The organism is Chryseobacterium indologenes (genome assembly GCF_001295265.1).
Lineage (GTDB): Bacteria > Bacteroidota > Bacteroidia > Flavobacteriales > Weeksellaceae > Chryseobacterium > Chryseobacterium indologenes_A.
This window is the reverse complement of sequence record NZ_LJOD01000009.1, coordinates 115,344-173,014: the sequence shown is the minus strand read 5'-3', so window position 1 is coordinate 173,014 and position 57,671 is coordinate 115,344. Positions and strand designations below refer to the sequence as shown.

The window sequence follows — 57,671 nt, the reverse complement described above, 5'->3', positions numbered from 1 at the left end:
ACCTTACAGATATTGGCTGTAAATTCTCAAAAAACACAAATGCATTCTACCTTTTTGGTAACACCGAAAATCCAAATGGATTCAGTTCTGCTAACGGACATCAGCAAAATATAATTTATCCGCCTACTGAAACCCGCGGAAAAGCAGGATTTCTTGCTAAATTCAGTTCAACAGTTCTTTCTGCTTCTGAAACTAATGTTTCAAAAGATCTGGTTCTTTACAACAACCCCAATAACGGAAATTTCAGCTTAAAAGGATCTGTTTTAGAAAAAGAATCCTATCTGATCAACATTACCGATATGTCCGGAAGACTCGTTCATTCTGATTTAACTTCAAAAAACAGGGAAGAACATTTCAGGCTCTCCGGTAAACTGAGCAATGGCAGTTATCTGTTATCTGTAAGGAAAACCGATAAAACACCTGTAAAAACCTTTAAACTGATCATAAAAAAATAAAAGTATACGCCGGGCATTTTTCCCGGCGTTTTTTGTTGTATCGTACGGATAGGCTGAAGATTACATTCCTATCACAAAACCTATATTGGGGATCAGACCGCTTGAAAATACGCTGGAATTTTCTTTCCATAATACGTTGTACATCAAACCGATCTGCATGAAAGAGTTGCCTCCTATTCTCTGCATATAACCGCCTCCAAGGTACAGTGCTGTTTCTTCTTCATTGAATTTATAATCGTAATATTTATCTTTATAATTGATAAAATAATGCTGGAGATTAGCCCCCACATAAAATGACCGTGCAAAATAATAATTGGCAAACGGCCCAACTCCGAACATTGTTGATCTGTAAAAATCCGAAGTCTGCCAGGAAACACTTCCCATAACACCGGCTTCCAGGTCATTCGTCAATCTGTACCCTACTCTGGGTGAAGCCTGCAGATAAAAAGCGCTGTTACTTCCGAAGCCCAGACCAATTCCGCCCCCAAAGGTCCATTTGTTATTTTCCTGAGCCTGTGTACCTACTGAAACCTGTGAAAATGCCGGTACTGAAAGCATCAACATGAGAGGAATAATAAACTTTTTCATATACTATCGTTTTTATCAATGTTTAAAATTATGGTTTTTTTACGAATTTTTTTAATTGTATTTTTGCCGGATCAAACTAAGGACTCCCGTTAAGAGTTCCGTAAAATTGAAATAGAATGAAAATAGTAGTAGGCCTCTCCGGAGGTGTAGATTCCAGTGTTACAGCATATTTGCTACAACAGCAAGGCCATGAAGTAGTGGCTCTGTTCATGAGGAACTGGAATGATGCGTCGGTAACTTTAGAGGACGAGTGTCCCTGGATTGAAGACAGTAATGATGCGCTTATGGTAGCTCAGAAATTGGGAATTCCGTTTCAGGTTATTGATATGAGCGAGCTTTACAAAGAGCGTATTGTAGATTATATGTTTGCCGAATATGAGAAAGGAAGAACCCCAAATCCTGATGTATTGTGCAACCGTGAGGTAAAATTTGATGTTTTTATGAAAACAGCAATGTCTCTGGGAGCAGATAAGGTGGCAACAGGACATTATGCCAGGGTAACCTCAACTTTCGACGAAAACGGAAAGGAAATTTTCCATCTACTTGCCGGAAAAGACAATAACAAAGATCAATCGTACTTCCTATGCCAGCTGAGCCAGGACCAGCTTTCCAGGGCGTTGTTTCCTATCGGGGAACTTACAAAGCCTCAGGTACGAGAAATTGCAAAGGAAATCGGGCTTGTAACTGCTGATAAAAAAGACTCCCAGGGATTGTGTTTCATCGGAAAGGTGAGCCTGCCCCAGTTTTTACAGCAGCAATTGGTTCCGAAAGAAGGTGAAATTGTTGAGATCTTTAAAGATTCACCACTTTTTGCCGGTGAAGCTCCGGAATTTTCTTCAAAACAGGAAGAGCTTGAATTTTTATCCAGGAAAATCCATTATAAAAAGTCTGACGGAAAAGTAATCGGAAAGCATCAGGGCGCCCAGTTTTTCACAATCGGACAAAGCAAAGGCCTTGGGATAGGCGGCCATAAAGAAAGCTGTTTTATCGTCTCCAGAGATATGGAAAACAACATTCTTTTTGTAGGTGAAGGACACGGCTTCCCGGGATTATACAGAAAAGCATTAAAAATTGAGAATCCTGAGCTCCACTGGGTACGCGAAGATATGAGGCTTGACAACGGAGGATCAATGGAGGTTATGGCAAGGTTCAGATACAGGCAGCCGTTACAGAAAGCTGTTCTTTATCAGTTTGATGATGCTTTTTATATTGAATTTGATGAGCCGCAGTCGGCTATTGCAGAAGGACAGTTTGCTTCATGGTATATCGGGGAAGAGCTGATCGGGAGCGGGGTCATTTCATAAAAGAAAATTTTTTGATCTTTTTTGTAACGTATTTTAAATTGTGATACTTACTCAGTAAATAACAATAAAAATATCATTATGAAAACGACTTCAAACCATCAGTACATCGCCGTAAACAGTGTTTTATTATTCATTGTATCTATGCTGTTAGGGTATAATATCTACCAGGAAATTTATCATCCTGAAAAATCAGAGCTTCTTCTGTGTACAGTTCTTGTAGCCATTACCTCAGCAGCAATCAGAAGATATGGCCTTAAAACAGATCAGGAAGATCAGCAAAAATCTTAAATTATATCAACCCGAAACAGACTGTTTCGGGTTATTTTTTTATTTTGCCCCGTATTGTCATACCTTAGTCTTATGATTGAAATAATAAAACATAAGAATCATTATTACAACTATTTCCATAATAAGAATCATTATCAGAAAGCCAACCGGTTTTCCAAGGCTTATTCCTCTTGCCAGCCTGATTATACCGAGAATAAGGATAAGGGAGATAAAATAAAGTGACGTTTTCAGCGCTGTTCCTCCTGATCTTTTTAAGAAAAAAGTGATAAGATAGGTTCCCAGGATCAGGATCAGGTAAAATTTCAGGAATTCCGGGCCTTTTACCATTAATGGATTGAGGGTATGATTTTCTGCGTAAAGCCATATCAGGCTGGTAATTACCGGAACTGAATGAATGGTCAGATTTTTCATAGCTTAATTTATTTTTAACCGCCACATCCACCGCACCCGCCACAACCGCCGCCGCATCCACCGCCACAGCTGCTTCCGCCACCGCATCCTCCAGCACCTCCTCCATCTTTGGAGTTTTCTCCTTTACTTCCGGGGAATAATGAAAGAACAGATCCGAAAATAGTAACCCCCAATATGGAAAAAAAGAGTATTCCTAAAGTGCTCAGAATTTCTCCCAGACAGGATGACAGTAAGAACGGAATCATAAACAAAGGAAGAATCCGGAATTTCTTTAACCCGTTTTTCCGGTTTTTTTCCTGTATTTTTTCCTGCCAGATATCTTCAGGCGCTTCTTTCTGAAAGATGGTTTTGTATTGTCTTAGCGTATGCAGAAACCAGTCCTGATGTCTGTCCTTTTCATTCTGTCCACCTTTTGAAGGATGGTGATGAAGCTTTCTTCTGAGGATCTGAGGACAGAATTCTTCCCAGTAGTTTTGGGTGTAAATCAGGTGCATATGCCACACTTTGTCTACAATCTTACTGGGTGAGGCTCCGTGAGGCAGAATACAGCACAGATAAATGAACTTCTTATATTCTTCTATTGCTTTTTTAGTGAAATCCGGAGTCCAGTTTTCTTCTTTAGCCAGTTTTTTAGAAAAAGGGAAATCGGCATCGGAAGCATCTAATGAAAATCCCTGTAATCTGTTCCAGAGAAATTCGTCTTTAAATTGAATTGTTGTTTCCATTGTCTTTACTTTTATTTTTCTACTCAAATATCTTTTGATTTTGAAATATAAAAGTCTTCTTATGGCCTTTTTTAGTTCTGTAAAAATCTTAAATTAGTCTTACAAAATAAATCTATGAAAAAAGAAGATGTTTTACACCTTGAAAAGCTGATGAATTTTTTAAGCCGTCATTTTTTGAAGAAAAATCATTGGGAAGATGTCACCAAGACCGAATGGGCTTATATCAGTGAAGAGCTGAATGAGCTGATCTCTGCCAGCCAAACAGAGAAAGGAATTAAGAAGGCACCGGATCTTCTCGGGCTGAATTATCTGTATGAACATCTGATCATCAATAAGCTAAAGAAATACAGGCTCAATGAAAGTGCCGATTTAAGCAGGCCAAACCTGGCTAAGCTAAGCAGTATTGTTAAGGTTTTAGGATATTCAAATTATATTGATTTTATTAATTCCAACACAGAATCCTTTAATTTTAATGATCTTAAAATAGACCTGAATAATGTACGCCTGAACACAGCACTTTTAGACCGTCTTATCGGCTGTTGGTATTCTTATAACAGAAATCTTCCTGAAAACCCTTTACAGGCAAAAGAAGAGCGCATCTGGCGTTCTGCGATGGAAATCTACAGGTCTGAAACTACCGGGGAATACTTTATTGAAAGAAGCGGAGGCGACCACCACAAATATTTCGGAAAAGTCACCGCTTATTCAGACTACGTATTCATCATTATGAACAGCAATACGTTCATCCGACAGCGTCACTTTATCTCAAGGATAAAAGATATTAAGGAAAAGCTCAAAAATCCAGAGTATAAGCTCCATGAGTTGCATTTTATAAGTACATGTATCAGTTTTAATCAGGAGCCTATTGCCCTTTTTGAAATATTTCAGAAAGCGGACAGAAAAACATTCATTTCAGATTCTGTCAGTTTTCCTATTGATAGTGATGAGATTCCAAAATCTATTGTAAAACAGCTTGAAGATACAGAATCTAACAGAATTGACTACAGATAGTTATGCCATTAATTTCAGCATTTTTTTTTAATATCTGCTAATTTTCTTCAGTCTGTCAGCTGACCAGCCACTCTTTAAAGTCTTTGACACGATCCCGGCTGACAGTAATTTCTTCCTGTGGCTGAAACTCAAGTTCAACTTTATAATAAGGCGAGGTATGAATATTTTTAATATGTCCGGAGTTGATGATAAACTGCCTGTTTACCCGGAAGAATTTCTTTTCATCAAGCACCTCTTCAAGTTCATCCAGTGTAAAATCTGAAGGATACGTACGTTCTTTAGTCTGAAGATATACAATCTTATTTTCACTGAAAAAACAGCTAATTTCATCGGTCTGTACAATCTTCAGGTTATACCCAATCTTCACAAGAACCCTGGAAAGTGTAGATTTTTCTTTCCTGATAAGCTGCCTGATATCTTCGGAACCGATTGTATTATCCGATGGAATAAATGATTTAAACTTTTCTACTGCTGCTGCAAGATCTTCATCCAGAATGGGTTTTAAAAGATAATCTATGCTGTTCAGTTTAAATGCTTTCAGCGTATACTGGTCAAAAGCTGTTGTGTAAATGATAAAGCCTTTTGTGGGCACCTTTTCAAAAATATCGAAAGACAGTCCGTCACCCAGTACAATGTCTGAAAAGATCAGCTGCGGATGTTCATTTTCTGAAAACCAGGCCACACCGTCTTCTACCGATTCAATTTTAGCAACCACCTCCAAATCAGGAAAGTTACTCAGCATACGTTCTAATTTCCTTGAAGCAGGTTTCTCATCTTCGATAATGACAGTTTTGATCATGGGATATTGGGTTTGGGTTTAAAAATCCGGAATAAAATTAGAAAAAAGCAGGGAAATTCTAATAATCAATCGGTTTTTTATGGTCTTTAAGTTCTTTTTCTACGATTCCCCTTTCCCACTGATCATCAAAAACGAATAAGTCAACAGCTTTTACAGTCAGGATGATTCCCCAGATTGTAAGCAGCAGAGAGCTTCCTGTTGCTGAAAAATCAAAGGTTCCGTATTTCAGATATTTTCTAAGCAAAATCACTCCGGCTACAATTCCAAACCATAAAAGGTTTTTATAAAATTTCTTTAGTTTCTCTACTCTTCTGTAGGCATCATTATAGTTCATGGCAGTATGTTTTTAGATTAAAACTGGGTTACAGTGTTTTTGTATTTCTTTTTTCTTCTTCCATTAATTGCTTAATCTTTTTTTCTTCCCAGTCTTTTCCGATTCCGAAAACACTTATTGCATGAGCAGCAATTCCAACTCCCCATCCCAATGCTGGCCAGAAAAACCATAAATGACCGGGAGCTGTTAAAAGGTTAAGAACCAGTAAAAAAGGAATAACCAGACAGTATGAAGTAAGATTTCCATAAAATCCTTTCAGTTCTTTTACTCTTTTAGACGCTCTTTCATAAGCAAGGTTCTCTTTAGCGAATGATGTTGTTTCCATAATTTTCTGTTTAAAGATTGATTTGTTATTTTGTTGAATCAAAGGTAAGACGGAAAGAGAGCCTGATTCAACTTTATATAACTGAATGGTAAATTATGGTGACTGAATGGTAAATGTTGGATACCCAAGATGAGAAACTTAGATATGGAAGATAAAGGGCTGAAGGTTACTTTAGCTACAGATAATGTAAATCAAAACACTAAGGCTTGCTTCCAGCGATCTGCTTTAACCCTTTTAAGCCTGCAGTGAGTTTCAATAGATAAACGGAATGAGTTTCTTTGTTTTCTTCCTGTATTCAATATATTCGTTTCCGAACTGCTCAATAAGAGCCTGTTCTTCAATTTTAATTCTGTAGGCAAAAGCAAGGAACGGAGGAAGAAAGGCAAGTAGTAATGACAGCCAGTTATTCAGATACATACCCAGGCCCAGTGAAGTCAGCAAAGAAAAAGTATAAGAAGGGTGTCTGATGTATTTGTAAAATCCTTCTTTTTTAATTTTATGGTCTTGCTTTATGGTAACATCTACTGTAAAATACTTCCCTAACGACCTGATGATTATAAACCGAAAGATAATTCCGATAAGAATGAAAGCCTCCCCCCAATACAGAATCCAGTTATTTCCGGTAATGAAAAAACCGGTGACATCAGAGACCGATATTGAAGCGGCAATAGAAAAAGGAATGGCCAGCCATAATATATTAAGACTGGACTTATCTTTATTTTTCCGGTCGTTTTTTGTAGATTTAAGAATTCTCTTGTAAAGAAATTCACTTAGAAACCATACGGCCATTGAAACGTAAAATATAACTTGTAACGTATTCATATAATCTATTTTTAAGAAGGTAAATACAGAAAGGCAAAAAGAGCTGAAAAACAGATTTTATCTTTCAGCTCTTTTTATTTTATTTTTTCATTAATTCTTTGATTTTCTTTTCTTCCCATTTCCGTCCCGGCAGAAATCCGGGAAATAAGGCCGTAATCCCGTAAAGTATGATGATAATCCCCCAAACAATGGGAACTATAAAATACTGTATTCTCCATATACTTTCCCCGGGATTCAACTCTGTATAATTTACAAACAGAATGAAGAGGTTTACGGCTACATAAACAAAAACAGACATGTAAAACCCTTTCAGCTTTTTTACTCTTTTTTCTGCTTCTTTATAACGGATGCTGCTGGTATCTAAATTCTCGATAATCATGGTTTATTGTTGATTTTGTTTTTCTAAAATTTCCCTTATTTTCCGGTCTTCCCAGTTCTTTCCTATGGCAAATACACTCACTCCGTGAGCGGCAAGCCCGATTCCCCATCCCAGCATCGGAAAATAAAACCAGATGTGTTTGGGATTGGTTAAAAGATTCAGAAGGATCAGGAACGGAATTACAATACAGTAAGAAATAAGATTTGCATAGAAGCTTTTTATTTCCTTCACCCGTTTCTGAGCTCTTTCATAAGCTTTGTCTTTATCTTCCGGCTGAATGCTGACTACATTAGGTTTACTTACCAGTACCGGAAGCTTTACTTTAAAATAATCCCCGGATTTTTCTATAAATACATTTCTTTTGGTAAGCAGTGAATACCGCTGAACGATATTGGCCAGCCCAATTCCGGAACTCTCTTTAATCTGCTCTCTTACCTGAAGATTATTTTCTATACACAAAGTATCGTGATCTGAAAATATTTTAATAGTGAGAGGTCTTGAAGAGGTCGCAAAATTATGTTTGATACAGTTTTCCAGTAAAAGCTGTAATGAAAGCGGCACCACGTACTTCCTGTAATCATCTTTATGCACTTCAAAGGTAAATTCCACACTGTCTTCAAATCTGGTTTTTAAAAGTTCACAATAGGTTTTAGCAAATTCTATCTCGTCTTGCACCGTTACCAGTTCTTTATCTTTTTGTTCAAGTACATAACGGTATATCTTTGACATTGAAGAAGTAAACTTCTGGGCCTGTTGTGGATTTTCATCAATTAAAGAGCTCAAAACATTCAATGAATTAAAAAGAAAATGGGGATCAAGCTGGTTTTTTAAACTTTCAAATTGTGCATTGGCCGACTTAGCAATCAGTTTCTGTTCAACCACTTCTTTTTTGGAGGTTTTCTTCAGCTCATCCACAAAGCCTTTAGCATGGAGAAAAGCGGAGATCAGAAGAGCTATATTGATCATGAACCAGTTGGTCAGTCCATATTTATTAGAGAAGAAAACCTCAGCAGTAGCGGATTTCTGAATCACAACAAAATTCATGTAATTACAGAAGTAAACCAGAATAAAATTGCTTACTATAATAGAAATAATACTTAGAATGCCTCTTGTTCTGGTTGTTTCAGACCAAGGAAACTTCCTGTCCAGGAAATCACTGATCACTCCGTTTCCAATACCAATTACGAAAGAATACATCACTGAGATAAGCAGTGTAATCAAAAAGTTGTAAAAGGTCTTTTCAGCGTTGAAAAACAAAAAGAAGAACATTGCTGTTCCCAGCGATACCCAGAGTAAGAGGATTAGGTCTTTGCGTTTCATGTTGGTTTTTTATGGAGCCAAAATTAGTCTCTATTAAAGATATTAAAAATTATTTCTCACTGAAAGGTAGATTTCCTGGTCTGAAGGGTATAAAAAAACCTTCACAGAATGAAGGTTAGTTTTAGTGATACAGGAATAAAGAATCTTTAATCAAAGAAAGTTTTATTCTGTTTTTATTTTACCGGCTGGCTGATAAAGTATTCAGCTTCTGCTTTCCCCCAGTTCGGATCTAATGCTGATTTTGGAGTATATGTATTAAATTTAGCCAAAGCTTCTTTAAACATTGCTATTCCTTTAGTTTTGCTTCCTCCATATTGTTTAGGCATAAAATATACATCTTCTGCTTTAATAAGGGCAATTCTCGGGTTCTCCGGATCCATTTTTTCTGCTGCTTTCATTTCAGCTTCAGCGCTGGCACCAGCTGTTTTATATCGTTGCTGCGGGTTAACCATCATTCTTAATGAAAAAGCCATTTTTCTAAGAAGATGGGTTTCAGCATTATCTCCTCTTAAAACCCCTGTAGCTCCTGCCAGATATTTTTCTGCTTCTGCGGCAGCAGCATCAAGTTCTTTCATTTTTCCTTCTCTCATCAGGACTCTCCCTTTTTGAATGCTGGCAAATGCAGCATAATATCCGGGAAGCCATTCTTTGGTTTCTTTGGCATTAATTCTTGCAAAATCGTTGGCTAAAGCCTGAAAATCTTCAGCTGTTCTGCATGCTTCTATCCTGCTAATTTTTTCTGTCATTACTTTTTCATAATCTGACTGAGCAAAAGATGTTAAACTCATAAAAGCAAAAGCAAAACTTAATAGATATTTTTTCATTACATCAATTTTTAGATTAATTATATTTTTATCAAAGATATGTATTTCGTAGAAAACATTGTATTATTACAATTTAATTCCCATTATTTTTATAAATTATTATTAATTGCATCCTGTGTTTTATCAACTCCGAAGCTGATAAATGCCCCCACAAAAACAAAGGTATTCACCGGTGGAACTATGGCTGAACTTCTTGCTCCGTCTGTAGAAAAATTATAGCCGTAGACATTTTTTGCCCCCAAAATATTGGAAATGCTTAATACAAAAACAGTGAAAGCTTTTGCCTCTTTTTTTCCGAGACTGGGGATATAGTTAAAGCTCAGATTAAGTGCATTATAATCTTTCAGCCGTCCTTCGTGTCTGGTATAATTAACTGCTCTTCCATTCTCAAAAGACGAGGCAATATCGTAGTAGGGCCGCCCTTTGGCATACGTATAAGACAGATTTGCCCCCAGTTTCCACTCTGGTATAAATCTTTTTACCACGGCTGAAAGTGTATGTTCTGCAGCAAATCCAGGTTTTAAGCTGACGGGATAATTAAGAAAGTCTCTTTTGGAATCCAGAAACGAATATGTGATCCAGTAATCAATGTTTTTAAATGTTTTATTATTATCTCTCCAGAACAGCTCTACTCCTTTGGCATAGCCATATCCATCATTGTTTAAAGCCATCTGGGTTTGCTGGGCCTGCGTACTTCCCTGTGTAATATTGAATGTTTTTATCAGCTGGTCATATTTTTTATAAAAGGCTTCAAGGCGCAGGGTTCTTCCTTCAGTTCCTCTTTGCAGCTGAAAAACATAATGCTGCGACTTCTGAAAGCCAAGATCTGCAGGGCCGTTGATATATTTGCTTTCCGGGTTCTGATAAAAGAGTCCGTAAGCTAAAGAGGTTGTCCAGTTATCGGCAAGACGATAAGCCAGCGCAAAACGGGGTGCTATATTATTTTTATTCAGAAAAGAGGAATGTTCTGCTCTTACCCCAATTTTTGCGGATAACGCATTACTGAATCCAAGATCTGTTTCTGCAAAAACAGAAGAAATAAGGTCTTTATAATTCTTCCGGATAGCCTCAAAATTCAGTTTTTCATCCGTATTATTCAATTCAAACCCAGCTCTCACAGCGCTGATCCTGTTAATTTTCCGGTCAGCAACCGCTTTAAAATTGATATAATTGCCGTCAGTCAGAAGCCTGGTCCTGCCCGATTCAGTTTCATCCGTTTCCGTAGAAAAGTTCAGATCCGAACTGTTGAAAGAATAAGATGTTCCTATATTCAGAAGGTATTTTCCGAATTTTTGTCTGAATGATAGATTATGATAGGTATTTTTGCCTTTCAGTCTCACCAGTGAAAAATCGTATTCAGGTTCCAGGCTTTCTGATTTTACCCCCATTTTATTGGAAGTATACATTCCGTAATATTTTAAAATTCCGCCTGATTTTGTTTTAATTCTGAAATTAAAATTACCGTCTAATCCTTTAGGAGCATCAATAAAATCTGTGTTGAAATTGAATACTTTCTGCATCAGGTTCAGAAGGGAATAGCTGAAGGAAGCGCCATAAGAATGCCGCTGATCTTTCCCTAACTTTTGAAATCCTGCACTAAGAAATATGGGTGAAATCCCAAAATCATAGGAACTCTGATCCGGAAGGTCAACACTTTCCAGCATCAAAACTCCAGAAAGAGCCTGTCCGTATAAGGCAGAATAACCTCCGCTTGAAAATATATTTCCTTTGAAAAGTGATGTATTGAACTGATCCCTTCCAGCAATTCCGGGTATTGAATTGGAAAAATAATTATTGATAAGGCTTCCGTCCATAAAAATTCTGGATTCTGATGCTGTTCCTCCTCTGATGAAAAGACCGCCTGTTTCTCCTACTTTCTGAACTCCGGGAAGGTAATTTAATGCAGAAGAGATCTGCCCGTCTGCCCCAGCTATGGTATAGATATCTACAGGGGTAAGAAGTGCAGTTGCCCTTTTCTTATCACTGGCCTCGATGGAGCCTGCAGAGACAACTACAGCATCAATCTCGCTGATCTGCTCTTTAAGTTCTGCACTGAATGTGATATTCTGATTTTCAATAACAACATTTTTTTCAGTTTCCTCATATTTTGGATGAGTAAATGTTATTGTATGATTGCCTTTTTCGGAGGTTTCAAAAGAGAAATTCCCCCCGGAATCGGTTGTTGTTCCATCATAAGTATTCTTTAAGGTGACATTTACTTCACTTACTCCTTTATTTCTGAAGGTAACTTTTCCTGAAATTTTCACCTGTGAATATCCTACTATGAAACTGAGCAGAGCCAGCAGAAACAGTATTTTACGTCCTTGTATTTTCATGGAATGTTTGTTTTCTGGATCAAAAATAGGATGAAAAACACCTCCCTGTAAAAAAATTATTACCGAAAGGTATCCTTTTGCTGCTGAAAGGTAATTAATCTGGATTCAGTTTAAGGGACCTATATAGAACGTTACTATAAAATCCGAAATCTAATCTAAGGTGGTTAATGAACAGGAATGCAGAAGTCCACGATCATTTTTCCTTCCGGGTGTTCTTTAAAGTTAGAATGATAGATCTCAAACGGAAATGCTTTCCTGATTGAATAATGATGCTCATTCATCCACAAAAACAAGGAAACCCAGCACTTTTCAAAATCGTTGAGGGTAACTTCCCCGCTTCCGACAATAAACTTTCCGGCATCAATGGTTTCGGAAAAAACCTGCCCCTCCTGTTCTTTCAGTTTCTCTTCCAGAAGCATACATGCATGAATTCTTACTTTTTCCGGTGGTGTTACTTTAAAACTGTCGTGATAGACAGAGATCATTTTGATGTTTTCTCCGGGAAACAGCTGTTTTTTCACGGCCCAGTCAAGTAAAGCGGTATAAGAGGATTCCACATTGTACTGACCAAAGCTCATTACTGCGGCCAGATTCATTTCCGGCAGTTCTTTGATTTCAATTTTCAGATTCATTTTCGTCCATTTTAAAAGGTTTTCGACACCGCAAATGTATGGGGTGAAAAGCATATCAATTGGTCCGTTCTTGCTTGATGTGTGTAAAATTCTATGAAATGAATCAGGTGCAGATCTGCGGAATCCGGAAGGAGACATCCCGTAATATTTTTTAAAAGTCTTATTAAAAACTGAATGATTGGGAAAACCAAGCTCAAGATAAATTTCTTTAATATTCAGATGCTTGTGTACTGCCAGGTAAAAGGCGCTTTTTTCCGTTTTTTTCCTGAGGATATACTGCTGAAGTGTTTCCCCTGTAATAAGTTTAAATATCCTGTGGAAATGAAACGGTGAATAGGCAGCAATTTCCGCGGTCTTTTCCAGTGAAAGGTCCCCATCAAGATTGTTTTCTATGTACCGGATCGTTCTGATGATCCTCTTTTTATAATCTTCCAATTCAAAAAAATAGGTTGTAAAGGTATCTGAATAAAAAAAATCTGAGTTGTCTTTTATTGCGGTTTTGGCAAGGAATTCATTTATGATTGACTGAAGCAGAACAGCTATGATAATTTTCATCAATACGACATTCTTTCACAAAGAACTTCCCGTCTGCAGTCGTGCATTGTCCTTCATTTAAAACAGCTTCCCATTTCCGGTATTTCAGAATTCTGTCTTCAAAATCCGGAGAAAATCCCTTGATAAACCTGTGCATATAAAATCTTTTATTTGAAGCCAATAGCAAAAAACGACTGAAATCATAAAGTGCTTTGGAAAATCTTTTATAAATTTATCATTAAAATCACTATAAATCATTTAAAAAAATGAGAGGACAAACATTAGCATTATTAACGGGATGTGCATTTCTGGCGGCTTCTTGCTGTACAACGAAAACGTACTCTGTAAACGCAAAAAGCGGAACACAAACAGGTGGTACTGCCAAATTTACCCAAAAAGGAGATGAAGTTGTGATGAAACTTGAGGTAACTAATCTTACTCCGGGAATTCATGCAGTACATATCCACGAAAAAGGCGACTGTTCTGCCGCTGACGGAACTTCTACAGGAGGCCACTGGAATCCTGCTAAAGACGACCACGGAAAATGGGGAGCCGAGCATTTTCATATGGGAGATATAGGGAACCTGACTGCCGACCAGAGCGGAAAAGCAGTGTTAACCTTTAAAACCAATAAATGGTGCCTTGGCTGTACAGATGTGTCTAAAAATATCATTGGAAAAGGACTGATTGTACACGCAGCAGCTGATGACTTCCATACCCAGCCTACCGGAAATGCCGGCGGAAGAGTGGGATGTGTGGAAATTAAATAATCTGATATTTAATAAAAAAGGCCGCCGATCAATGATCGGCGGCCTTTTTATATTATGACTTAGTAGCCCCCATGTCGGAAACGATATTCATTGCTTCCTGCAGGTATGGATCTTTTTTCAGGTTTTTGATCCACATTTCAGATTTTTTCCTGAATGCTTCGTCTTTTTTCTCTCTTTCAATTTCATTTGGATACATCATGAATTTCAATCCGTTTTCAAACTTTGTCAATGCTTTGAATTTCTCAATCTGAGATTTTCTCTGCTTCATCAGTTCATTGAATTTATTGATATTCAGCGTAATGCTTTCTTCCTTATCTAATTTTTCTCTCCATTGGGCAGATTCAAGCAATAGCTGATAATTACTGTTTTTAGCCATTCTGTCTGCACTTGCTTTTTCAAGAGCCTGGATATTGAAGTAATTCAGTTTCTGATATTTGGTGGTAGGAATTTTATCCCAGGCCAGCGCAAAATCATCATAACGTTCTCCTACTTCCGCATAGGTAAAGAAGTCTTTCATCTGGATATCAGAAACAATACCTTTTCTCTGGGTAGATTCCCCGGATATTCTGTAGAACTTCTGAATAGTCAGTTTTAAAGATCCGAAATCATCTTCTGTATTTAAAAATCTGTTCAGGTCTACAAAGGTCTGTACGGTACCTTTTCCGAAAGACTGTGGAGAACCGATAATCATCGCCCTTCCGTAATCCTGCATTACTCCGGCAAGGATCTCAGATGCTGAAGCAGAAAGTTCATTCTGCATAATTACAAGAGGCCCTGTCCAGATTGGTGTTTCATTTTTATTTTTCAGGGTCTGGATTTTTCCGTTTCCGTCTTTTACCTGAACGTAAGGTCCGGCTTCCATAAATAGTCCCATAATATCTCCTACTTCAGTAAGAGAACCTCCCCCGTTGTTTCTAAGGTCCAGAACGATTCCCTCAATATTCTGCCCTTTCAGTTTGATGATCTCATTTTTAATATCATCAGAGGCGTTTCTTCCTTTAGAGTCTTCAAAATCAGCATTGAAGCTTGGAAGATTGATAAATCCGTATTTTTTTCCGTTTGGAGAGTTCACTACAATACTTCTTGCAAATGTATCTTCAATGGCTACTTCTTCACGGATCATTGTTACATCCTTGATGGTTCCGTCTTTCTTCTGTACCGTTAGCGTTACCGGAGTTCCTTTTTCTCCTCTGATCAGTCTTACCGCTTCATCGGAAAGCATTCCTACAACGTTTACGGCGTCATCTTTCGGTTTTGATTTTACTTTCAGGATCTTATCTCCTTCTGAAAGCTGCTTGGACTTCCATGCCGGAGCTCCGATTGTAAGGGCTCCAAGGTAAAGATTTCCTTTTTTCTCCTGAATAATGGCGCCAATACCAATTACTTTTCCTGTAAATTGGGTATCAAAATCTTCTTTATCTTTTGGAGAATAGTAATTGGTGTGAGGATCGAAAACTTCAGTATAAGCGTTCATATACACCGTAAACCAATCCATTTTTTTTCTTTTTTTGAATCGGGTAAAGGTATCTTTTACAAGATCTTTTACTTCATCCGTAGCTTTTTTTATTTTCTGATCCTGGGTAAGCACCTGAAGCTTAATAGTATCTTTCAGTTTGAATTTCTGAACGGAATCTTTCTTTTCTTTCTGGGCTTCTTCCTTGCTGTTCATTGATTCAACTTCCTGCAGGATGTTGTACTTGATATACTTTTTCCATTCATTATATTGTTCCTGCTTAGTTGCCGGCACTTTTTTAAGTTTAGGCTCCAGAGTAAGCGCTTCATCTTCCTGAAGATTGATTGGCTTGCTGAAGATATCCTGAGTAATTTTATCAATTTCGTCTACTCTTTGGTAAAGCCTGTCGATGGTAAGTTTATAGAAGGTAAGGTCCCCCTGGCTGATATAATCATCAAGCTTTGTTTCGTGCTTGCTGAATTCATCCATATCAGACTGCAGGAAATATCTTTTTGCAGGATCTACCAATTCAAAATAATGCTTATAAACGTCCTTGGAATAAGCATCATTAATAGGTTTCGGGCTGTAATGCAAATAAGAAAGTGTATTTTTTACGCTCACCATAATCGTCTGCATCTTTTCGTCATCATTCTTTGGCGAGTTGAAACAAAACATTAGACTTGTTAATGGAATCAGGAGTAAAAATTTATTCAGTTTGAAATTTTTCCACATAAACTGTCTTTATTTATTAATTTTTTTAAAGAAATTAGTAGCTATAATTTTAGCACTGTTACAAACGATCAAATTTAATACCTTATTTACAAATATCGAACAGTTTTCCCTATTTTTATTAAAAGAAGAATATAAATAGGGAAACACATTTTAATATTCTCCTGCTATCAGAAGGTTTGATTGGAAATGGGAAAAGCCCGCATACTTCTTTCATGATGTTTTTATGAATAAAAATCAACAAACAGGTACCACAAAAATGCCTTTAATGATATAAAGGCATAAAATATGATGGTAATTAATTACTTAACTTTAAAATGTAATATCATGAGAAGTTTATTATGGCTAATTGCCGTCATTTGTATCGTTGTTTGGCTTTTAGGAATGTTAGGAATAGTACCGGGCATCAGCACAGGCTATTTAATACACATTTTATTGGTTATTGCGATTGTTGTTATCCTTTACAATATCATTACCGGTAGAAAGCCTCTTGAGTAATTTAAATTTTGTAAAACCACTTAATTAAATCAATTACAGGCTTTAACAAAATCTAAAATAGTATTTGTTAAAGCCTGTTTTAAATCTCCGGATTATAGTTGCTGTGAGTCGGAAATTAATCGCTCCTTAATTCTTAATGATCTTCCTGCAATCATTATCAAGACATACCATATACGTTCCTGAAGCTATTGAACTGAGATCAAGATTAATACTGTCTTCCTGCTTTTCAATTGCAATTATTGAGGAAATATCTCTTCCTGACCTATCATAAACTTTCAGGCTTTTATAAGATTTTTTTATAGGGATAATGGTGACTTTCTCCTTTGCCGGATTTGGATAAATGGAAAAAGCAACATCCTTACTCCCGGATTCTTGTGTTCCCAGAACAGATACAGGAACAAGAGTGGTCTGAATAGTAGTTCCGTTAATGGTATTAAAGGTAACTTCTGTATTGTTTCCTGCTATAGAAACGCTCACATTATTATTGGGGGATTCAAGCTGCCATCTGCCAACCAGAATAAGTTTTACAGGATCTATCTGCGGCATTCGATAAAACCGGGAAGCTGCTCCTAAAATCTGGTTATAAATATAGGTCTCATTATCATTCAAAAGCCCTAGTGGATTCGTAAGGCTTACCTTTAGTTTATTTCCGCTATTTAGCGTTTGAGTCATAATTACAGACGGCTTATCTACAGAAATCACTTTATCATATTGGAACAGGGCTGATGCATCAAAAACCGAATAGCCATAAATATTGTCTTCTACAGATTTCATGACATGAGCTTTATTATCCTGCTGGAAAACCGTAAAGTAGTTGGAAAAATTATTTGCCATATCCTGAGCCCCTGCAGCTCCGCCCTGCATCGTGATTCCGTAATAATATTTATCTGAAGAAGGTGCTGTACCATGATTTATATAAGCAGTAGTGTAATCTCCTTGAGTATCAGCTGTATTAGCATGATTACGGGACTGCTGAGTACTTCTTTTAATCACTACTGAACCTGTATAACCGCCTGAAGGAATAGCAAAGCCGTTACCTACAGCATCTGTGGCCCATACATTCCCTGTGCTTTGTGAAAAATTTACATTAAGCCCGGTCTGAACAGTTCCGTTGATGTTGGTTGGGGTAGCAGAGGTAGGCAGACCCGTCTGAAATAAGGTAGTATGAATAGGGTATGTTCCTCCGATATCTTTAATCTCTGACCCCATGCACAACATTTTGTCTTTAAAGAAGAAAACCGTTTTAAGAGCGGAAGCACCTGTAGCAGAATTGACATCTTTATAATCTATGGCAAATATTCCGTTATTATCCAGGGAAGCATGGACAAGGAATTTTTTACCATTAAATAAGCGATGGGTTCCCGTAGGAAAAACACTTAGCGGTATATTGGCAACTGTTGTACCGGGAAGGTGGCTCCAATCCCAGCCGTTATCTGTAACAGCACCATTTGTTCCTGCTACTCCCAATCCGTTGGATAAACGCGTTTTAATGCTTCCGGCTGAAAGTATTTCCATAGCGCCAGCCGAAATATATCTTCCGAAAATATTTTCTGTTGCGCTGTTCTCATAATGCCAGATATGCTTACTTGTTCCCTTTACGGCTACCTGGTAACCATTGTATTTGTGAACACTAAGCCCTCCATAAGGAAAACTGAATTGTCCTTCCGTAATAGGGTCACCGGGTAATAAAGAAGGATTATTATTGGTATTGGTAACAATCTGTCCGGTCATCATTGTATTAACAATTCCAAGCGACAGGTAAATACTGGTTGTAAATCCTGCTCCGGGCATATTATAAATTCTTTTAAAAAGCTGTCCTGCATCTAGGTTTTCAACAGGGTCTGACGCGTATAATAAAGCAAAAACATATCTGTAATCCCGGAGAGGTGTCGTGGTATTGGGAAACCGGCCTGCCCAGCCCCTGTGAATCTCATAATCACCACTGTATTTCTGATAAGCCATCAATGCATTTTTGAGATTACTTCTTGAGGTGGCATTTAACTCGTATGGAGTATTTTTAAGAATGTAATTCAATATAGCAGAAACATAAAGACCATTGATTCCATATGAATTAGGGTAAGCTGCAATATGATGAAAAGTAGTAAAATCCGGTTTAATCATGTCTGACCACCCGTTAGCAATAGACAATGCATTATTTACAAACTGAACAAGAAAGTTCATTTTTTCAAGTTTCTGAGGAGCGCTGTCGTCCAGAGCCAATACATAGCATAATCGAAGATGGGTTAATGAACGCAGTATATCTGTATTGAATCCGGTATATGTAAAATGATAATTGGGATTGGAAGGATCTAAAAAAGAAGTCAGCCCCTCTAAAATTCCCATATGATGGGAGAATTCTCCGGCCTGTACCAACTCATCCTTCATAAGAAGTACGCAGTTACCTAAGGGAACACTTCGTAATCCAAATTCAGAATTACTAATGCTTATTGTTTCCAGAGAAATATTCTCTGAGAATTCAAAATTGGTAGAGCTATTTACCCCTTTATCTTTAATATATTTAAATACTTTAAGAATCAAGTCTTTAAGTTGAGGGTTATGATATTTAGGATTGGATGGCTGACCGTTGACAATAGGTCCTTTCAGGTTGTAGGCCATGACCAGATAAAACAGATTGTTATTCACCAGGCTTATAAAAGCACTTTCATCTGAAGTATTTGTCATATTCCATGCTGCTCCGGGTGCATCAAAATTATAATTGTTATTGATGGTAGATTCTACATTGCCCGCCAGCTGAATATATCTATTATACAGCGATTTTACATTGTTATCTGAATATGTTGTTACCGCAGCATCAGTAAGCCAGTTGATATACTTTGCCTTGATGTTGTTTATTTCATTGAGCTGGGCTTTCAGGAAACCGGAACTTAAAACAATTAAAAATAATAGAATTCTGGGAAACATAATATATATTTTTCTGTTAGCAACTTGTGTTAAGCCTTTTCTCCCTATCATTCCATCAATGCTCGATCATGAGAAATGGTTATGTAAAAATACATATTTCCTATCCATACTGGTAAATTATTCATTATTTACAACTTGTTTTAATAAAAAAACCATTAAAACAAATATTTATTAATAACAAATAATCAAAATAGTTAACATTTTATTGTATTTTCTATAAAATAGTGTAAAATTTTATTTATAAAAATCTTTCATTTGAAAAGATTATTGCCCAAACCGTCTGTTTTATATAAAATTCTAAACTACCTATCCTATATTCAACACACCAATGCTATTTGATTTTGCTAACAATACTGTTTATTTTTGAAAACTTTTATCTACTTTTGAGGTAAATTAATTTTCTTATTCTCAGATTAAAAGAAATTTAATTTGTACTATTTAAAATCATTTTTTTTTATGGAAAGACCACTTATTCTGGTTACTAATGATGATGGAATTACCGCACCAGGGATCAGAAATCTTATAAATTTTATGAATGAAATAGGAGAAGTTGTAGTTGTAGCCCCCAACTCTCCCCAGAGTGGAAAAGGCCACGCTATCACCATCAACTCCACTTTAAGCTATGAAGAAGTAACCCTTGACGGACCGCAAACTGACTATTCGTGCAGCGGAACTCCTGTAGACTGCGTAAAAATGGCTCTTGACAAGATTCTGAAAAGAAGACCGGATATTGTTGTTTCAGGAATCAATCACGGGGCCAATTCTTCCATTAATGTGATTTATTCCGGGACCATGTCTGCTGCAGTAGAAGCCGGAGTGGAAGGTATTCCCGCCATCGGGTTTTCTCTGCTGGACTTCAGCTGGGAAGCCGATTTTACCCAGGCTAAAGAGTTTATTCAGAATATTGTAAAAAGAACGCTGCAAAACCCAATGCCAAAAGGTATTGTATTGAATGTCAACATCCCGAAACTTCCGGCAGAGGAAATTAAAGGAATTAAAGTCTGTAAACAGGCACACGCCAAATGGGAAGAAAGTTTTGACGAAAGGGTAAATCCTCATGGAAAAAAATACTACTGGCTGACAGGCTATTTCAACAACATGGACGAGTCTGAGGATGCTGATGAAACGGCTCTGGCTAACGGATATATCTCCATTGTTCCGGTGAAGTTTGACCTTACTGCTTATGAGTATATGAAAACATTGGAAGAGGTAATGAATTTCGACTGATATACAAAAACCAAAGAATTCTCAAAAGATATCTGAAGCACGGAACACTTTTCCTGTATGCTGCAGATAGCAATGATAGCGCAAAAAAGCTTCCAGACTTATGCGCAGATATAAATTTAAGGGGCGTGAAAAAAAAATTTCCGCCCCTTTTTATCAGAATAAAACTTTATCTTCTCTTCTGAGTTCTTCAAGATATTTTTTCTTTTCATCCCTGTAAAAAAGATTCATTGTCTCAAAAGGGATCAGTTTTAAATCTTTGTCCACAATATGAACGCATGATTTTTTCACCGCTCTCACATCAAAATCGTGAGCATCCATAAAATTCATGATGATGATTCTGAACAGATTATCATAATCCAGGTCGGGAGCACATACTTCAGGAAGACAGCACAGTAGCTGATTCACCTTAGGTTTTACTTTATCTACGGAAATTCCTGTACTGAAAATATCCAGCAGCTGCATATGAAGTCCCTGATCCTGCTCATAAACTATGGTATTTCTCGATTCGTTGTTCAGAAGATCTGCAGGATTGATGTATCTGGTTAACGGAATGGTTTCTCCCTGCAATTTAAGAATATACCCCATAGCCAGGGCATCCGGATTACATGGTACCGGAATAATATCATCCCCGTTCAGAAGAGGAAACTGGTTAAGGATTTCCTGTCTTACTTCTGTCAGGGTAATTTTCTCATAAGCAGAATCTTCCCTGTTTCTTCCTGCAATTTCTACAGGCTGGAAGGTAATTCCCCTTACACATTTCTGTTTCAGGGCAAATTCTATTATCTTTCCTATTTCATCTATATTTTTACCTTTCTGAAGCACAATTACCAATGTGGTGGAAAGGTTAAGCGCATTCAGTTTTTCCAATGCCTTCATTCTGACTGACGTGAGATCTTTACCCCTGAAATCTTCAAGCACTTCCGGCTTAAAGGAATCAAACTGGAGATAAACCTCAAATTCAGGAGCGTATGTCGCCAGTTTTTCGGCAAATCCAGGGTCATTGGCGATTCTTATCCCGTTGGTATTCAGCATCAGGTGTTTGATGGGTTTCGACTTGGCAATGTCCATGATCTTAAAAAACTCGGGATGAATGGTAGGTTCTCCCCCACTGATCTGGACTACATCCGGTTCACCTTCATTTCGGACAATCGTATCAAACATAGCCTCAATTTCTTCCAGGGTTCTGTGGCTTCCGTAATGAGGAGATGACATGGCATAGCAGGTAGGACAGGTCAGATTACACCGGTCCGTCACTTCCACAATAGAAAGACAGCTGTGCTGTTCGTGATCTACACACAACCCGCAGTCATAAGGACATCCGTATTCCACATCTGTCCCGAAATGTACAGGCATTTCCGATGCTTTGTTGTAGTTTCTTATGTTTTTATAATACTGGACATCTGAAGCTATTTTTGTTTTGAAAAACCCATGTTCCGGACATCTTTTCGTCATGAAAACAGCTTCATCCTCTATAATGATCTTGGCTCCAACCCTTTTAAGGCATTCCGGGCAAAGGCTGATGGTATAATCGTAATAGGTATAATTTCTTACTGGCATAATTTAATTTTAAAATCCTCCCCCACAAATATATCCGCTGATCAGGCCACAGATCAGAAGACAGATCAGCATGGTCTGTATAAACTGTTTTTTACTGAATTTTCTTTGGTCTTTCGACTCGTAAATCAGCTTAACTATAACCGTCACAATCAACGAAAAAAAGAGTGCTCCCAGAATGATCATACCGATGATCATAATTACCACACCAACAAGGCCTCCGGCTTCTAAAATGGTTAAATTTTTCATTTTGAATATTTTAAATAGAGAGATCGAGTATTTTTAATGGTATAAATGTAGTAAATAATTACACAAATACACACTAACTGTATCGTTCCAAGATTTCCGATGATCTCCGCCCTTGGTTTAATAAAATCCAGGAAAAACCTGAATGCAAAATAACTGAACATAAACAACTGAAAAATAAAGCCTGAAGTAAATGTATTCCGGTTTTTGATATATTTTAAAACGATCCAAAGCATCAACAGAAAAGCTATTTCATAAAGGGCAACAGGGTGCCTGAGGTACTGGTCTCCCAGATGCATGCCGAAAACAGAATTCGTAGGAATCCCATAGGTTTCTTCATAAATTCCCGTCAGGAAACAGCCTATTCTTCCGATAATCATAGCCAGCATCAGCGGGAAAACAATCAGATCTCCCGTGCTTTCTTTATGGTGTACGATTTTCTTGGCCAGTTCCACCCCTATCAATCCGAATGCAAGACCTCCCACAATAGTGTTACTGGACCAGAATTTTATTATGCTGAAATTTTCAAAAAGGGTATACGGATTTTCCAGGTTTCCTATCAGTTTGGAACCTATTAATGCTCCTGCGGTGGCTCCTATCAGTACGGCAGCAGAAGTATTAAAAGAAAGCTTATCACCGGATTTTCTTTTAAGATAAAAATAATACCGCATCCCGAGAAACATTCCTATCGCTTCAAAAAGGGGATGTGCAAGGACCGTACGGCCAAAGATTTCAAAAGTTACAGGAAAATCCATGGGTTCAAAAATAAACCATTTCATATTATTCACTACCTTTATTCTGATAAATAATTACAAGATGCGTATAGAATATGAAATAAAACTGGGGTTCAAGGATGTCATGTTCCGCCCCAAACGTTCTACTTTAAAATCCCGTTCGGAAGTTGATCTGGAAAGGGAATTCACGTTCAGACACACTCAGAAGAAATGGAGAGGAGTTCCGCTCATTGCAGCTAATATGGATACGGTAGGCACTTTTGAAATGGCTGTTGAACTGGCTAAAGATAAAATTATTACCGCAGTACACAAACATTATACTCCTGAAGAATGGAGTACATTTCTTAACAGCCATCCTGAAAGCATCCATCAATATATTGCTTTAAGTACAGGAACCGGAAAGGCTGATGAGGAGAAAATCAGAACGATCCTCGGAAAGCATCCAAAAATTGAATTTCTCTGTATTGATGTTGCCAATGGTTATTCTGAGCATTTTGTGGAGTTTGTGAAGCGCGCAAGGGCTAATTTTCCGGACAAGATCATTATGGCAGGCAATGTAGTGACCGGAGAAATGGTGGAAGAACTTCTTCTGGCCGGAGCAGACATCATTAAAGTAGGAATTGGTCCCGGTTCTGTTTGCACAACCCGTGTAAAAACAGGAGTTGGTTACCCGCAGCTTTCTGCAATTATTGAATGTTCCGATGCAGCTCACGGACTGGGAGGCCATATTATCGCTGACGGAGGATGCAAGGTTCCGGGAGATGTAGCCAAAGCTTTCGGAGGCGGAGCTGATTTTGTTATGCTGGGAGGTATGTTTGCCGGCCATGATGAAAGCGGTGGAGAAATAATTGAAGAAAACGGAAAAAAATACCGCCTGTTTTATGGGATGAGCTCCAAAACTGCGATGGATAAGCATTCAGGAGGTGTTGCTGAGTACCGTGCCTCGGAAGGGAAAACTGTAAAAGCGGCTTATAAAGGTCCGGTTTCCGAAACGGTAAAGGATATTCTGGGAGGGGTACGATCTACGTGTACCTATGTAGGAGCATCCAAACTTAAGGAGCTTTCCAAAAGAACCACTTTTATCAGGGTTCAGGAACAGGAAAATCAGGTCTTTAAAGATTAATCATGGATTAAACGGAAGCCACTCTTTTCTCACTTACAGTATTAAAGATTAAAGTAAAAAGCCAGACCTTTACGATCTGGCTTTCTTATGCTGTTTGTTATCTATTAAGTTAACATCCCTCCGTCTACCTGTAATGTCTGCCCTGTAATGTAAGAAGCCATATCACTTCCTAAGAACACACATGCATTGGCAACATCTTCAGTCTGCCCCAGTCTTTTTACAGGAATCTGGTCTTTCCATCCCTGAATTACTTTTTCATCGAGAACGGCTGTCATTTCAGTTTCAATGAACCCTGGTGCTACAGCATTGCATCTGATGTTTCTTGATCCTAATTCTACTGCAATAGACTTAGTGAATCCAATAACACCTGCTTTGGAGGCTGCATAGTTGGACTGTCCTGCATTCCCGCTTATTCCGACTACAGAAGTCATATTGATGATAGATCCTGATTTAGCCTTCATCATTGGTTTAATAACCGCTTTAGTAAGGTTGAACACAGAATCAAGATTTACTCTCATAATTACATCCCAGTCTTCTTTAGACATTCTTAACAGAAGATTATCTTTTGTAATTCCTGCATTGTTTATTAAAATATCAATCTTCCCGAACTCCTCCATTACATCATCAATTAATTTTTGGGCAGCATCATAATCTGATGCATCAGACTGGTATCCTTTGATCTGGGTTACAGAACTTAAAGCTGCTTCTAATTCTTTAGCTTTGTCTACAGAGCCGGCATAAGTAAAAGCTACTTTTGCACCCTGGTGGGCGTACATTTCAGCAATTGCTTTTCCGATTCCTCTTGTAGCTCCTGTAATTAGCGCTACTTTTCCTTCTAATAGTTTCATATCTCTTGACAATTATATTCTTACAATTATTCCGTTTCTGAAAAACGGCAATATAGTATATTTAATTTTATATGGATTAAACAGTGCGCAAAGATATTACAAATTGTTATTCAATGCATTCCAAATCATCAAATTACTTATTTTTTTTCACTGTTTTTTGTCATCTTCCTAAAGACGGCTGCCGATGTTCTTAAATCTGGTGAAATAAATTACGTCTGTTTTCCTGTCCTTATCAAGCTTCAGAACTTCTTTCTGCCAAACGTATTTATCGTACATAATTTCTTTCAGAGGTTCATTCTGAAAATTGATTACTCCATATTTACCGTCTTTTTTAACGATGATTTCATTTTCTGAATTCTCAAATACGATAATATCATCGTAAGCAAAAGGAACAATTTCTTTGCCGTTTTCGTTGAGGATACCATATAAATTACTACTGTTTTTACAAACCACAGGTTTTGAATACAGATTCAGGATATTATAAAAATCAGGTTCCTGCTCTTTAATGAAGACAATATCTTTCAGTACAGCCAATGACCGGTCTGAAACTGAAAATGAGTAATAGGCATCTTCTTTTTTAACGATCAGAAAACCGGGATAAAAAGCAATAACACGGAGATCTGCACCCAGAATATTCTGCAGGTTTTTATCCAGAAATTGTTCTTCTTTTCCTTTTTTAAGATAAATAAAATCCTGTCCTGAAATATTGAAATTCTGTATAAAATCATATTCCGGAAACATCACTGTTTCACCCAGCAGACTTACCATTCCTCTTTTCTTTGAAGTATTGCTGTAAAAGCTGAAAAGGTCTTTGGTTAAAGGCACCAGGTCTTTAAAATTGTTGGGATATAATTTCTTTTCCTTCTTGTTAAAAACGGTTGTTTTTCCTTTTTTCTTCAGGTAAATATAGTTTTGGCCGCTGAAATATTCCGGTACCGCACCATCAAAAATTTCTTCGGCCAGAACATTTTCGTCGGTATCTATAATACCATATTTTCCGGTTGACTGGTTTTTTGTGATAAGATAAGGATAAGAATGAATATTTGTTACCTGTTTAGAAAACAGATGTAGGGTCTGCCCTTCTGTTCCAATGATTTCACTCTTTCCGTCTTCATTAATAATCAGTGCTCTTTCACCTTCAAAATCATAATCTTTTTTAAAGCCTCTGCTGCTTAATTGCTTTCCCTGAAAATCATATAAAAACCATTGCCCCTCCTTCAAAACAAAAAAACGTTTCTTTCCTGCCAGCCTTATCCTGTCTGAATAAGCAATAATCTGCTTCCCATTATAATCATAAACCGCATCTTTCCCTTGTTTTGATGATATAATCCATTCATTACTAAGCCATGGCATATTAAAACTCTGGTCATCAGCTGGGATCATCTGGTTTCCTTTTTCATCAATAACCGCTGTCTCAATTAAACGGCCGGATTCTTCAGAAGAGAGGATAAACCTGTTTTTTACAATATGTGAAACTCTTTCTCTTGGCGAGGCTTCATATGTTGTATTTCCTAATGAATCGACAATGCTATAGGTTTTGGACTTAGCATCATAAGCTGTTCCATATCCTTTTGAGTAGGAGTTTACTTCTTTTCCTGTCTTTTTTGATAAAAGGATTTTAGTGTACTGAGTGGTCTGTGCCATACATACCGATGTACAGCATACAAAAACTAATTTTTTCAATGAAATTAAATGGAATTATTGACAATAAGAACGATCTCCCCTTTTAAAGTTTTACTTTTGGAAAATTCAATTAATTCATTGATTGTTCCACGTTTAGTCTCTTCAAATTTTTTAGAAATTTCCCGGCTCAGACTTGCCCTGGTTGCTTCACCAAAGAATTCTTTGATCTGCTCCAGTGTAGTATTGATCTTATGCGGACTTTCGTACAGGACAATGGTTTTTTTCTCTTCAGCCAGCTGTTTCAGCTTAGTTTGTCTTCCTTTTTTCTGTGGAAGGAAGCCTGCAAACAAAAACTCGTTATTCGGAAGTCCTGAAACAACCAATGCAGGAATAAGTGCTGTTGCACCGGGAAGGCAGATCATTTCAATAGCATTATCTGCACCTGCCTTGGCCAGCAGATAACCCGGATCAGAAATTCCGGGAGTTCCGGCATCGGTAATGATGGCAATATTCTGTCCGTTTTTAAGATCGGCAATTACTTTTTCAGTGGCCTGATGTTCATTGTGCAAATGATAGGATTTCAGGGGTTTAGAGATCTCGAAATGCTTTAAAAGTATTCCGGATGTTCTGGTGTCTTCGCACAAAATATAATCAACATCCTTAAGGACATTTACAGCCCTGAAGGTCATATCTTCAAGATTTCCTACTGGGGTAGGAACAAAATATAGGATTCCGCTCAAAATTTAAAATTATAAGAATTTATTTTCCACCAATATCCAGAGTCTTTGGGCATATTCATCCACTTTGCTCCATTTTTTTTCATAATACAGGTCGCTCAGATATTCTTTGGCCTCTTCCAGGTTTTTAAACTGATTCAGCTGAGCTACAGTATCATTCAGTTCAGTCTGGCTTCCTCCGAAGAGCATTTTAGAAAAGGCAATCCGGTCATTTAAATCAAGTTTAAATTCAGGTTTTGCTTTTTCAGCTTCCATGAGATGGGTTGGAATATTGGTTTTAAGAATACTTCCCAGATCTTCTCTTTCTGAAAGAACCGGTGTTTTTTCCTTAGGTATATCTCTTTCTAAAGGATCATCATCAAAAAGGGATTGTACAGCCTTCAGGCCTTTTATATTGGCCAGACGGATCTTTTTTTCTTCATGATAAGCATTCAGGTCTTCAAAACTTTCGTCGGAAGCATGTTTTTCGGTTTCGTGTTCCGGAGTACGCTTGTCTATTTCAACAATTTTCCTTCTGTCATGAACCTCGGCTGCTTCAGTTCCTGCATTTTTTTCTTCTGCGTGAGTATCATTTTTTATTTCGGAAAGAATATTCTCTACATTGGAAATCTCGCTTCCCATTTCTCCCTGCTCCATGATCATACCGGAATTCATGAACTGTTCTTCAGTTTCTTCTATCAGTATTTCATCTTCCAGCGTTTCTGTATCAAAAATACTTGGAATGATCTCTATCCGTTCCGAAGCTTCCCTGACTACCGTTTTATTAATTGCCTCCTGCTCTTCATTTTCAGTTTCATCAATATCATTAAGCTGATTATTAAAAACTGCTTCCTCTTCTGTTGTTCTGTCTGCAAAAATATCTTCATTGATATCTTCTCCGTTATCAGGTTCTGCATCTGCAAGAATTCTTTCTTCATCCACAAAACTGAAAATAATTTCTTTTTTTCCGGAGAATTCATTGTCTTCAATCTCATTCAGCTGTCTGTTGAAAACGGTATCATCATCCGGATTTTCATCAGCAGAGTCTTCATGGGCAGTCTCTTCATTTTCTACAGCAAAGCTGACGATATTTTCATGGAATTCATTTTCAACAATTTCCTTAATCTGGTTATCAAAAATAGCTTCTTCTTCTATTTCTTCAACAAAATTTTCATTTTCGAACTCATCTATTTCATTCAGTTCATTATTGAAGATAGCCTCTTCTTCCGTAACTTCATTGCCGGAATCCTCCTGTTCACCGGAAACAAAAGAATGGTATTGGTTTTCTGTGATTTGTCCAGAAGAATCCGGGATAAAATAATCAATATTTTTCTCCAGAAGCCGTAGAAAAGAAATCCTGTTGGCAAGCTCATCTACAAGATCCTGCTTGGAAAGTAATTCGTCTACGTTATTTATTTTGTCCAAAATATCAATGATATTCTTGGATTCAAAAAAAATTTTTTCCTTTAAATCTTGGATGTTCTGCATATTAAGAATCTTGTTAAAATTGCTTACTTTTGATCTTAAAAATATACGGCTAATTTAACAAATGTTTTTAGAAAATACAATTAATCATTCCAAACAAAGTGGTTGGATGGAAGTTATCTGCGGCTCTATGTTTTCCGGAAAAACTGAAGAGTTGATCCGAAGACTGAGGAGAGCAGAGATGGCAGGACAGAATGTAGAGATTTTTAAACCCAGGCTGGATACACGGTATTCTGATGAGGATGTTGTTTCCCATAATCACAATAAAATCCGTAGTACAGCAGTAGAAAATCCCAATGAAATTCTTCTCCTGGCTTCCAATTGTGATGTAGTTGGCATTGATGAAGCCCAGTTTTTTGATGAAAGCATTGTAGATATTGCCAATGAACTTGCCAACAGCGGCATAAGAGTGGTGATTGCAGGACTTGATATGGATTTTCTGGGACGCCCGTTCGGACCAATGCCTAATTTAATGGCTACCGCAGAATATGTTACAAAAGTGCATGCTATTTGCAAGAGAACAGGCAACCTGGCAAATTATTCCATGAGAACTTCACAGGGAAATGATCTTGTGGAACTTGGGGAAACAGAGAGCTATGAAGCCGTAAGCCGCAGGGTTTTTATTGATGAAGTGCTTTTGAAGAGAAAGTAACTTTTAAACGGATTTACAGATTCATTAAACAGAATAATAAATGGAAAACGGAAAAGCAAAACTGTGATATTGCAAAGTAAAAAAGATTGATTTTAAACCTTTGCAATTTTGCCTTTTTGCAGTTCCACTTAAAAATATAAAGCAGAAGGGGTATCAATGAACTATACAGTACAACAAATTGCAGCAATTACCAATTCACATACAATTGGTGATAAAGATCTGGTGATAAAAAATATAGCTTTTGACAGCAGAATCATTTATTCAACAAAGAACACCGCATTTATTGCAGTAAATACCCATAAAAACTCGGGAGAAAAGTTTATTGAAGCTGCTATTGACAGGGGAATTGATATTATTATCTCGGAACATCATTATCCGCAGTTTGAAAATATAACATGGATCATTGTTGAAAATTCCGTGAATTTTCTTCAGAAATTAGCAAGATACCACTTTGAAAATGCAGCACTGAAATCTATAGGAATAACCGGAAGCAACGGAAAAACCATTTTAAAAGAATGGCTTTATCAATGCTTGTGGAATGAATTCCCAACCGTTAAAAGCCCGAAGAGTTTTAACTCTCAGATCGGACTTCCCCTATCGCTACTGCAAATCAACAGCACTCATCAACTGGGAATTTTTGAAGCAGGAATTTCTCACCCTCATGAAATGGAAAAACTGGAGAATATATTCCATCCTCAAATCGGGCTGCTTACCCATATCGGAACAGCCCACGCTGCCAATTTCCAGTCTGAAGAAGAGCTGATTGATGAAAAGATCATCCTTTTCAGACATTCTGAAGTTATTATTTATAATGGTGACAATTCATTGGTTGACAAAAAGATAAAAGAATTATATTCAAGTAGAAAATTAATTTCTTACGGCCTTAAAGAAAGCAATCAGATTTCCATTAAAAACCATCCTTCAAAAGATGAGAAGATCATTGTAAAATATTTTGATGAAGAGATTTCCTTCCCTGTTCACCAAAGAGATGAAGCCACTTTAACGAATGCTCTGGCCCTTATTTCTGTCCTGAAAGAACTTCAGATTGACAATCAGAAGATCATAGAAAAGATCAATACTTTAAAAGCCGTTGAAATGCGTCTTGAAGCCATTGAAGGCATTAAAAATAATATTGTCATCAATGACTCCTTTAACCTTGATCTGGATTCTCTGAAAACGGCTCTTCAGTTTCTGAAGGAATATAATAAATCTAAAAAATCATTGGTTCTGACAGATATTGTCGGGGTTAATTCAAATTCTAAAGAACTCTACGAAGAAGTTTCTGAACTTGTGAATGAACAGCAGTTTGATTCTGTATTCCTGATCGGTGACGAAATATCGAAATTCAAAGAATTATTTAAATCTAAAATATATACTTTCATCAGCACCCAGGAACTCATTGACAGTAAACACCTTACTGATATAGAAAACCAGATCATTCTGCTGAAGGGAGCCAGAAAATTTGAAATCGAAAAGCTTAAAGATATTCTTGAACTCAGAAAACATGATACGGTCCTGGAGATCAATCTGAATGCTCTTCTTCATAACATCAACTATCATAAATCCCTGCTGAAACCGGGAACCAAAATGATGGCTATGGTAAAAGCCAACGCTTACGGATTAGGAAGCTATGAAATTTCAGAATTTTTACAACATCATCATATTGATTACTTAGGGGTAGCCTTTGCTGATGAAGGCGTTGAACTCCGTAAAAAAGGGATCACCACTCCTATTATCGTGATGAATCCTGAGCAGCACAGCTATGGTGCCATCATTGAGTACAATCTGGAGCCTGAAATTTACAGTTTCAGGGTATTGGAATTGTTTTATGAAGCGGTACAAAAATCAGGATCAGACAAAAAATACCCAATCCACATTAAACTTGAAACCGGAATGCACAGGCTTGGTTTCAAGGATTTTGAGCTGGATCAGCTGGGTGAAGCTTTAAGTAATAAAAACCTGAAAGTTCAGAGTATCTTCAGCCATCTTTCTTCTTCAGACATGCCCGAAGAAAAAGAATTTACTTTAAAGCAACTGGAGGTTTTCGAAAAAAACTCGGCTTATTTAATTGAAAAATTAGGATATGCTCCTCTTCGCCACATCCTGAATTCCTCGGGAATAACAAGTTATACGAACCACCAGTATGATATGGTGAGGATAGGTATAGGAATGCTTGGTGAATCACCAAACAGTGAAATACAAAAACAACTACAGTCTGTTGTTAGTTTTAAAACGGTTATTTCTCAAATTTCAATTGTAGAAAACGGAGAATCAGTTGGTTACAGCCGAAAATACAAACCGGACCATGCCGCTAAGATTGCAACAATTCCTGTAGGATATGCAGATGGGATTCCCAGGCTGATCGGAAATCAGGCCGGAAACCTGGGGGTAAACAAAGTACTGGCTCCTATTGTAGGAAATATCTGCATGGATATGATGATGATTAACGTAGACCATATTCCTAATGTAAAAGAAGGCGATAAAGTTACTATCTTTAATGCGCAGCCCAGCTTAAAAGAATTTGCGGGCTACTGCAAAACAATAACCTACGAAGTATTAACATCCATTTCGCCCCGGGTGAAACGGATTTATATAAAAGATTAGCTATGAGAAAACTCCTGTTTCTATTTTTCATATTCCCTTTACTGATGATCCAGTCCCAGGTAAAAAAGGATCTGGTTATTCCGAAAAATCCCAGGATAGGACTTTCGCTTGCCGGTGGAGGAGCCAAAGGTTTTTCACATGTCGGAGTATTGAAAGTATTAGATTCCCTGGGAGTAAAAGTGGATTATATTGCAGGAACCAGCATGGGAGCAATTGTTGGAGGATTGTATGCTTCAGGCTATTCGGGAAAAGAAATAGAAAAAATTGTCATGGACACAGACTTCTATTCTTTAATTATGGACCCTAAATCCAGGCAGGAATCTTCCTTTTTCAATAAATCCGTAGACAAATATCTTTTATCCATTCCGCTAAAGAACGGAAAAATATCACTGCCCTCTTCCATCAGTACAGGACAAAGAAATGTTTATCTTCTTAAAGAATTATTCAAGAACGTTTCCAATATTGATGATTTTTCAAAACTGCCGATTCCTTTTATGTGTGTAGCCACCAATCTTGAAAGCGGCAATATGCAGATTTTTGAAAAAGGAGATCTCGTACAGTCCATTATGGCAAGTTCTGCATTTCCTTCCCTGATGGACCCTGTAAAAATAGGTGACAGTATTTATATTGACGGTGCAATGACGGTAAATTACCCCTCAAAGCCGTTAAAGGACAAAGGAATCGATATCGTTATTGGTGTGGATCTTAACCAGGATCTTTCCAAAAGAGAGGATTTAAACAACATTATTTCAATTCTTAACCAGGTTATTGATTTCGGAATTAAAAGAGACACAAGAAGACAGTATAAATATACAGACATCAATATCAAGCCTGACCTGAAAGGAATGTCCGCCACCAGCTATGATGATAAGAAAAAAATTCTTGACAGCGGATATGCGGAAGGGATGAAATACACCTCTATACTGGACCAGCTTCCGAAACGGCAGTTCGACCGGCTCAGGCAGCGCATCAATCCAATTTATTCCAATGTATATAAGATTGACAGCATCGCCTTGGAAGGAGGACGCATTTACGGCAAAAACTATGTATTGGGAAAAATGGGACTTCGCCTCCCCTCTCTGCAGACCTATGGAAGTATCAATAAAAAAATAGACAGGCTTGTTGCCACCAATAATTACAAGTTTATCAACTACGATATCATTTCTGAAAATGATGCCAGCTATCTTAAGCTCTACGTAACAGAAGATGAAGCCCGTCATTTCTTAAAAGTAGGACTGCATTATGATGAAATATTCAAGACCGGGCTTCTTCTGAACTATTCCGCAAAGAGGCTTTTAACCAAAAACTCAAATCTCTCACTGGATGTAGTTGTAGGAGATAAACCAAGATATTACCTGAACTATTTTATTGACAATGGATATATTCCAGGTTTCGGAATTTATTCTTCCGGAATGACCATTGATCTGAAGAACGTAGATAATAATGTGGTGGATAAATGGGAATGGTTCCGAAACGAAGCCTTTATACAATCCGTATGGAAGGATAAATTCGCAATTGGAGGAGGAATAAGCCATGATTACTTCGGAGCGGAAATAAACGGCTTAAATAAGCGCTATATGCGTTTTCTGAATCCGTATGTATTTTTAAAGAGCGATACCCAAAATGACAAAGACTTTCCTTCCAGAGGAATTTATATTAATACGGAAGGTAAAGTAGTGGATCTGCTCAAATCTGAAGTTGAAAAAAGAATCATTCAGATCAAAGCGGATATAAGACTTAATATTCCGCTTTCAAAGCAGTTTTCCTACCGTCTGAATCTGTATGGAGGAATAACCATTGGAGAAAGTTTACCTGAGTTTTACCAGTACAGACTGGGTGGAATTTTTGAACAGAATCTTGTTAATTTTAAAAGCTTCGGAGGTTTCTACTTTGGCCAGCTGAATGCCAATAACGTAATATTGGTTTCAAACGATCTTCAGTTTAAGTTTAATAAAAACTATTTTCTAAGCGGAAATTTCAGTTTTGCGAATCTTTCGGACGATATCAGTTTTGAAGAAGCAGCCAAAGTAAATTTCAGTTCAGTAGGTTTAACTGCCGGATACAAATCTCCTTTCGGGCAGATTAAAATAAACTTTAGCCATTCATTAAAAAATAATCAAAAAGGCATATTCAGTGTTATATTAGGACACTGGTTTTAATACAATGATACAATTCTTTTACGAAAACTTACCCGAATCTGTAACTACAGATTATCAACAATGGCTGGAAGATATTATTCTTTCAGAAGAAAAAAAAACAGGTGAAATAAACTACATTTTCTGTGATGATGAATACCTGCTTAAAATCAATCAGGATTATCTGCAGCATGATTATTATACCGATATCATCACTTTCGATTATGTAAAAGGCAAAACAATAAGCGGAGAGATTTTTGTATCTTTGCAGCGCGTTTCGGATAATGCTTCTACTCTTTCCAGAGATTATGAAGAAGAAGTAAGAAGGGTCTTAGCTCATGGAATTCTGCACCTCGCGGGATACAAAGATAAGACTGAAGAAGAGGAAAAAGAGATGCGTAGAAAAGAAGATTTCTATTTGAACAAATACCATAATTTAAAGGGTTAGAAATTGAAGAATCACTTAAAGCCCGATTCCTAACTCATTCAATTATAAGCACAATAAGAAATCATCTACAGTGCATTTTCGAAAAATGTTTCACGTGAAACATTCGCAGAATATTAAATTTAAAAGGCTTAAAACAAGCATAATAAAATGATTTCAGAAACATATGATGTAATTGTAGTAGGTGCCGGACACGCAGGTTGTGAAGCAGCAGCAGCGGCAGCTAATTTAGGATCAAAGACCCTACTTATTACAATGAATATGCAGACCATCGGACAGATGAGCTGCAACCCGGCAATGGGTGGAATTGCAAAAGGACAGATCGTTCGCGAGATTGATGCGATGGGAGGATATTCCGGAATTGTGGCAGATAAATCTGCTATTCAATTCAAAATGCTGAATCTCTCAAAAGGTCCTGCAATGTGGTCACCAAGAACTCAGAATGACAGAATGCTTTTTGCTGAAGAATGGAGACTCGCATTGGAAAATACTCCCAATCTTGATTTCTTTCAGGATATGGTAAAACAGCTTATTGTTGAAAATAATAAAGTAACCGGAGTCGTTACTTCTCTAGGAATTGAAATCAAAGGAAAATCTGTAGTGCTAACTAATGGAACTTTCCTTAACGGATTAATTCACGTTGGAGATAAACAATTAGGCGGAGGAAGGATGGGTGAGCCAAGAGCATTTGGAATTACAGAACAATTGGTCACTTTAGGTTTTGAAGCAGGAAGAATGAAAACCGGTACTCCACCGAGAGTAGACGGAAGAAGTTTGGATTATTCAAAAATGGAAGAACAGAAAGGAGATGAAAATCCACAAAAGTTCAGCTATCTTGACACTCCAAAATTAACCAAACAGCTAAGCTGCCATATCGTATATACAAACGAAACAGTACATGATATTTTAAGAGAAGGCTTTGACAGAAGTCCAATGTTTAATGGAACAATTCAAAGTCTCGGACCAAGATACTGCCCAAGTATTGAAGATAAAATTAACCGTTTTGCCGAAAGAAACAGACACCAGCTTTTCGTAGAACCGGAAGGATGGAAGACCGTAGAAATTTATGTAAACGGATTCAGTTCCTCTCTTCCTGAAGATGTACAGATCAAAGCAATGAAACATATCCCCGGATTTGAAAACGTAAAAGTTTTCCGGCCAGGGTATGCTATTGAATATGACTACTTCCCTCCTACCCAGCTAAAGCATACTTTAGAAACAAAACTGATCGATAACTTATATTTTGCCGGGCAGATTAACGGGACAACAGGATATGAAGAAGCAGCAGGACAAGGCTTAATCGCCGGTATCAACGCTCACAATAAAGTACATGAAAAAGAAGAATTCATCCTTAACAGAGATGAAGCTTATATTGGTGTTCTTATTGACGACCTTATTACAAAAGGAACTGAGGAGCCTTACAGAATGTTTACTTCACGTGCCGAATACAGACTTCTTTTAAGACAGGATAACGCAGATATCAGATTAACGGAGAAAGCATATCATTTAGGTCTTGCAAAAGAAGACAGATTAAGAAAAGTAGAAACAAAACTATCTGAAAGCCAACAACTTGAAGAATTCCTACGCGAAACTTCTTTAAAACCAGGAATCATTAATCCTATCCTGTCATCTATAGAGAGCAGCCCTGTGGATCAGGCATACAGGGCTTCACAGATTCTTACCAGACCTAATATGACATTAGAGAAGCTTGATGAAATTGAAACCATTAAAGAGTTCTCTTCCCAATATAGTGACGAGGTAAGAGAACAGGCAGAAATTAATATCAAGTACAGAGGTTATATAGAAAAGGAAAAGGAAAATGTTGCCAAGATAAACCGTCTTGAAAATATTAAAATCCCTGAAGATTTTGATTATACCAAGCTTTCTAGCCTTTCTGCAGAGGCAAAACAGAAAATGACCAATGTAAAACCAAAAACCATTGCACAGGCAGGAAGAATAAGCGGTGTTTCCCCTGCTGATATCAATGTTTTACTGGTCTATTTAGGACGTTAACTTAAAATGTTTCACGTGAAACATTTTTTAAAATAAAGGAAAAATTAAGGTATTTATAAGCTTTACTAAAACTTATAGATATCTTAATTTTTAATATAAAAAGATTATAGTTTAATGAAAATAAAAGATCATTTTCTTTCACAGGAAATATTTGAGATTAAGGAAACGGATACAAAAGGAGTCTTTAAAACCACTCCTATCCCATCCAATATTTCTAAATATTATGAAAGTGAAGATTATATTTCTCACCATCAGGATTCAGGAAGCTTAAAAGAAAAAGTGTATAAGTTTCTTCAGTCTTTCAATTTAAACTACAAAAGAAATATTCTGGCAGAGAGAATTCATAAAGGAGCAAAAGTTCTGGATTACGGATGTGGAGCAGGAGAATTTGTAAAGTATATTGAAAATGATTTCGAAACCTATGGTTATGAACCGGATGCAGATGCAAGAAAGGCTGCTTCGTCAAAAATAGCAAAAGCGACGATTATTGATGATATTCAAAAAATAGAAGATCAAAGCCTGGATGCTATTACCTTATGGCATGTATTTGAGCATATCGAAAATCAGGATGAGATGCTTAGAATATTTCATGGGAAATTAAAAAAGAAAGGACTTCTTGTTATTGCCGTACCCAACCCTACTTCTTATGATGCTTTACATTATAAAGAATACTGGGCCGCTTATGACGTACCAAGACACATCTATCATTTTTCAAAAAACGGAATGGAGAATCTTATATCTAAAAATCCTAACTGGAAAATGAGAAAAATCAAACCTTTAATTCTGGATTCGTATTACATCTCTATGTTAAGCGAAAAATATAAAAAATCTCCATTTTTCTGGTTTAAAGCAACCATCTACGGAACAATTTCGAACGTAAAAGCCCTTTTTTCGAACGAATATTCCAGTTTGATATATATTATCGAAAAATCTTAGAAAATCGATTTTTAAGCTATTTCTGAAGGTCGATTTTCAGCATATTAACCCAAAATCTACAAAACTCAGGAAAAAAATCCTGAGTTTTATTTTTTAAAGCCAGGATATAAGCTTAAGCTAATCTTATCAAAATTCAAAATCAGATTTTCCCGGCACTCCCCTATTTTATTTTTTTATTGGAATGACTCTCTCAGAATCAAATTATGCTTTCAATTAATTAAAAGCAAAATACTAGGAAAGCCAGGGAAATTCACGATAACAAATAAAAAAATAAGGCATATAAAAATTAAATTCGGTCAAAAACATAGAATTTAAAGCCTATTTTTTAATTAACATATAAAACTATCAAAAATTACAGAAAATCGATTTAAGAGCTAATTCTGAAAGTCATTTTTTGATACTTTTTCAAATTAAACTACAAACAGATTTGAAAAGACCTCATAACAGGAAAACCCATCCGGAAAATAAAAAAGAGAAATCTAAAAAAATATACTAGTTCTTCTAATCATATTTCAATAAACAGGTTGGGTGAAAAATAATCCTACTTATAAAAATACAATCCAAAATTTTTGCAGTTCTTAATCCACAGAATTCTGTAACCGGAACCGGAGAAAAAAACTTTCTTACCTCTTTCCAAAAATGAACTTACGTTCAACAGAATACGAGCAATGAATATTATCCAAAGTATTTAGAAATTCTCAGCAGAAATTTAAGAATCTGCATTAAGCTGAAAGGAAAGCAGTATTTTAAATAATAACAAAAATTATTTTGAAAAAACGTTACAAGATCAATACATTTTCAAAAATTTAAAACTGCCTAAGGAAATCAAAAAAAACTATCTCTTACAAACAAAAAAAATAGTTTAAATATTAATAATCAAATAATTACAACACTATCACTAAAGTGAGAAATAAAAAAAATCATAATATAAATAACTTTAAAATATCATCATACATCCATACTGCGAAAAAGTGAACTAATGCTCCGAGAATAAATTTCAATTTAAAGCCTTCCTATTAACCCATTCTGAATAATAAATTCTGATTTATATCGGCAAAGCCTGGATTAATGTATGGATTAATCGCTCAATAGGGCACTCTGTTTATAGAAATTTATACACGATCTAAGGTGAGCTCCGTAGGAGCGGCCTTATAATTATGTTGATTAAAATATAATATTAAAGAGTTTTAATAAATTAAAAGATTTAATTTGAATTATTCGCGACGGAAAAATGAAAATAAATCCATTCAATTAAAACAAATCCCTATTATAAAAATTTAAAGAAAACAAATAAATCAACTGCAATAACTATAACTAAAAGTTATATGTAAAATATACTTAATCCCCGATAAATGCAGAGTTTTTACAAAAGAATTTTGAGTAAAAAAGCCTGCTAATAGTATTAGCAAGCTTTGAAATATAGAATGTATTATCTATTAATTATTAATTGCAGCTACACCTGGAAGTTCCAAACCTTCAAGGCTTTCAAGCATTGCTCCACCTCCGGTAGAAACATAGCTTACTTTGTCTCCGTAACCGAATTGTTTAACGAAAGCAACACTGTCACCACCTCCCACTAATGAGAAAGCTCCTAAGCTTGTTGCTTCAGCAATGCTGTCTCCCAGAGCAATAGTCCCGGCAGCAAAATTAGACATTTCAAAAACTCCGATAGGACCGTTCCAAAGAATAGTTCTTGAATTCAACAGAACATCATTGAACTGATCTCTTGATTTATGACCGGCATCAAGTCCCATCCAGCCTTCGGGAATAGCATAAATATCAGCTTCTTTTCTCTCCGCCTCATTGTTGAAACTTTCAGCAATAATAGCATCGGATGGTAAATATACTTTTACATTATGCTCTTTTGCCTTAGCCAGAATTTCCAGAGCTAAAGGCAGTTTATCCTCTTCTACCAGAGAATTTCCGATTTTTCCACCAAGTGCCTTAATAAAAGTAAAAGCCATACCTCCACCCACAATCAGATTATCGATTGCCGGAAGGATATTTTCAATAATGGTAATTTTAGTTGAAACTTTTGAGCCTCCAAGAATAGCTGTTACAGGCCTCTCCCCTCCTTTCAGTACTTTATCAATTGCCTGAAGCTCCTTAGCCATCAGTAAACCGAAAAACTTAGTTGATTCAAAAAACTTTGCAATAACAGCTGTTGAGGCATGAGCACGGTGCGCAGTTCCAAATGCATCGTTCACATAAGCATCTCCCAATTTAGAAAGCTGCTCTGCAAATGATTCATCCCCTTTTTCTTCTTCATTATGAAAACGCAGATTCTCTAACAATAAAATTTCACCCGGTTGAAGCTCTGACGCAGCCTTTTCAGCCTTCTCCCCTACACATTCATCAACAAACTTCACTTCCTGACCAAGAACACTTGAAACCTCATTTCTGATATGTTTCAGAGAAAACTCATCTTTCACCTCCCCTTTAGGTCTTCCAAGGTGAGTCATCAGGATAACAGAACCTCCGTCCTTAAGAATTTTTTCTACCGTGGGCTTCACCGCAACGATTCTCGTATTATCCGTTACATTAAGCTGATCATCCTGTGGAACATTAAAGTCCACACGAACCAAAGCCTTCTTGTCTTTAAAATTGAAATCATTGATTGTTTTCATAAGTAACATTGAATTTTTCGTTTCACAAATGTAAGCTTTTAAACTTTTTCAACAGATTCATTGAAATAAAAGTTTTCAAAAACTTTCCCGCAGTCTCAACATTCAATAATCAACAATTTTTTCTCTTTTAAAAAAAAGAATAATGTCCTTGTTGTTGAGTATTGTTAGTTTCGGGGATAAGTTTTAAATTAAAAGTTGATAACACTTAATTTTAATATAACTCATATTTAATTCACAATATAAAAGACTGTAAACATGCATTTTTCAATACTTATTCACAGTTGTTGATAACTTTCATAAAAAATGAATATTAGTAATTTTTTTATGGAAAAAGTTAAGATTGGATGTGAAAAAGATTTGGGAAATTGTGGTTAAAGTTTTCGGATTAATTTTCCATTACGAAATAATTTAATGTTAAAAAATATAAACTTGATAAAAGTTTTCCACAGTTATTCACAGGGCTTTTCACAATTAACTACCGGTTTACTAACATCAATTGTTATTATTCTTACCTTTGTCCTGAAATAAAATCTATACAAGACTTAATAAAGGTATTATGAAAAGAAAAATAGCGATTGCTGCAGACCATGCAGGCTATGAATACAAGGAGATTGTTAAAAACTATCTTTCAGAACGATTTGAAGTTCAGGATTTTGGAACGTTTTCCACAGAGAGTGTGGATTATCCGGACTTTGTTCACCCTGCTGCAGCTTCTGTGGAAAACGGGGAAAACGAACTCGGAATTTTAATCTGCGGAAGCGGAAACGGAGTACAGATCACGGCAAACAAGCATCAGAAGATCCGATGCGCATTATGCTGGATGCCGGAGATTGCTGTGCTGGCAAGGCAACATAACGATGCTAACATGATTTCAATGCCGGCAAGGTTTATTTCCAAGGAACTGGCTATTGAAATTGCTGAAAAGTTTCTCGCTACAGATTTTGAAGGAGGAAGACACCAGAACAGAGTTGATAAAATCGCAGTTTGCTAAAAATATAAAGGTCTGTAAATCAAATTACAGACCTTATTTATTTTTTATTTTATATCTTTGCACTGCCTTGCAGAGTTTACTACCCCTGTATCTCCTACAGAATTAAAGAGAATTTAATCATACGTTTCCCCACACTTTCCTCACATTTGTATTGAATTTATAAACGAAATTTATAGTTTTAAATTAGATTAAAAAACTAAAACTTGAAGTTGAATCAAAAACTATCTTGCAGAGACTATTTTTATGAGAATTTATCTAACCTTTCTTTTTCTGTTTTTATTTATTGGGATATCTGGACAGCTGGGTAGAAGAGATAAATTGGAATGCAGTATAAAAAAATTCAGAACCTATTGTATGGAAAATCCCGGGAAAAATATTTCTGAGATATCATTTTCAAAGGGGTTGAAATTCTTTGGAAGATATGAGGATTTCAAAGATGAATTTTCAGAATATCTGATCTCCACGAAGAAGAAAGATATAACCTGTTTTCCCAGTACAAAAGACAGTATAAGATATGATGAATACGGGCAGAATAAAGTATGGTCATATAATGAAAAAGACGGATGGCCGTTTTATTATTCATACTCCAGGAAGTTTTCATATAAAGGAACTGTTGAGAATATAAAATTTCCGGATTATTACCAATATAATCCTGCTTCCCAAAAGAATTATCTTATTTTCTACAGCAAAGAGCAGGAGAATAATAAAAGTTATGAAGTATTTTTTAATGTATTTAACGATAGTGATCAATTAATTTATACTTTTCACCAGCGGGAAAACGAGTTTGATGAATATACATTTCATGAAGCTGAAGATGGTCCGTTTTATAAAAAGAGCGTGTATAAAAATGGTAAACTCTTTTCAGAGCTCCGTATTGCCAGGCATTATGAAACTGGATTCAAAAAAGATATTAAGCAGTATAATCTGACAAAATCTTATATAATGAATGAAAAAGGAATTCCGGTTTTGGTGCAGTCAAAATTTGCTGAAGGAAAAACAGACTGTAACTGTAGTAAAGGATATATTACAAAAATAAGATACAAGCCTGAAGAAGCCTGTGACAATGGAATTATTCTGGACTGAAAATTGATAAGATAAAATTATTAAAAACTAATACCTAATGAAAATAAAAGCATCTTTACTATTACTTTTAGTTATAAGTGTTCTCCATGCTCAGGAAGTAGAAAATCAGGAAGCTTTTAAAAAATGCAGAAAAGAATTCAACAAAAAAAAATGTCTTTCTGATACGGATGGAGACGGAACACTATTTTACCTGGACAAGTGTCCCGAAGAAGCCGGTCCGGCAGAAAATGATGGCTGTCTTTGGCCGGATGAGGATGGTGACGGTACACCGGATAAAGATGATGTATGCCCTACAGTAGCAGGCCCTGCTGAAAACAATGGCTGTCTGTGGCAGGATACAGATGGTGATGGTATTCTGGATAAGGATGATGCATGCCCAACTGTACAGGGAACTGCTGAGCTCCAAGGCTGCCCTCCTCATGTTACTCACTATTACACACAGGAGGAACTTAAAAAAGTTGAAGATGATTTTACGATCAGGACAAAAGGTTATAATTTTCATGCTCTTGCAGATCTGCTTTTTAAAAAGATTGATAAAAAATCGGTTAAACATAAAATAGTGTATGTGGGTGTTCTTAATGTTTCTACAGCTGGGTGTGGAATGGACAGAACAGACTATTCTGCAGTTAATCTGTTAAATAGCTTGAAATTCAGGTCTTTTTGGGATGAAAGAAACTTTAAGAAATTTGTTGGTCTTTTTCCGGAAAAAACCATCATCCCGGTTCCAAGATCTGCAATGGCTGGTTACTATGGAGAATATTTAGAACAATTGAACTTTAAAGGAGTTCCTCAATCTAAACTGGATTACAGGATTGTTTATAATATTAAAGGTAATTTTGTAAAAGAAACAAACACCAAAGAATTAATAATTCCGGACAGTGATTTCATTACTTTGAATATCAATACGGAAGAAAAGAAAAACAAAGCTGAAGTACGGCTGGGGGATCTCATCTGTTATTTTGAATTCAAAAACGGCTCGGTTATTGAAATTTCAAAAGAGAATTATGAGAACTCATAACAATTAAATTAACATTAAAATGTCAAAAAAAAGAAAATATATAAGTCAGAAAAATGACCATAAATTAATGGAGATCGGAAGACAGATTCTCCGTTTTATGAATGCTAATTCGTCTAAAATCTACAATTATAAACAGATCGCAGACGGAATAGATTATAAGAATCCAAGACAGAGAGAACAGGTAATTCAGGCTCTGCACAAACTTCAGGCCTCTGAAAAGATCAAAGAAGTAGACAAAGGAAAATATATTGTGAACCTTAAAATTGCAGGGACACTTACGGGAACTATTGATTTTAACCAGTCCGGGAATGCCTATGTAAGCGTTGAAGGTCTGGAAGATGACATCTTTATCCATTCCAAAAACGTAAAAGATGCATTACAGGGTGATAAGGTTTTAATCATAACCTATCATTTCAAAGGAAAAAAACTGGAAGGTTCGGTACTGGAAGTCCTGGAGAGAACAAGAACCGAGTTTGTAGGAACTTTTCAGGTAGTTGCCCATAAAGATTTTGGATTTGTTGTATGTGATAAAAAAACAATCAATACCGATATTTTTATTCCAAAAACGAAATTCGGAGGTGCGGAAAATGGTGATAAGGTCATCGTAAAAATGACGGAATGGAAACCCGGAGATAAAAACCCTGAAGGTGAAATTATCCAGGTACTGGGTGCTCCAGGTGAGCATGAAACAGAAATTCACTCTATCCTTGCGGAATACGGACTGCCTTATGATTTCCCTGAAGAAGTGGAGCTGGATGCAGATAAGATCAACAGAACGATTACCAATGAAGAAGTTGCAAAACGCTGGGATATGAGGGATATTTGTACTTTCACCATTGACCCTAAAGATGCGAAAGATTTTGATGATGCCTTATCCATCAGGAAACTGGAAAACGGCAACTGGGAGATCGGGGTGCATATTGCAGACGTTTCCCATTACGTAGTGCCCGGAACGATTCTGGATGATGAAGCTTATAAAAGAGCAACTTCTGTGTATCTGGTAGACCGTGTGGTTCCTATGCTTCCGGAAGTTTTGAGTAATGATGTATGCTCACTCCGCCCGAATGAAGATAAATATACCTTTTCTGCTGTATTCCAGCTGAATGATAGAGCTGAGATCCAGAAACAGTGGTTCGGAAGAACAGTGATCCATTCAGACAGGAGGTTTACCTATGAAGAAGCCCAGGAGCGCATAGAAACTGGTAAAGGTGACCTGGCCGAAGAAATTAATACATTGGACAGACTTGCGAAGATTATGCGCGATGAAAGAATCAGAAAAGGAGCCATTACTTTTGACAGAAGCGAAGTACGTTTCAACCTGGACGAAAATAATGAACCGGTTGGGGTTTACTTTAAAATCAGTAAAGATTCTAATCACCTGATTGAAGAATTCATGCTTCTGGCCAATAAAAAAGTCTCTGAATTTGTTTCACTGACCAATAAGGGAGGATTAACGAACAATACTTTTATCTACAGGGTTCACGATGATCCGGATCCTGCCAAACTGGAAGCATTAAGAGACTTTGTATCTACTTTCGGATATAAAATGAATCTGGATAATACCAAAAAAGTAGCAGAATCCCTGAACAGGCTTTTACATGATGTGAAAGGCAAAGGAGAAGAAAATATGATTGAAACACTCGCCATGAGAAGTATGAGTAAAGCGGTATATTCTACAGAACCTATTGGCCACTATGGTCTCGGTTTTGAGTATTACAGCCACTTCACCTCTCCTATCCGACGTTATCCTGATCTTCTCGCTCACCGTCTTTTACAGCATTATCTTGACGGAGGAAAATCTCCGGGTAAGGCAGAGCTGGAAGAAAAAGCAAAACATTGCAGTGCTATGGAAAGACTTGCCGCAGACGCAGAAAGAGATTCTATTAAATTCATGCAGGTGAAATTCATGGAAAAACATCTTGGTGAAACCTTCAAAGGAGTGATCTCAGGAGTTGCAGAATTTGGCTTCTGGGTCGAAATCCCTGAAAACGGAGCTGAAGGATTAATCAAATTAAGAGATCTGGTAGATGATTCTTATTCATATGAAGCAAAAACCCACGCTGTATATGGCATCAGAACCGGTAAAAGATACCAGCTGGGTGATGAAGTTCATATTAAAGTAGTGAAAGCCAATCTGATCCAGAAGCAGCTGGACTTTAAGATTGTTGATTAATGAAATTTTAAATAAAAAAATAAAATGAGGTTGTTTCGGATAGGAACAACCTTTTTTATATCAAAAAAACTATCCTTTATCAATCTTTTTTCTTCTTCCATCATCCTGATTCCATTCCATCTTAAAAACACAGCGCGCTCTAAAACTTAGTTGATATATCACAACTTTATTGAATAATTAAATCATAAAGTCTAACTTTGTATAAAACGGAATGAAAATTATTTTTCATTTAAATATTATTGAATGTTTGAACTCGTACTTTCTGCTATTGTATTAGGATTCATGCTGAGTCTGGTTTTTATAGGACCCATTTTTTTCCTTTTAATTGAAACCAGTTTTTCCCGCGGGCCAAAGCACGCCTTGTCCTTAGATCTGGGTGTGATTACAGCTGATCTGTTATGCATCGTAGCTGCTTATTATGCCAGTGCAGATATTGTAACACTGATAGATAAACATCCTGGTTTTTACAGAATTACCTCTATTCTGATCTTTGTGTACGGAATCGTCATGATGGTCACCAAAACCAAAATGCATATGCCTGGGGAAGAAAAGATCATCAGTCAGAATTATTTTAAGACTTTTTTTAATGGTTTTTTCTTTAATCTATTGAACGTCGGGGTCATTCTTTTCTGGCTGGTAACGGTAATTTCCGTAAGAAACCAGTATCCTGATACCAGCAGCTTCATTCTGTATATAAGCATCGTGATCGGCACGTATCTGTGCATTGATCTGGCTAAAATATTCCTTGCAAAACAATTTCACGATAAATTAACCCAGAAGCTGGCCAACCAGATCAGAAGAATTGTTGGAGTAATTCTGATCGTTTTCAGTTTTTTTATCTTCCTGCAGAGCTTTAAAAAATTCAATCAGTTTGACAGGCAGCTGGAAGAAGCAGAGAAAAAAGAAGTTAAATACCAAAAGACCAAATGAAAAAAATTATCTTTCCGGAACCCCTTAAAAAAGGGGCTAAAATTGCTGTTATTTCCCCTGCCGGAGCCGTAGAGGCTTCACAACTGGAAAAGGGAATAGAAATGATCAGAAAAAAAGGCTTTGAACCTGTATTAGGTGAGCATTTGTATACCAAATTTTCAAACGGATACAACTACGCCGGAACAGAAAAAGAAAGAATAAAAGATATCAACTGGGCTTTAAATGATAAAGAAATAAGTGCCGTGTGGGCTTCAAGAGGAGGATACGGATGCCAGCATCTTGTACAGCACCTTAATCTGAAAAACTTCAGGAAAAATCCGAAATGGTATATCGGTTATTCAGATAATACCGTTATTCAGAGTTTTCTGTTGAAAAAAGGCTTTGCTTCCATTCACGGCCAGACCATTAAAACATCAAGTTTCGGAGTAACAGATGAAAGCTATAATCTCATATTTGATGTATTAAGAGGGAAAAAGCTTAAATACGCCTTAAAATCTCATCAATTGAATAAGCCGGGGAATATGGAAGGAGAATTGACAGGAGGTAATTTAGCCCTTATTTATGCCCTTCTGGGAACTCCTTATTCTTTCGATTTTAAAGATAAGATCCTGTTTATTGAAGACATTGGAGAAAATTTTTATGCACTCGACAGGATGATCATGAGCCTGGAGCTCGCCGGAGTTTTCAAAAAAATAAAAGGTTTGATCATAGGCGGAATGACCAATATGGGAGATGAAAAAGATAATAAAGATTATGAGGAAAGCTTTGACCGTTTTGCCTATAACCTGATCTGGGAAAGAATTTCAAAATATAAATTTCCTGTAGTTTTCGGCTTTCCAAACGGACACATAAAGGATAACAGACCTCTTTTAATAGGCGGAAATGCTAAAGTAAAAGTGGCTGACAAAGTAAAGATTGAGTTTTAAAAATGGATAATTTCATTCTTAAATATAGTTATTCACCAGGCTTTATGGGAGAATTTATATCTAAGAATCTGTCTGTTTCCGAAAAGACAAAACTTGAGTTTTTCTGGTACTTTGATCCCGGTTATTTTCCGGATAATGATGAAGAAAGAATTCAGCAGAGAAGGTTTACGAGGGTAAAAGACAAATTATCCCGTCAATTACAGGAGCAGTTGGAAACAATAATGATGTGGCTAAGATTCAATAAAAAAATGATTTACTTTCGCCATGAAATCTGAAGAAAATAGAATTACCCCAAATAGAATAAAAGGCTTTCTGTATATCATTTTTTTGATGAGCATAGGAACCTATTTCATCTTTTTCCACAGGAGCCTCAAACTTGAACGGAAAGAGAAATGTCCCTGTGATGACAGCTATACTTTATACCAATACCGCGACAGAGGAACAGTTTGGAACAGGGATAAATTTGATCATACGGATTATAAAACCTATAAGCTTGAAAATAAATTGGGCTTCACGGTACATAAACTGGTTCATATCAACCCGGGTAATTGGAATGATTCTGTTTATTCTGCCCAGAACAAATCCGAATTCCAAATCTTTACCCAGCAATTTTCATGGGATTGTCAGAAAAGAGAAGTAAGACTATCAAAGAATCATAAACTATCTTTTGAATAATGGCAGATCACAATGATTTTGGGAAAAAGGCGGAAGATTTAGCTGCGGAATATCTTTTAAAAAACGGGTATAAAATTCTTGTCCGGAATTTCCGTTTTCAGAAAGCTGAAATTGACATTATTGCAGAAAAAGAGAATCTTATCGTCATTGTTGAAGTAAAAGCACGATCCACCGATGCTTTTATGCTGCCCCAGGAAGCGGTTACCAAAGCAAAAATTAAATCTGTCGTGTCCGCGGCCAATCATTATCTGGAAGAATTCAATAGGTATAATGAAGTAAGATTTGACATCATTTCGGTACTTCCCGATGAAAATAAAAACTTAATGGTTGAACATATAGCCGATGCTTTTCAGGCATTGGATGCAAATTAATTGAAAAAGTAACAATCTAAAATATGGCAATGTACGAAGGGGTAAATGCAATTACTGATACCTCTGTTTCATTGCTTTAGTAAAAAATATGAAAACAATATTCATCACCGGAGCTACATCCGGAATAGGAAGATCAACAGCAGAGCTTTTTGCAAAACAGGGAAACAGAATTATTATCTGCGGAAGAAGGACAGAAGTTCTGGAAGAATTGAAAACAGAATTATCTGTATTTACCGAAATATTTAGTTTAAGGTTTGATGTAAGGAGTCTTGAAGAAGTTGAAGCTGCTATAAGTTCCCTTCCTGAAGAATGGAAAAACATTGATGTACTCATTAATAATGCAGGAAATGCCCATGGTCTTGATCCCCTTTCTGCCGGAAATACAGAGGATTGGGATTCTATGATCGATGGAAACGTAAAAGGACTTTTATATGTTTCCAAGATGATCATTCCTTCCATGAAAGAAAGAAATTCAGGCCATATTGTAAACATTAGTTCAGTAGCGGCAAGACAGACCTACATCAACGGAGTGGTGTATTGTGCCACGAAAAAAGCAGTCGATGTCATCTCTGAAGGAATGCGCCTTGAACTGACGGAATTTGGTATTAAAGTGACCAATATCCAGCCCGGTGCTGTGGAAACAGATTTCTCTATGGTAAGGTTTAAAGGAGACCATGAAAAATCGGCTGCGGTATACGCCGGATATGAAGCACTGAAAGCAGAAGACATTGCTGATGCCATTGCTTATTGTGTGAATGCTCCCAAACATGTTTCGGTTTCCGATATGACGATTTATCCGAGCGCCCAGGCTGAACCGAGAACGATTTACAGAAAATAGTATCAAATAAAGATTTAAATTTGCATAAAAATAGTACAGCATTCTGACAACAGATGATTGCTTTACTCTAAATTGTACATGATCCTATGAAAGTTCTATATCTCGAAACCTCTTCCAAAAACTGTTCCGTGGCCATTTCAGATGATGAAAAGCTGCTATGCCTTTGTGAAGAAGTATCTGAAAACTATAAACAGTCCGAAAGCCTTCATACATTTGTAGAATGGGCACTTGAAGGGGCGGGTATTTCTATGAAAGACATTGAAGCCGTTTCTTTAGGAAAAGGCCCCGGGTCTTATACCGGATTAAGAATCGGAGCAGCTTCTGCAAAAGGATTCTGCTATGGTCTTAAAGTTCCTTTGGTAGCAGTGAATTCCCTGGAAAGCATGATAGAGCCTTTTTTAGATAGTAATTATGAATTTATAGTACCATTGATCGATGCAAGAAGAATGGAGGTTTATACAGCCGTTTATGACGGTAATACGGGTAAAGAAATCTCTGGAACCGAAGCTAAGATTCTGGATGAAAATTCTTTTGAAGAATTCCGGAATAAAAAAGTAATTTTTGTGGGTGATGGTGCTAAAAAAGCGCAGGAAATCCTGAATCTGCCGGGTGCTGAGTTCAGAGAAGACATCTACCCTTCTGCACAATACCTTATCAGGAAAACTCTGGAAAGGCTCCGTGAAAAAGAGCTGGAAGATATTGCTTACTTCGAACCCTTTTATTTAAAAGATTTTCATGGAGTAAAGAAAAAGAAAAGCGAAGAATAATTCTTCGCTTTTTTTATTTTTTAGGCTTTACAGGCAGATTTTCCGTAGCCTGTATTTCCTGTGGTCTTGAATCAGGAGTAACTTTATTTTTCATAGGTCTGGTCTGAAGATCATTAAGCGGCTGAACTCCGTTTAACTTTTTTCCCGCAGGATTCTGAGGCTGATTTCCGTTATTCTGGATCTGGTCAGGCTGTGCAGGCATTCCCATTGGCTGCTGGGGAACAGCATTCCCTTTATTATCGGTAGCCTGGAAGCTCAGCTCACTTTTCAGATAATTCAGCATTTCCTTGGCTTTAATACCTTCAGGAGTTTTGGAATAATTCAGTGCAATCTGTTCCAGCTGGAGAATCATTACTTCCTTACCACTGGTTTTTCCGGCGTTGAAAGCGTTGAGCAGATAAAACTTAGGGACCAGGGCATCTTTAGGAAACTTCTGAATGGTCTGATCAATCACGTCCCGGCTTTCCGTAAATTTCTCCGATTCATAAAGTGCATAGGCTCTTTTGTATTCATTTTCAACATCTTCAGAAGATTTTACGAATGAGCTGTTTTTCGGATTTCTGGCAAACTCAGCATAAGAGGTATAAGGGTAATCTGTCAGAAGAATCTGTTTGGCCCTTTCAGAAGCCTGCGGATTCTTTTCATAATTCATGGCAAATATTTCGTACAGAGCCTGAAGCATTACTTTTTCTTCCGGTTTTACATCTACAAGATCATACAGTGTTTTTGTGGCCAGAGGCGTATTGGTAAAATAATTCTGGTACATAATACCCAATCCTAATGATGCAGTGTCCCTGTCTTTTTTCAGCTGGTCCAGCTTACCCTGATCTGTAGGGATCTGTTCAATATAATAGGCTGGTTCAAAACGTCTAGGGTTGGGTGCTGCGGCTACTCCCAGCGCCTCGTTTTTCATGTCCTCAATAGAAGCCATTTTTTTAGAATAACGCCAGTTATCAGCAAGAGCACGGTCTCCCCAGATCTGTTTAAATGAAGAGGTTCCTTTACTTATTGTTCCTGTATTGCTGAAATAAAAACCTTTTGTTGTAACCCCGAAATCTTCAAAAGCATTGGAGCTGTTGGCAAAAATAGAGTTGGCGCTGTAATCTCCCGAATCAAAACCTTTATTCCTTTCTGCACGTCTCCTCTCCTGCTCCTCTTTTTCTTCCTTAGCCTTCAGCTTTGCAATATATTTGCCGAAAAAATCTGTTTTTTGAGTTTCGCTCATCCTGGCTAAAGAGAGAATACTGTCATTCTTTTTGATCAGATAGTAATTCTTGGAGATCTTTTTAATGTAAGCAGACTGATCCTTTAAAAGGATTTTAGACGGCTCATAAGTCATGGCAACCAAAGCAGAATCATAATAGATCCCGGCTCCGATATAATCATTTTTTTCAAGGTAGCTCTTCCCTATTTCATAATAGGTAAGCCCGCGTACCTGTGGGTCAGAAACCTTTTCATGCAGTGATTTCTTAAAAAACTGCTGGGCTTCATCTTTTTTTCCTGCTTTATTGGCCATTAAACCTAAAGCATAGTAAAATTCATTCTTCCTTGAGCCATAAGTTCCTTTTTTACTGATGCCTTCAAGGTAATTTTTAGCCCCGTTATAATCTCCTTTTCCGTTAAATGTTTTGGCAATAGCGATCTGAGATTTCACTTCAAACTCAAAATCATTGGAATATTTATAAGCTGCTGTATAACTTTCTCTGGCCTTTTCATTCTGTCCCAGGTTTTCAAGAACCTGTCCTCTCAGGTAAGCGATTCTGCTTTTCAGCTTCCGGTCGGAATTCAGTTCAAAAGCATTGTCGAGCTCTTTTGCCGCTTCTTCTTTTTTTCCTGCATCCAGAAGAGATTCGGAATAATAAATGCTCAGCAGTTTTGCATAGCTTTTATTGATATCCTCCCCTTTCAGCTTGGCAAAAGCTTCATGAGCTTTATGATAATCCTTGATCTTTGCATAAGCAACACCTTGATAAATCCTCGCCAGAGGAAGCCTTTTATCTTCCTTCATATGAGTAAAAACATAATTTAAGGCGTCCAGTGCTTCCAGAGACTTATTTTGATAAATTCTGGATTGTACGAGGATCATATAAGCATCAAAAATCTGCTTATTTTTCTCTTCACCGTTTCTGATAACAGAATATTTATTAATCGCTTTCAATGCTTTGGCTTCTGCAATCTCCAATGTGGTAGCCCCTTTCTGAGGCATATCAGAGGAACCTGGCTCCCCGGGATTTCCAGGCATTCCCGGAGGTATTCCGGAAGGTGAAGCTCCCCTGCCGTCCATAGGTGAAGGAGTGTTTACCTGTGCCATTTTCATTGAATTTTCTGCAAAGGCGGTACTCTGTCCCAGATCACTTCCCAAAGGCTGATCCTCATAGGTAAGAATAGGAATATAGGGAGCATAGAAGTTATCCTTATGTCCCTTGTCTCTGCTTGTAAACTCACTGTTCAATGCATCTTTTGCATTAAAAAGAGTGTTGTAATATGTGGAAAACCCTTTCAGGAGTTTAGAGCGCTGTTCCGGCTTTTTGGTTTTGGTAGCACAGGAAGCAACGATGCACATCACTAAAAGGAATAAAATATTCTTTTTCATTATTCAATTATAACTCGCTAATGCGTTTTTTATTATCAGCAGTTTGATGATTTTGTAAAAATAATAAAATTTTATAATGAATAATATTTATATTTCTTTCAAAATTTTGTAAACCAAATGGGTAGGAAGTCCCATAATGGTGTAAAAGCTTCCGGTGATCTTTTTAATCCTGGCCATTCCCAGCCATTCCTGAATTCCATAGCTTCCTGCTTTATCAAATGGTTTGTATTTCTGAATATAATACTCTATTTCATCATCTGTTAATTCGTCCAGTTCCACATCGGCAACATCCGTTTCTGTAATTGTTTTATCTGCTTTTTTAAGGGTAATTCCTGTAAAAACCTGATGTGTTTTTCCGGAAAGATATCTTAGCATTTTCCGGGCATCATCTTCATCTTTAGGCTTTCCAAGGATCTGTCCGTTAATGGCCACTACCGTATCTGCGGTCAGCAGAATTTCATCCTCAGTCTGGCCTTGAAATGCATTGGCCTTTAATTCTGATAAATAAGCGGCCGCCTCTTCAACACTGATGGTTTCCGGAAGAATTTCTTCACAATCTATTTTTACGACCTCAAAATCAAGCCCTAATCCGGAAAGTAGTTCTTTTCTCCTAGGAGACTGGGACGCTAAAAGTATTTTCATAAGCCGGGTTTATACAGATTGAGTATTATCATCATGCCAGTTGCCCTGAACTTTCATCACCTGTTCAATCACATCACGTACTGCTCCGCTCCCTCCTTTTTTGGGAGAAATATAATGGGAGATTCCTTTTACTTCAGGAACCGCATTTTCCGGACAGGCAGCAATAGCAGAGTTTTCCATGATATGAATATCCGGAAGGTCATCACCCATAGTAAGGATTTCCTCGTTTCTGAGGTTGTGCTTTGCTTTAAAATTCTCAAAATCAGCCATTTTATTGTGTGATTTTGGATAGTAATCTTCAATGCCGAGATAATTGATTCTGTGTTTTACCATTTCATCATTTCCGCCGGTAATTACTCCTATTAAATAATTGTTTTTTAAAGCTTTAACTACAGCATATCCATCTAAGACGTTCATTACCCTGCACATATTTCCTCCGGGAAGAAGATAGACGCTTCCATCTGTAAAAACACCGTCTACATCAAATACAAAGGCTTTAATATCTTTTAATTTCTCTTTATAACTCATACATTTTTTGAATTGAGTGATTCATTGTTTTATAAATTTCAAGACTTTCATCTTTTAGCAGCTTTTCATGCAGTGCCAGAACCCTCAGGTCATTTCTTACGGCAGGTCCGGTCTGGGCTTTTTTAGGCTCAATTTCATGGATCTTCTGAACCGTTTCATCAATAAGCGGCAGAAAATAATCAAACGGGATTTCCTGTGAATCAGATATTTCTTTTGCTCTTGAGAACAGATGATTTACAAAATTACAGGCAAAAACTGCGGTAAGATGAATGTATTTTCTCTTTTCATGATCGCTTTCCATCACATTTTCAGAAATCCTGGATGCTAATTCAAACAAAATATTCTTATCGCTTTCATTTTCAGCTTCAATGAAAAAAGGGATTTTTTCATATTCCAGTTCTTTTGATTTTGAAAAAGTCTGTAGAGGGTAAAAGCTTGATTTTCTGTATTCTCCGGCCAGTATTTCTTTGGGAAGCGATCCGGAAGTATGGGCTACAAGAGCGTCTTTCTTCATGATCATTTTAGAAACACTTTCAACAGCATTATCACTGACGCAGATAAGATACAGATCAGCATCTTCCAGATGTTCTGTGGAATAAGGAATATGGAGCTCTTCAGAAATATTTTTCAGCTCTGCTTCATTTCTTCCAAAAATCTGTGCTGGCGAAACTCCTTTTAACGTTAAGGCTTTGGCTATATGATAGGCCACATTTCCTGAACCTATAATTACTGTTTGCATCTAACAAAGATAAGATTTTACGATGAGTTCAGAAAAAAAGCCTGAACAGGCAGTAAGGAAATTTTAATATTTATGAAAAGATTCTGTAGAGTAAGGGGTTTGGCATAACCTGCTCATATTATTTACAATATTTGGACTAAAAATTGAATAAGTAATTTAACTTTCGGTTATTTTTGTAATCCAAAACAGTGAAAGCATCTTATGAAGATCAAGGACGCGGAAATTATTTCGTTGATGCAAAACCCACGGACCCAGGATAAAGGCGTCCGTGCCTTGATGGATGCTTATCAGAGCAGGTTGTACTGGCACATCAGAAGAATTATTGTAGATGGTGATCTTGCTCAGGATACATTGCAGGAGACTTTTATTAAAGCCTATCAGAATTTTCACCAGTTTAAAAATGACAGCCAGCTGTATACCTGGCTTTACAGGATTGCTACCAATGAAGCATTACAGCAGGTTAATAAGATGAAGAAAATGCAGAAAACTGATGAAGATGCAGAGTATCATATGCAGAATCTGGTTGCTGATAATACGGAAGGTGATGCAGAAGAAATACAGATCCTGCTTCAGAATGCTATACAAAGCCTGCCCGAAAAGCAGAAACTGGTATTTATGATGCGGTATTATGATGATCTTCCCTATGAGGAAATATCTAAAATTGTAGATATGTCTGTAGGGACCCTCAAAACAAATTATCATTATGCCAAACAAAAGATAGAAGAGTATATTAAAGAAAATTACGAGAGATAATTTTTGAACAACAAAGATGAAAGAGTTTGACATAGAAAAACTAGAACGCAAAAACATTTACAAAGTTCCGGATAAGCTATTTGAAAATATCCAGGAACGGGTAATGAGCGAAGTGAAGACAGAAAGAAAAGTACCTGTTTTCAAACTGAACTGGATGTATGCGGCGGCGGCTTCCATTGCTTTAATATTCGGAGTTACCTATGTTTTTAACTCTGATAATGATCCCTCATTCCAGCCGAAGACAGCTTATGCTGCAGATAAGCAGGAACCTAAAACGGAAGGAGAACTGGCTTATGAAACGCTGAAATCTGATTTAACTTCTGTTGAAAATAATAATCAAACAGTTGCAAATCAGGTAAATGGAAATAGCTCTTCGTTTAAAGATAACGGAACTGCAAAAGAAACTGCGCAGCCAGTAAAAGCTGCATCAAAGAAAGAAGAAACTCAAATGAATGAGTATCTGGATTCGTTCTCCAATTCTGAAATAGCAGAACTGGCAAGCAATTCAACCCAGGACGTTTATTTGGATCTGTATAATTAATAAGAAAAATGAAAAAGATATTATTTACGCTTTTTATTATTTATGGTTTTGGTCTGAATGCCCAGAGTGCAGACTATGACTGGAAAAAAATGGACCCTAAACAAAGAAAAGAGGTAATCAATAGTCTTTCTCCCGAAGAAAGAAAAGCACTTCTTACGAAGTTCAGGAACAATATGGTCATGGATAATCTGAATATTGATGCCGATGATAAAGCTGAATTTACACAGCTTTACAATGAATATCTTGAAAATCAGAAGCAGATCAAAAGCCAGTTTGATCCCAACTTCAATCCGGAAACCTTATCGGATGAAGAAGCAAAAGCCAAGCTTCAGCAGAGTTTTGAAGTAGGGCAGAAGCTGCTGGATAACAGAAAGAAGTATGCTGATAAAATGCAGCTGGTAATTCCTTGTCAGAAAGTACTGAAACTTTTTCAGTCTGAAGGAATGATGAGAGATAAAATGAATGAAAGAAAACCTCACATCCATGGGAATGTGAAGTCTAAACAAAACCCATAATAGTTTATTTTTTTAATGTTGGACGGCTCTTACAAGACTATTTGTGAGAGCCGTTTAATTTTCATGATGCCTGTATTTTTAAAGAAAAACTAAATAATTTAATACAATGAATATAAGAGAGATAAAATCTCTCGCTTTTTTTTATCTTTGCAAATTACAAAGTTCTTAAATGAAAAACATACGAAATTTTTGCATAATCGCCCATATTGACCACGGTAAAAGTACTTTGGCTGACCGTCTTTTGGAGTATACCAACACAGTTACCCAAAGAGAACTGCAGTCTCAGACCCTGGATGATATGGATCTGGAGAAAGAAAGGGGGATCACCATTAAGTCCCACGCGATCCAGATGGATTATGAATATAAAGGCGAAAAATATATTTTAAACCTGATTGATACCCCGGGACACGTAGATTTCTCATATGAAGTTTCCCGCTCAATTGCGGCCTGTGAAGGAGCCCTTCTGATTGTAGATGCGGCACAGAGTATTCAGGCGCAAACAATCAGTAACCTTTATCTTGCATTGGAAAATGATCTTACCATTATTCCGATTCTTAATAAAATTGACCTTCCTTCTGCCAACCCTGAAGAAGTTACAGATGAAATCATGAATCTTATCGGGTGCGAATATGAGGATGTATTAAGAGTTTCAGGAAAAACAGGAGAAGGTGTTCATCACCTTTTAGAGCAGATTGTAGAAAGAATTCCTGCCCCGGTAGGAGATCCGGAGGCACCCCTTCAGGCGCTTATTTTTGACTCAGTTTATAATCCGTTCAGAGGAATTGAAGCTTACTTCAAAATTGTAAACGGAAAGATCAAAAAAGGAGAGAAGGTAAAATTCATGGCAACAGGAAAAACCTATGAAGCTGATGAAGTAGGAACATTGAAACTGAAGCAGGCTCCTAAAAAAGAAATTTTAACAGGAGATGTAGGATACATTATTTCCGGTATTAAAGATGCCAGAGAAGTAAAAGTGGGAGATACCATTACTTCTTTTGAAAACTCCGCAGATGCACCCATTGAAGGTTTTGAGGAAGTAAAGCCAATGGTTTTTGCCGGTATTTATCCTATTGATTCTGAAGATTTTGAAGAGCTTAGATTCTCTTTGGAAAAATTGAGGCTGAATGATGCTTCCCTTGTATTTGAACCGGAAAGTTCAGC

The 57,671-nt window shown here is 36.9% G+C and carries 55 protein-coding genes and 1 pseudogene (2 of these 56 cut by a window edge); 29 read left to right on the top strand and 27 right to left on the bottom strand.

The annotated features are described in order from the left end of the window. A protein-coding gene (locus AOB46_RS14430) for a T9SS type A sorting domain-containing protein (RefSeq protein ID WP_062700582.1) crosses the window boundary here: on the top strand, window positions 1–455 show its final stretch. It extends 1,327 nt beyond the left edge of the window; the window shows 455 of its 1,782 coding nt (coding positions 1,328–1,782); its start codon lies beyond the left edge, outside the window; the stop codon is at window positions 453–455. 60 nt (window positions 456–515) lie between these two features. Here the strand turns inward: AOB46_RS14430 and AOB46_RS14425 are convergent, their stop codons facing one another. Beyond that, window positions 516–1,043: a hypothetical protein gene (locus AOB46_RS14425; protein WP_062700580.1), complete on the bottom strand. Its 528-nt coding sequence runs from the start codon at window positions 1,041–1,043 to the stop codon at window positions 516–518. Between the two features lie 116 nt (window positions 1,044–1,159). Here AOB46_RS14425 and mnmA point away from each other — a divergent pair, with 116 nt between their 5' ends. Together mnmA and AOB46_RS14415 are read left to right on the top strand one after the other, a co-directional pair. Further along, window positions 1,160–2,347, top strand: a complete 1,188-nt coding sequence (gene mnmA, locus AOB46_RS14420; protein ID WP_062700577.1) for a tRNA 2-thiouridine(34) synthase MnmA — start codon at window positions 1,160–1,162, stop codon at window positions 2,345–2,347. A 78-nt stretch (window positions 2,348–2,425) separates the two neighbouring features. Next, window positions 2,426–2,635, top strand: a complete 210-nt coding sequence (locus AOB46_RS14415; protein WP_062700575.1) for a hypothetical protein — start codon at window positions 2,426–2,428, stop codon at window positions 2,633–2,635. A gap of 57 nt (window positions 2,636–2,692) precedes the next feature. On the opposite strand, the gene AOB46_RS14410 is transcribed toward AOB46_RS14415, so the two are convergent. Then, window positions 2,693–3,046 (bottom strand): hypothetical protein, encoded by a 354-nt coding sequence (locus AOB46_RS14410; protein WP_062700573.1) that lies wholly within the window; start codon window positions 3,044–3,046, stop codon window positions 2,693–2,695. Between the two features lie 14 nt (window positions 3,047–3,060). Then, on the bottom strand, window positions 3,061–3,771 hold the full coding sequence (locus AOB46_RS14405) for a glycine-rich domain-containing protein (protein ID WP_062700570.1): 711 nt from the start codon (window positions 3,769–3,771) through the stop codon (window positions 3,061–3,063). Window positions 3,772–3,885: 114 nt separating this feature from the next. Here AOB46_RS14405 and AOB46_RS14400 point away from each other — a divergent pair, with 114 nt between their 5' ends. Then, on the top strand, window positions 3,886–4,782 hold the full coding sequence (locus AOB46_RS14400; RefSeq protein WP_062700568.1) for a hypothetical protein: 897 nt from the start codon (window positions 3,886–3,888) through the stop codon (window positions 4,780–4,782). A 55-nt stretch (window positions 4,783–4,837) separates the two neighbouring features. Here the strand turns inward: AOB46_RS14400 and AOB46_RS14395 are convergent, their stop codons facing one another. The 10 genes from AOB46_RS14395 to AOB46_RS14350 form a co-directional block, all read right to left on the bottom strand. Continuing rightward, window positions 4,838–5,581 carry a LytR/AlgR family response regulator transcription factor gene (locus AOB46_RS14395; RefSeq protein WP_082377148.1) on the bottom strand — a complete coding sequence of 248 codons (744 nt, stop codon included), beginning with the start codon at window positions 5,579–5,581 and terminating at the stop codon, window positions 4,838–4,840. Window positions 5,582–5,639: 58 nt separating this feature from the next. After that, on the bottom strand, window positions 5,640–5,915 hold the full coding sequence (locus tag AOB46_RS14390; protein WP_062700566.1) for a 2TM domain-containing protein: 276 nt from the start codon (window positions 5,913–5,915) through the stop codon (window positions 5,640–5,642). Between the two features lie 28 nt (window positions 5,916–5,943). Then, window positions 5,944–6,240: a 2TM domain-containing protein gene (locus AOB46_RS14385; RefSeq protein WP_062700565.1), complete on the bottom strand. Its 297-nt coding sequence runs from the start codon at window positions 6,238–6,240 to the stop codon at window positions 5,944–5,946. Window positions 6,241–6,492: 252 nt separating this feature from the next. Beyond that, complete coding sequence (locus AOB46_RS14380; protein ID WP_062700562.1) at window positions 6,493–7,062, bottom strand: methyltransferase family protein; 570 nt, start codon at window positions 7,060–7,062, stop codon at window positions 6,493–6,495. Window positions 7,063–7,141: 79 nt separating this feature from the next. Beyond that, on the bottom strand, window positions 7,142–7,441 hold the full coding sequence (locus AOB46_RS14375; protein WP_241489217.1) for a 2TM domain-containing protein: 300 nt from the start codon (window positions 7,439–7,441) through the stop codon (window positions 7,142–7,144). 3 nt (window positions 7,442–7,444) lie between these two features. Further along, a complete protein-coding gene (locus AOB46_RS14370) occupies window positions 7,445–8,761 on the bottom strand; it encodes a 2TM domain-containing protein (RefSeq protein ID WP_062700560.1) in 1,317 nt (438 codons plus the stop codon). A gap of 173 nt (window positions 8,762–8,934) precedes the next feature. Continuing rightward, window positions 8,935–9,585, bottom strand: a complete 651-nt coding sequence (locus AOB46_RS14365; RefSeq protein WP_062700558.1) for a hypothetical protein — start codon at window positions 9,583–9,585, stop codon at window positions 8,935–8,937. An 89-nt stretch (window positions 9,586–9,674) separates the two neighbouring features. Further along, entirely contained in the window at window positions 9,675–11,921 is a 2,247-nt protein-coding gene (locus AOB46_RS14360; protein WP_062700556.1) for a TonB-dependent receptor, read from the bottom strand. A gap of 164 nt (window positions 11,922–12,085) precedes the next feature. Then, the gene (locus tag AOB46_RS14355) at window positions 12,086–13,108 is read right to left on the bottom strand and encodes a GyrI-like domain-containing protein (RefSeq protein ID WP_062700553.1); all 1,023 of its coding nucleotides are present in this window, start codon (window positions 13,106–13,108) and stop codon (window positions 12,086–12,088) included. Further along, complete coding sequence (locus AOB46_RS14350) at window positions 13,065–13,244, bottom strand: hypothetical protein (protein WP_062700551.1); 180 nt, start codon at window positions 13,242–13,244, stop codon at window positions 13,065–13,067. The genes AOB46_RS14355 and AOB46_RS14350 overlap by 44 nt, the downstream gene beginning before the upstream one ends. A gap of 109 nt (window positions 13,245–13,353) precedes the next feature. Between AOB46_RS14350 and AOB46_RS14345 the strand changes: the two genes are divergently transcribed. Then, on the top strand, window positions 13,354–13,857 hold the full coding sequence (locus AOB46_RS14345) for a superoxide dismutase family protein (RefSeq protein ID WP_062700549.1): 504 nt from the start codon (window positions 13,354–13,356) through the stop codon (window positions 13,855–13,857). Window positions 13,858–13,909: 52 nt separating this feature from the next. On the opposite strand, the gene AOB46_RS14340 is transcribed toward AOB46_RS14345, so the two are convergent. Further along, window positions 13,910–16,042 (bottom strand): carboxy terminal-processing peptidase, encoded by a 2,133-nt coding sequence (locus AOB46_RS14340; RefSeq protein ID WP_062700547.1) that lies wholly within the window; start codon window positions 16,040–16,042, stop codon window positions 13,910–13,912. A 324-nt stretch (window positions 16,043–16,366) separates the two neighbouring features. Here AOB46_RS14340 and AOB46_RS22950 point away from each other — a divergent pair, with 324 nt between their 5' ends. Further along, window positions 16,367–16,537, top strand: coding sequence for a lmo0937 family membrane protein (locus tag AOB46_RS22950; protein ID WP_117590580.1), 171 nt, complete (start codon window positions 16,367–16,369; stop codon window positions 16,535–16,537). 126 nt (window positions 16,538–16,663) lie between these two features. Here AOB46_RS22950 and AOB46_RS14335 read toward each other — a convergent pair whose 3' ends face one another. Beyond that, a complete protein-coding gene (locus AOB46_RS14335; protein ID WP_185113873.1) occupies window positions 16,664–19,459 on the bottom strand; it encodes a chondroitinase family polysaccharide lyase in 2,796 nt (931 codons plus the stop codon). Window positions 19,460–19,915: 456 nt separating this feature from the next. Between AOB46_RS14335 and surE the strand changes: the two genes are divergently transcribed. Beyond that, entirely contained in the window at window positions 19,916–20,686 is a 771-nt protein-coding gene (gene surE, locus AOB46_RS14330) for a 5'/3'-nucleotidase SurE (protein WP_062700542.1), read from the top strand. Window positions 20,687–20,839: 153 nt separating this feature from the next. Here surE and AOB46_RS14325 read toward each other — a convergent pair whose 3' ends face one another. The 3 genes from AOB46_RS14325 to AOB46_RS14315 are packed head-to-tail and all read right to left on the bottom strand — an operon-like array spanning window position 20,840 to window position 23,265. Then, complete coding sequence (locus AOB46_RS14325) at window positions 20,840–22,243, bottom strand: radical SAM protein (RefSeq protein ID WP_062700541.1); 1,404 nt, start codon at window positions 22,241–22,243, stop codon at window positions 20,840–20,842. A 9-nt stretch (window positions 22,244–22,252) separates the two neighbouring features. Further along, a complete protein-coding gene (locus AOB46_RS14320; protein ID WP_062700539.1) occupies window positions 22,253–22,489 on the bottom strand; it encodes a hypothetical protein in 237 nt (78 codons plus the stop codon). Beyond that, complete coding sequence (locus tag AOB46_RS14315; protein WP_241489216.1) at window positions 22,486–23,265, bottom strand: prolipoprotein diacylglyceryl transferase; 780 nt, start codon at window positions 23,263–23,265, stop codon at window positions 22,486–22,488. Before AOB46_RS14315 ends, AOB46_RS14320 begins: the two co-directional genes overlap by 4 nt. A gap of 37 nt (window positions 23,266–23,302) precedes the next feature. On the opposite strand from AOB46_RS14315, the gene AOB46_RS14310 reads away from it, so the two are divergent. Then, window positions 23,303–24,343, top strand: coding sequence for a GMP reductase (locus AOB46_RS14310; RefSeq protein WP_062700687.1), 1,041 nt, complete (start codon window positions 23,303–23,305; stop codon window positions 24,341–24,343). Window positions 24,344–24,447: 104 nt separating this feature from the next. Here the strand turns inward: AOB46_RS14310 and fabG are convergent, their stop codons facing one another. From fabG to AOB46_RS14290, 4 genes are all read right to left on the bottom strand, one after another. After that, window positions 24,448–25,191, bottom strand: coding sequence for a 3-oxoacyl-[acyl-carrier-protein] reductase (fabG, locus tag AOB46_RS14305; protein ID WP_062700537.1), 744 nt, complete (start codon window positions 25,189–25,191; stop codon window positions 24,448–24,450). Between the two features lie 168 nt (window positions 25,192–25,359). Further along, window positions 25,360–26,874 (bottom strand): WG repeat-containing protein, encoded by a 1,515-nt coding sequence (locus tag AOB46_RS14300; protein ID WP_131724386.1) that lies wholly within the window; start codon window positions 26,872–26,874, stop codon window positions 25,360–25,362. A gap of 5 nt (window positions 26,875–26,879) precedes the next feature. Continuing rightward, window positions 26,880–27,554 carry a 16S rRNA (cytidine(1402)-2'-O)-methyltransferase gene (gene rsmI, locus AOB46_RS14295; RefSeq protein WP_062700533.1) on the bottom strand — a complete coding sequence of 225 codons (675 nt, stop codon included), beginning with the start codon at window positions 27,552–27,554 and terminating at the stop codon, window positions 26,880–26,882. 9 nt (window positions 27,555–27,563) lie between these two features. Beyond that, the gene (locus tag AOB46_RS14290; RefSeq protein ID WP_062700531.1) at window positions 27,564–29,018 is read right to left on the bottom strand and encodes a hypothetical protein; all 1,455 of its coding nucleotides are present in this window, start codon (window positions 29,016–29,018) and stop codon (window positions 27,564–27,566) included. Between the two features lie 61 nt (window positions 29,019–29,079). On the opposite strand from AOB46_RS14290, the gene AOB46_RS14285 reads away from it, so the two are divergent. From AOB46_RS14285 to AOB46_RS14260, 6 genes are all read left to right on the top strand, one after another. Continuing rightward, on the top strand, window positions 29,080–29,667 hold the full coding sequence (locus tag AOB46_RS14285; RefSeq protein ID WP_062700529.1) for a thymidine kinase: 588 nt from the start codon (window positions 29,080–29,082) through the stop codon (window positions 29,665–29,667). Window positions 29,668–29,823: 156 nt separating this feature from the next. Beyond that, window positions 29,824–32,271: a bifunctional UDP-N-acetylmuramoyl-tripeptide:D-alanyl-D-alanine ligase/alanine racemase gene (locus AOB46_RS14280; RefSeq protein ID WP_062700528.1), complete on the top strand. Its 2,448-nt coding sequence runs from the start codon at window positions 29,824–29,826 to the stop codon at window positions 32,269–32,271. 2 nt (window positions 32,272–32,273) lie between these two features. Continuing rightward, entirely contained in the window at window positions 32,274–34,430 is a 2,157-nt protein-coding gene (locus tag AOB46_RS14275) for a patatin-like phospholipase family protein (RefSeq protein WP_062700527.1), read from the top strand. A 4-nt stretch (window positions 34,431–34,434) separates the two neighbouring features. Further along, window positions 34,435–34,854 (top strand): rRNA maturation RNase YbeY, encoded by a 420-nt coding sequence (gene ybeY / locus AOB46_RS14270; protein WP_062700526.1) that lies wholly within the window; start codon window positions 34,435–34,437, stop codon window positions 34,852–34,854. A 147-nt stretch (window positions 34,855–35,001) separates the two neighbouring features. Then, window positions 35,002–36,864, top strand: coding sequence for a tRNA uridine-5-carboxymethylaminomethyl(34) synthesis enzyme MnmG (gene mnmG / locus AOB46_RS14265; RefSeq protein ID WP_062700525.1), 1,863 nt, complete (start codon window positions 35,002–35,004; stop codon window positions 36,862–36,864). A gap of 114 nt (window positions 36,865–36,978) precedes the next feature. Beyond that, window positions 36,979–37,800 (top strand): class I SAM-dependent methyltransferase, encoded by an 822-nt coding sequence (locus AOB46_RS14260; protein WP_062700523.1) that lies wholly within the window; start codon window positions 36,979–36,981, stop codon window positions 37,798–37,800. A 1,436-nt stretch (window positions 37,801–39,236) separates the two neighbouring features. Here the strand turns inward: AOB46_RS14260 and AOB46_RS14255 are convergent. Next, window positions 39,237–40,427 (bottom strand): phosphoglycerate kinase, encoded by a 1,191-nt coding sequence (locus AOB46_RS14255; protein WP_062700684.1) that lies wholly within the window; start codon window positions 40,425–40,427, stop codon window positions 39,237–39,239. A 556-nt stretch (window positions 40,428–40,983) separates the two neighbouring features. On the opposite strand from AOB46_RS14255, the gene rpiB reads away from it, so the two are divergent. The 11 genes and pseudogenes from rpiB (at window position 40,984) to tsaB (ending at window position 50,199) form a co-directional block, all read left to right on the top strand. Continuing rightward, window positions 40,984–41,418 (top strand): ribose 5-phosphate isomerase B, encoded by a 435-nt coding sequence (rpiB, locus tag AOB46_RS14250; RefSeq protein WP_062700521.1) that lies wholly within the window; start codon window positions 40,984–40,986, stop codon window positions 41,416–41,418. Window positions 41,419–41,772: 354 nt separating this feature from the next. Next, window positions 41,773–42,501 carry a hypothetical protein gene (locus AOB46_RS14245; protein WP_131724385.1) on the top strand — a complete coding sequence of 243 codons (729 nt, stop codon included), beginning with the start codon at window positions 41,773–41,775 and terminating at the stop codon, window positions 42,499–42,501. A gap of 160 nt (window positions 42,502–42,661) precedes the next feature. Then, window positions 42,662–42,916 (top strand): annotated as a pseudogene (locus AOB46_RS23860) (thrombospondin type 3 repeat-containing protein); the annotation flags it as partial. A gap of 622 nt (window positions 42,917–43,538) precedes the next feature. Beyond that, entirely contained in the window at window positions 43,539–45,692 is a 2,154-nt protein-coding gene (gene rnr / locus AOB46_RS14235; RefSeq protein WP_062700515.1) for a ribonuclease R, read from the top strand. 243 nt (window positions 45,693–45,935) lie between these two features. After that, a complete protein-coding gene (locus AOB46_RS14230) occupies window positions 45,936–46,622 on the top strand; it encodes a LysE family translocator (protein WP_062700513.1) in 687 nt (228 codons plus the stop codon). Further along, window positions 46,619–47,548 carry an LD-carboxypeptidase gene (locus AOB46_RS14225; RefSeq protein ID WP_062700511.1) on the top strand — a complete coding sequence of 310 codons (930 nt, stop codon included), beginning with the start codon at window positions 46,619–46,621 and terminating at the stop codon, window positions 47,546–47,548. Before AOB46_RS14230 ends, AOB46_RS14225 begins: the two co-directional genes overlap by 4 nt. 2 nt (window positions 47,549–47,550) lie before the next feature. Beyond that, the gene (locus tag AOB46_RS14220) at window positions 47,551–47,823 is read left to right on the top strand and encodes a hypothetical protein (protein WP_062700509.1); all 273 of its coding nucleotides are present in this window, start codon (window positions 47,551–47,553) and stop codon (window positions 47,821–47,823) included. After that, a complete protein-coding gene (locus AOB46_RS14215; protein WP_062700507.1) occupies window positions 47,813–48,223 on the top strand; it encodes a hypothetical protein in 411 nt (136 codons plus the stop codon). Before AOB46_RS14220 ends, AOB46_RS14215 begins: the two co-directional genes overlap by 11 nt. Beyond that, window positions 48,223–48,594 (top strand): YraN family protein, encoded by a 372-nt coding sequence (locus AOB46_RS14210; protein WP_062700505.1) that lies wholly within the window; start codon window positions 48,223–48,225, stop codon window positions 48,592–48,594. The genes AOB46_RS14215 and AOB46_RS14210 overlap by 1 nt, the downstream gene beginning before the upstream one ends. Window positions 48,595–48,682: 88 nt before the next feature. Continuing rightward, a complete protein-coding gene (locus AOB46_RS14205) occupies window positions 48,683–49,432 on the top strand; it encodes an SDR family NAD(P)-dependent oxidoreductase (protein WP_062700503.1) in 750 nt (249 codons plus the stop codon). A gap of 86 nt (window positions 49,433–49,518) precedes the next feature. After that, window positions 49,519–50,199 carry a tRNA (adenosine(37)-N6)-threonylcarbamoyltransferase complex dimerization subunit type 1 TsaB gene (tsaB, locus tag AOB46_RS14200; RefSeq protein WP_062700501.1) on the top strand — a complete coding sequence of 227 codons (681 nt, stop codon included), beginning with the start codon at window positions 49,519–49,521 and terminating at the stop codon, window positions 50,197–50,199. A gap of 13 nt (window positions 50,200–50,212) precedes the next feature. Here tsaB and AOB46_RS14195 read toward each other — a convergent pair whose 3' ends face one another. From AOB46_RS14195 to AOB46_RS14180, 4 genes are all read right to left on the bottom strand, one after another. Next, on the bottom strand, window positions 50,213–52,792 hold the full coding sequence (locus AOB46_RS14195; protein ID WP_062700500.1) for a tetratricopeptide repeat protein: 2,580 nt from the start codon (window positions 52,790–52,792) through the stop codon (window positions 50,213–50,215). Between the two features lie 87 nt (window positions 52,793–52,879). After that, entirely contained in the window at window positions 52,880–53,434 is a 555-nt protein-coding gene (locus AOB46_RS14190; RefSeq protein WP_062700498.1) for a Maf family protein, read from the bottom strand. A 9-nt stretch (window positions 53,435–53,443) separates the two neighbouring features. Beyond that, window positions 53,444–53,962 carry a KdsC family phosphatase gene (locus AOB46_RS14185; protein ID WP_062700496.1) on the bottom strand — a complete coding sequence of 173 codons (519 nt, stop codon included), beginning with the start codon at window positions 53,960–53,962 and terminating at the stop codon, window positions 53,444–53,446. Further along, a complete protein-coding gene (locus AOB46_RS14180; RefSeq protein WP_062700494.1) occupies window positions 53,952–54,701 on the bottom strand; it encodes a Rossmann-like and DUF2520 domain-containing protein in 750 nt (249 codons plus the stop codon). The genes AOB46_RS14185 and AOB46_RS14180 overlap by 11 nt, the downstream gene beginning before the upstream one ends. A 201-nt stretch (window positions 54,702–54,902) precedes the next feature. On the opposite strand from AOB46_RS14180, the gene AOB46_RS14175 reads away from it, so the two are divergent. The 4 genes from AOB46_RS14175 to lepA all read left to right on the top strand — a co-directional run. Continuing rightward, complete coding sequence (locus tag AOB46_RS14175; RefSeq protein ID WP_062700492.1) at window positions 54,903–55,454, top strand: RNA polymerase sigma factor; 552 nt, start codon at window positions 54,903–54,905, stop codon at window positions 55,452–55,454. Window positions 55,455–55,470: 16 nt separating this feature from the next. Next, a complete protein-coding gene (locus AOB46_RS14170; protein WP_062700490.1) occupies window positions 55,471–55,995 on the top strand; it encodes a hypothetical protein in 525 nt (174 codons plus the stop codon). Between the two features lie 8 nt (window positions 55,996–56,003). Continuing rightward, a complete protein-coding gene (locus AOB46_RS14165) occupies window positions 56,004–56,510 on the top strand; it encodes a hypothetical protein (RefSeq protein WP_062700487.1) in 507 nt (168 codons plus the stop codon). 169 nt (window positions 56,511–56,679) lie between these two features. Beyond that, on the top strand, window positions 56,680–57,671 hold the 5' portion of the coding sequence (lepA, locus tag AOB46_RS14160) for a translation elongation factor 4 (protein WP_062700486.1). Its footprint extends 805 nt past the window's final position; only the first 992 of its 1,797 coding nucleotides appear in the window; it begins with the start codon at window positions 56,680–56,682; the stop codon falls past the right edge of the window.

Excerpts from the sequence above, each read along its gene's own strand:
- AOB46_RS14165 (WP_062700487.1), top strand. The coding sequence starts at position 56,004 with ATGAAAAAGATATTATTTACGCTTTTTATTATTTATGGTTTTGGTCTG.
- AOB46_RS14380 (WP_062700562.1), bottom strand. The coding sequence starts at position 7,062 with ATGAATACGTTACAAGTTATATTTTACGTTTCAATGGCCGTATGGTTT.
- AOB46_RS14170 (WP_062700490.1), top strand. The coding sequence starts at position 55,471 with ATGAAAGAGTTTGACATAGAAAAACTAGAACGCAAAAACATTTACAAA.
- AOB46_RS14180 (WP_062700494.1), bottom strand. The coding sequence starts at position 54,701 with ATGCAAACAGTAATTATAGGTTCAGGAAATGTGGCCTATCATATAGCC.
- AOB46_RS14280 (WP_062700528.1), top strand. The coding sequence starts at position 29,824 with ATGAACTATACAGTACAACAAATTGCAGCAATTACCAATTCACATACA.
- rpiB (WP_062700521.1), top strand. The coding sequence starts at position 40,984 with ATGAAAAGAAAAATAGCGATTGCTGCAGACCATGCAGGCTATGAATAC.
- AOB46_RS14375 (WP_241489217.1), bottom strand. The coding sequence starts at position 7,441 with ATGATTATCGAGAATTTAGATACCAGCAGCATCCGTTATAAAGAAGCA.
- AOB46_RS14225 (WP_062700511.1), top strand. The coding sequence starts at position 46,619 with ATGAAAAAAATTATCTTTCCGGAACCCCTTAAAAAAGGGGCTAAAATT.
- AOB46_RS22950 (WP_117590580.1), top strand. The coding sequence starts at position 16,367 with ATGAGAAGTTTATTATGGCTAATTGCCGTCATTTGTATCGTTGTTTGG.
- AOB46_RS14205 (WP_062700503.1), top strand. The coding sequence starts at position 48,683 with ATGAAAACAATATTCATCACCGGAGCTACATCCGGAATAGGAAGATCA.
- AOB46_RS14385 (WP_062700565.1), bottom strand. The coding sequence starts at position 6,240 with ATGGAAACAACATCATTCGCTAAAGAGAACCTTGCTTATGAAAGAGCG.
- ybeY (WP_062700526.1), top strand. The coding sequence starts at position 34,435 with ATGATACAATTCTTTTACGAAAACTTACCCGAATCTGTAACTACAGAT.
- AOB46_RS14405 (WP_062700570.1), bottom strand. The coding sequence starts at position 3,771 with ATGGAAACAACAATTCAATTTAAAGACGAATTTCTCTGGAACAGATTA.
- AOB46_RS14260 (WP_062700523.1), top strand. The coding sequence starts at position 36,979 with ATGAAAATAAAAGATCATTTTCTTTCACAGGAAATATTTGAGATTAAG.
- AOB46_RS14370 (WP_062700560.1), bottom strand. The coding sequence starts at position 8,761 with ATGAAACGCAAAGACCTAATCCTCTTACTCTGGGTATCGCTGGGAACA.
- AOB46_RS14350 (WP_062700551.1), bottom strand. The coding sequence starts at position 13,244 with ATGCACAGGTTTATCAAGGGATTTTCTCCGGATTTTGAAGACAGAATT.
- AOB46_RS14340 (WP_062700547.1), bottom strand. The coding sequence starts at position 16,042 with ATGTGGAAAAATTTCAAACTGAATAAATTTTTACTCCTGATTCCATTA.
- AOB46_RS14365 (WP_062700558.1), bottom strand. The coding sequence starts at position 9,585 with ATGAAAAAATATCTATTAAGTTTTGCTTTTGCTTTTATGAGTTTAACA.
- AOB46_RS14415 (WP_062700575.1), top strand. The coding sequence starts at position 2,426 with ATGAAAACGACTTCAAACCATCAGTACATCGCCGTAAACAGTGTTTTA.
- fabG (WP_062700537.1), bottom strand. The coding sequence starts at position 25,191 with ATGAAACTATTAGAAGGAAAAGTAGCGCTAATTACAGGAGCTACAAGA.
- AOB46_RS14190 (WP_062700498.1), bottom strand. The coding sequence starts at position 53,434 with ATGAAAATACTTTTAGCGTCCCAGTCTCCTAGGAGAAAAGAACTACTT.
- AOB46_RS14215 (WP_062700507.1), top strand. The coding sequence starts at position 47,813 with ATGAAATCTGAAGAAAATAGAATTACCCCAAATAGAATAAAAGGCTTT.
- tsaB (WP_062700501.1), top strand. The coding sequence starts at position 49,519 with ATGAAAGTTCTATATCTCGAAACCTCTTCCAAAAACTGTTCCGTGGCC.
- AOB46_RS14255 (WP_062700684.1), bottom strand. The coding sequence starts at position 40,427 with ATGAAAACAATCAATGATTTCAATTTTAAAGACAAGAAGGCTTTGGTT.
- rnr (WP_062700515.1), top strand. The coding sequence starts at position 43,539 with ATGTCAAAAAAAAGAAAATATATAAGTCAGAAAAATGACCATAAATTA.
- AOB46_RS14355 (WP_062700553.1), bottom strand. The coding sequence starts at position 13,108 with ATGAAAATTATCATAGCTGTTCTGCTTCAGTCAATCATAAATGAATTC.
- AOB46_RS14410 (WP_062700573.1), bottom strand. The coding sequence starts at position 3,046 with ATGAAAAATCTGACCATTCATTCAGTTCCGGTAATTACCAGCCTGATA.
- mnmA (WP_062700577.1), top strand. The coding sequence starts at position 1,160 with ATGAAAATAGTAGTAGGCCTCTCCGGAGGTGTAGATTCCAGTGTTACA.
- AOB46_RS14285 (WP_062700529.1), top strand. The coding sequence starts at position 29,080 with ATGTTTTTAGAAAATACAATTAATCATTCCAAACAAAGTGGTTGGATG.
- AOB46_RS14335 (WP_185113873.1), bottom strand. The coding sequence starts at position 19,459 with ATGTTTCCCAGAATTCTATTATTTTTAATTGTTTTAAGTTCCGGTTTC.
- mnmG (WP_062700525.1), top strand. The coding sequence starts at position 35,002 with ATGATTTCAGAAACATATGATGTAATTGTAGTAGGTGCCGGACACGCA.
- AOB46_RS14325 (WP_062700541.1), bottom strand. The coding sequence starts at position 22,243 with ATGCCAGTAAGAAATTATACCTATTACGATTATACCATCAGCCTTTGC.
- AOB46_RS14220 (WP_062700509.1), top strand. The coding sequence starts at position 47,551 with ATGGATAATTTCATTCTTAAATATAGTTATTCACCAGGCTTTATGGGA.
- AOB46_RS14275 (WP_062700527.1), top strand. The coding sequence starts at position 32,274 with ATGAGAAAACTCCTGTTTCTATTTTTCATATTCCCTTTACTGATGATC.
- surE (WP_062700542.1), top strand. The coding sequence starts at position 19,916 with ATGGAAAGACCACTTATTCTGGTTACTAATGATGATGGAATTACCGCA.
- AOB46_RS14290 (WP_062700531.1), bottom strand. The coding sequence starts at position 29,018 with ATGCAGAACATCCAAGATTTAAAGGAAAAAATTTTTTTTGAATCCAAG.
- AOB46_RS14195 (WP_062700500.1), bottom strand. The coding sequence starts at position 52,792 with ATGAAAAAGAATATTTTATTCCTTTTAGTGATGTGCATCGTTGCTTCC.
- AOB46_RS14245 (WP_131724385.1), top strand. The coding sequence starts at position 41,773 with ATGGAAAATCCCGGGAAAAATATTTCTGAGATATCATTTTCAAAGGGG.
- AOB46_RS14345 (WP_062700549.1), top strand. The coding sequence starts at position 13,354 with ATGAGAGGACAAACATTAGCATTATTAACGGGATGTGCATTTCTGGCG.
- AOB46_RS14395 (WP_082377148.1), bottom strand. The coding sequence starts at position 5,581 with ATGATCAAAACTGTCATTATCGAAGATGAGAAACCTGCTTCAAGGAAA.
- AOB46_RS14425 (WP_062700580.1), bottom strand. The coding sequence starts at position 1,043 with ATGAAAAAGTTTATTATTCCTCTCATGTTGATGCTTTCAGTACCGGCA.
- AOB46_RS14315 (WP_241489216.1), bottom strand. The coding sequence starts at position 23,265 with ATGAAATGGTTTATTTTTGAACCCATGGATTTTCCTGTAACTTTTGAA.
- AOB46_RS14175 (WP_062700492.1), top strand. The coding sequence starts at position 54,903 with ATGAAGATCAAGGACGCGGAAATTATTTCGTTGATGCAAAACCCACGG.
- AOB46_RS14360 (WP_062700556.1), bottom strand. The coding sequence starts at position 11,921 with ATGAAAATACAAGGACGTAAAATACTGTTTCTGCTGGCTCTGCTCAGT.
- AOB46_RS14230 (WP_062700513.1), top strand. The coding sequence starts at position 45,936 with ATGTTTGAACTCGTACTTTCTGCTATTGTATTAGGATTCATGCTGAGT.
- AOB46_RS14310 (WP_062700687.1), top strand. The coding sequence starts at position 23,303 with ATGCGTATAGAATATGAAATAAAACTGGGGTTCAAGGATGTCATGTTC.
- AOB46_RS14210 (WP_062700505.1), top strand. The coding sequence starts at position 48,223 with ATGGCAGATCACAATGATTTTGGGAAAAAGGCGGAAGATTTAGCTGCG.
- AOB46_RS14390 (WP_062700566.1), bottom strand. The coding sequence starts at position 5,915 with ATGAACTATAATGATGCCTACAGAAGAGTAGAGAAACTAAAGAAATTT.
- AOB46_RS14400 (WP_062700568.1), top strand. The coding sequence starts at position 3,886 with ATGAAAAAAGAAGATGTTTTACACCTTGAAAAGCTGATGAATTTTTTA.
- AOB46_RS14185 (WP_062700496.1), bottom strand. The coding sequence starts at position 53,962 with ATGAGTTATAAAGAGAAATTAAAAGATATTAAAGCCTTTGTATTTGAT.
- AOB46_RS14320 (WP_062700539.1), bottom strand. The coding sequence starts at position 22,489 with ATGAAAAATTTAACCATTTTAGAAGCCGGAGGCCTTGTTGGTGTGGTA.